A 55,679-nucleotide genomic window follows, 5' to 3' on the forward strand; every position below is an offset into this window, starting at 1 on the left:
ATTACCATCATGACCTGGATCATGTGGCTTGCGATCACCTTCAGCTATTATTCCTTCTTCGTCTGGATCCCCGGCTTGCTGGTCCAGAACGGCATGAGCATCACCAAGAGCTTCGCCTATTCGATCGCGATCTATTGCGCGCAGATTCCCGGCTATTTCAGCGCCGCCTGGTTCAACGAGCGCATCGGCCGACAGGCGACCATTGCGTCCTACATGGTGCTCGGCGGCGTCAGCGCGCTCGGGCTCGCCTTCGCGCAAAGCGACCAGCACATCATGGTCGCGGGGATCTTGCTGTCGTTCTTCATGAACGGCACCTATGCCGGCGTCTATGCCTATACGGCGGAGGTGTTCCCGACGCCGGTGCGAACCACCGGCGCCGGCCTTGCTTCGGCGATCGGCCGCATCGGCGCGATCGTCTCGCCGATCCTGGTCGGCTATCTCTATCCCAATTTCGGCTTCGCCGGCGTGTTCGGCCTGACGACCAGCGTGCTGCTGATCGGAGCGCTCACCGTCGTGGTGATGGGGGTGCCGACGCGCGGCCGTTCGCTGGAAGACATTGCGGCGGGTGAGGTCGCATGAGGCAAACGACACGCCGAGCCGATCCGCTGCTCGGCGCGGTGGCGGCGGCGCAGGGCAGGGCGGATCAGCCGGACGCCCTGTTCTCGGCGCTGGATCACGCCTTGAAGTCGGCGATCGGGCACAAGCTGTTCACGATCCTGACCTATGACGACGATAGCGGGGAAGCGGCGCGGATCTATTCCAATCTCCCCGGACCTTACCCGACGGGCGGGCGCAAGCGCCTGACGCCGGGACCGTGGACCGAGGCTGTGCTCGACCGCGGCGAGGCCTATATCGGCCGTACCAGGGACGATCTGCGCAGCGTGTTTCCCGATCACGAATTGATCGCCTCACTCGGCTGCGAGAGTGTGCTCAACATGCCCGTGCGCTGGCGGGGACGCACGCTCGGTTCGCTCAACCTGCTTCATGAGGCGGGCTGGTACGGCGCGGACGATGTCGCCGCGTGCCTTCCCTTCGCCCAGCTCGCATTGCCCGCGCTGCTCACACAGTCCTGACCGGACAGGAAACGACCATGCCCACCACACTCTTCAAGAACGCCGCTCTGCTCGATCCGCTTCAGCCGGATTTGCTGGAGGGCCATCACGTGCTGGTCGAGGACGATGTGATCAAGGAGGTCTCGGACCAGCCGCTCCAGGCCTCGGCCGACCGGACCATCGACCTGAACGGCAAGACGCTGATGCCCGGCCTGATCGACCTGCATGTGCATGCGGTGGCGGTCGAGCTCAATCTGGCGCAGCAGGTGCACATGCCGAACGTGCTGGTGACGCTGCGCTCGACGCTGCTGCTGCGCGGCATGCTGCGCCGTGGCTTCACCACGGTCCGCGATGCCGGCGGCGCCGGCCACGCGCTGAAGCAGGCGATCGAGACCGGCCTGACCGACGGGCCGCGGCTGTTCGTCTCCGGCCGCGCGCTGAGCCAGACCGGCGGCCACGGCGATATGCGGGCGCGCTCGGATTATCTCGCCAGCGACGCGCCGTGCCCATGTTGCGTGCGCGTCGGCGCGCTGGCGCGCGTCGCTGACGGCGTCGACGGCGTGCGCAGGGCGGTGCGCGAGGAGCTGCAGATGGGCGCCGATCAGATCAAGATCATGGCGTCCGGTGGCGTTGCCTCACCGACCGACCCGGTCGGCGCCTTTGGCTATTCCGAGGACGAAATCCGTGCCATCGTCGAGGAGGCGCGCGGGCGCCAGACCTATGTGCTGGCCCATGCCTACACCGCTGCCGCCATCGAGCGCGCGGTTCGGTGCGGCGTGCGCACCATCGAGCACGGCAATCTGGTCGATGCGCCGACCGCGCGCCTGATGGCCGAGAAGGGCGCCTATGTGGTGCCGACGCTCGTCACCTATGAGGCGCTCGCTAACGAAGGCGCGCAATATGGCCTGCCGCCGGAGAGCGTGGCCAAGATTGCCGATGTCCGCGACGCCGGCCTTCGCTCGCTCGCGATCTATCGCGACGCCAGCGTCAAGATGGGCTTCGGCAGCGACCTCCTTGGACCCTCCCAACGCCTTCAGAGCGACGAATTCCGCATCCGCGCCGAGATTCTCGGCCCGCGCGCCGTCATCGCCAGCGCGACATTGATCGGCGCCGAGGTGCTGGGCATGGAAGGCAAGCTCGGCCGGATCCTGCCCGGGGCCATCGCCGACCTGCTGGTGGTCGACGGCAATCCGCTGCGCGATGTGGCCTGCCTGCTCGGCCAGGGCGAGCGCATTCCAATGGCGATGAAGGCAGGCAAGGTCCAGTTCGACAGGCTGAGCGCGTAGCTAGCGCCGCCCCCATCGCCTGCGCCGATGCATCCTATTTCGAGATGCGCACGACCATCTTGCCGAGCGCTCCGCGCGTCTGCATGGTCCTGAACGCTTCCCGGAAATCGTCCAGCGCGAAAACGCGGCCGACCACAGGCTTCAGCTGGCCATCGGCGAGCCAGCCCGTCAGCTCCGACATCAGGCGCTTCTGCAACTCGGGCTCGCGCGTTGGAATCTGCGCGAGGTCGACACCGAGCAGAGCGCCGCCTTTGAGCAGCGGCAGATTGAACGGCAGCGCGGGAATGGCGCCGGCGGCAAAGCCGACCACGAGATGGCGCCCGCGCCAGGCGATGGATCGAAACGCCTGTACCGAGATATCGCCTCCAACGGGGTCGAAGATCACGTCGGCACCATGTCCGCCCGTCAACTCCTTGAACCTGTCGCGCCAGTCGGCCTGCGTATAATCAATCACTGCGTCGGCGCCGTGCGCCTGCGTGAATTCGCGCTTCTCCGGTGTCGATGCCGCTGCGATCACGCGCGCGCCGAGGAGCTTGCCGATCTGGACGGCCGCGATTCCGGTTCCGCCGGCCGCACCCAGCACCAGGAGCTGCTCGCCTGCGACCAGCATGGCGCGGGCGCTCAGCGCATAGAGCGCGGTCAAATAGTTGGCGCGAAACGAGGCGGCGACCTCGGCCGCAACGCCGTCGGGCAGCGGATAGACTGCTTCGGGCGTGACGACGATCTCTTCAGCAAGCGCGCCTGACCGCGTCATGCCCATCACGCGCATGCCGGGTTGATAGCCGCCGGGCGCGCCGGGAGCTTCCTGGACCACCCCCGCGAACTCCGTTCCCGGAATGAAGGGCAGGGGATCCTTGGTCTGATAACGTCCCTCGATCTTCAAACCGTCGACAAAGCCGATCCCGGCGGCTTCCACGCGGATGCGCAATTGCCCCGGCTCCATCGACGGGGGCGGGATGTCCTTCAGTTCGATCTGATCGATGGTTGCGTATTGCTCGACGACGACGGCTTTCATGTCGGACCTCTGTTGTTCCAGTTATCCTGACAGGTCCCGAGACTAATCTCTTGTGTCTACCGCCACATCCCGCGCATCCGCGCCCCGATGTCGATCTTGGGCCCCTGCGCCGCAGCGCGCGCGGCGCCCGCGGCGGCCTTCGGCCAAGCGGTGCGCTCGAACAGATGGACCAGCTGCTCCGGGATGAAGCGGGTGCGCGAGGCGTAGACGTGGCGGTCGCCCTTGGCGGCCTGGCCGTGGGTGAAGAAGCGCTGGGGCACGACGAGGTGCAGATCGTCCTTGGCGCGCGTCATCGCGACGTAGAGCAGGCGGCGTTCCTCCTCGAGCTCGGCGCTGGTGCCGGCGCCGAGATCGGACGGCATGCAGCCGTCGACGACGTTGAGCACGAACACCGATTTCCACTCCTGGCCCTTGGCCGAGTGGATGGTGGAGAGGATCAGATAGTCCTCGTCGCGCAAGGGCGGACCGGATTTGTCGCTGGTCGCATCCGGCGGATCGAGCGTCAGCTCGGTCAGGAATTTTTGGCGCGAGGCATAGCCGCTCGCGATCTGCTCGAGCTGCATCAGATCGGCGCGCCGGGTCTCGGAATCCTCGTGGATGCGATCGAGATGCGGTTCGTACCAGAGCCGCACGCGCTCGAGATCAACAGGCCATTCCGAATAGCGCAGGTTCTCGACCGTGCGGACGAAGTCGGTCCAGTCCGCGCCGGTGCGTGGCGGCACCGGCAGCTGGCCGAGCGCGGCGAGCGGATCGGTGCTTTCCGCCATCTGGTCGAGCACGCGCTGCGCGGTCGCAGGGCCGATGCCCGGCAACAGGTGCAGGATGCGGAAACCGGCGACGCGGTCGCGCGGATTCTCGGCAAAGCGCAGCAGCGCCAGCACGTCCTTGACGTGCGCGGCGTCCAGGAATTTCAGTCCGCCAAATTTCACGAACGGAATGTTGCGGCGGGTCAGCTCGATTTCGAGCGGGCCGGAATGCGAGGACGTCCGGAACAGCACCGCCTGGTGCTTCAGCAGCGCGCCTTGCTCACGGTTCGCCAGCACCTCTTCGACGATGTAGCGCGCCTGATCGGCCTCGTCGTGCACGGTGACGAGCTGCGGTTTGTGCGCGGCGGCGCGGTCGGTCCAGAGGTTCTTGGTGAAACGCTCGCGCGCGAGGCCAATGACGCCGTTGGCCGCCGCCAGCACCGCTTGCGTCGAGCGGTAATTGCGGTCGAGCGTGATCATCTCGGCGCGGGGCGAGAAGCTCTGCGGGAAGTCCAGGATGTTGCGCACGGTGGCGGCACGGAACGAGTAGATCGACTGGGCGTCGTCGCCGACCACGGTGAGCCCGCGACCGTCGGGCTTCAGCGCCAGCAGGATCGAGGATTGCAGGCGGTTGGTGTCCTGGTATTCGTCGACCAGCACGTGGTCGAAGCGGCCGCCGATCTCGTTAGCGATCAGGGTATCGCTCATCATCTGCGACCAGTAGAGCAGGAGGTCGTCGTAATCGAGCACGTGCTGCGCCTGCTTGGCCTCGACATAAGCCGCGAACAGGCCTTTCAGCTCGGATGCCCAGCCTGCGCACCAGGGATAGTGCTGCCCCAGCACCTTCTCGATCTCCAACTCGGCGTTGACGCAGCGCGAGTAGATCGAAAGACACGTGCCCTTGGCCGGAAATCGGCTCTCGGTCTTCGACAGGCCGCGCTCGTGCCGGACCAGGTTCATCAGGTCGGCGGAATCCTCGCGGTCGTGGATGGTGAAGGCAGGATCGAGGCCGATCCGCTCGGCATATTCGCGCAAGAGACGCGCGCCGATGCCGTGGAAGGTGCCGGCCCAGCTGAGCGCATCGCGCATGATCGCGGCGTTGTTCTCGCCCAGCACCTTGCGGGCGATGCGCTCGACCCGTCCGGCCATTTCGGCCGCGGCGCGGCGGGAAAACGTCATTAGCAGTATGCGGCGCGGATCGGCGCCGGCGACGATCAGATGCGCGACGCGGTGGGCCAGCGTATTGGTCTTGCCGGAGCCTGCTCCTGCAATGACGAGCAGGGGGCCGCCCACGGCGCCCTCGGCCACGCCATGCTCCACGGCGCGGCGCTGCTCCGCATTGAGCGTGTCCAGATATGTTGCCACGAATCGCCCCGGTGAAAGGGCGAGAGTCGGCGATCCCGCCGCGAATCGCAATGCGGCTGGACGAAACCGGGTTTAGGATTTAGGGGGAAAGACGGCCCAGGGTTCCAGTCCGAAAAGTGCACCCGGCATGACCGAGCTCAAGCCCGACCAGTTCGAGATGCGGCGGCTGGAATCGCTCAGCAACACCATTTTCGGTGTCGCCATGACGCTGCTGGCCTACGACCTGCCCAAGGCGGCGGTGTTCACCGGCGCGCCCGGCTGGAGCGACCTCGCCCATGTCTATTCCGGCAAGCTCGCCGGCTTCGCGCTCAGCTTCATCATCGCCGGCGTGTTCTGGATCAGCCATCACCGGCGGCTGGCGCGCCAGCCTGTCGGCAGCCGTGGCGCGGTGATCCTCAATCTGTTCTTCCTGCTCTCGATCGTGCTGCTGCTGCCTGTGACCAACGGCCTCTACACCAATTACGGCATGAGCAGCGCGGTCGCGGTGCTCTATGGCCTGCACTTGACCGCGATCGCCGGCCTCAATGCCTGGCTGTGGTGGACGATCCTGGGCGGCTGGCGCCAGGAGATGATTGCCTCGCTGTTTCCGCTCCTTGTGTTCATCCCGGGCACGATCGTGGCGGCGTTCGCGCCGCATATCGCGCCCTTCGTGTGGTTCATCGCCTTCGGCGGGCTCGTGATCCAGCGCTTCACCATCGCCCGGCCCAAGCCGGACGCGTAAGCGCCATCTCACCCCTATGTCGCGCCGAACCCATCGGCCGGCACGTAAAGCTTGACCGGGCGGATTTCGTAGACCGCAGTCGGATTGACCGCACGCAGCTTCCGCGCCGCCGCGATCGCCTCCTCCTCGGTGGCGCATTCCATCAGGTGAAAGCCCAGGAGCTGCTCCTTGGTCTCGGCAAACGGGCCGTCCAGCACCATGCCCGCGCCGGGACCACGCAAGGTGCGGGCCTTTCGGGTCTCATCCAGACGGGCCGCCGGCCCGAACTGGCCGCTGGCTCTCAGGGGCGCCTGAACCTCGATGACTTTGGCCACCACTGCGGCGTCCTGCTCCGGCGTCCAGGACATGACCTCGTCTTCCACATGATAGGCCAGGATGGCGTAAAGCATCGTCACCTCGTTTTTTTCTGCACAGATCCCAAGGACGCAGCACCGCAGGCGCTGCCGACAATCCCGAAGCAAAATATTGCGTGGCACGCAAGCGACGAAACCGTCCTGAAACCCGATTGCGCCCCTGCAGTGTGAACGCCGCCGGAACCGGTCGCGACTGATGACCACAACAACAAGATTTTCGCTGGAGGCGGCAATGTCGGGTCATACCATCAAGATCGTTTGCAAGATCATCTGCGACGCGCGTCGGGCCGGACCATCGGAGCCTGCCGACCTGCACGACCAAAGCGGCCATCACCGCTATTACGGCAGCTCGGCCGAGAACGGCGGCGAGCGCATCGTGGAAAGCCGGCGCGGCAAGCGCCCGCGTGCGCTCGGTATCTGCGGCTTCTGAAGTCTTGCGAGACCGTTTTCCAATATGGATGTCCTGCAAATATCGATCGCGGCGATGCCGTTCCTGCTCGCACTGATGAGCCGGACGGGGAAGGTTATCGTGCCGTGCCTGCTGACAAGCCTCTTCACGGTGCTGCTCGGCGCGGAGCCTCACCGCGCGGTCGTGGCCTGGTGCGTCGGCATGCTGATTGCAGCCGTGGCGTTCCGCGAGCGGCTTCGCGCGGGCTGACAGGCGGCCGTTACGGGGCGTTCAAGACCTGCTTGACCAGGGCTTCGCGCAGCGCCGCCAGTTCGCCGCTCGCCTCCATCTGGGCGATCACCTTGCCCACCTTCGGCACCAGATCGCGATGGCGTTCGTGCAGGTAATGGTAGATGTGGATGCGCTCGAGTGGCGGCGAGAGCGGGTAAATCCTGGCCTGCAGATTGAGTTTCCTCACCGCAGCGAGCCCGCTGAAGAGGTCGGTGAACATCACGTCGAAACGGTCGGCGTCGAGCATCTTGACCATGTTGTCGAGGCCAGTGGTCGCGGTAACGCGGTCCATGCCGCGCGTGCCAGCTTCCGAGGAGCCGACGCCACGGACGATGCCGATGCTGTAGTCCCTGATCGAATCCCAGCCGGCGACCTCAAACCGGAGTTTGGTCGCGAACACCGCGGGCTCGATGTAGTTGATCGCCGGTGTGACCTGGACCAGCGTCGGGTAGTCGCGCGAGAGTGTTCCGATCCGCTGGATCTCGCCGTCGACCTCGCCGTTGCTCGACAGCGTGAGTGCACGCTTGCCGGGGACGTCCTCGAATTCCAGCGTAATGTTGAGCTTGGCATAGACAGCCCGCAGCATCTCGCCGCCGACATATTGATCTGGGATGTCGGCGATGCGCGCCAGCCGGATCAAGTCTTGCGCCTGCGCGGGACCGGCTGCGAGCAACGACAGGCAGGCGACGATCAGCCGCCACATGAGGCGTCTCCTTCGGTCGTGCATTGCTACCATTGGATTCGGACGCCGGCGCGATCTACCGGGAGTTGGCGCCTGCACAGGCCGCACCGATTACCGCTCGCCCGCCATGCGAGCGACTCCGGACACTCACCGATGTCATTCTATCACGCGCAGTGGTAGTTTGCGCCGGAATCCTGCTGCTGGGCGCAAGACAGGGTGATTGCGCATCGGACGACCAGGCAGGCGTCTCGACTCTTGGACAGCTCGAGACTGCAAGCTGTGGCCGGTGCAGAGAGCCGCCATTTCCGGGGGGCGTGGTGCATGGCCAACGCAGGTGACGAGGATCCCAAGCGCAGCCGCGTCATCGCGCCGGCCGCCGCGAAGCCCGATCTGACCGGCATCGGTGCTACGCTTGCGCCCACGATATTCGCATCACTGCTGTCGCGGCTCTTCAACTGGTCGCGCAGCGGTGTCGGGCCGCGGCTCCTCGCCGCCGTGCTGTTGTTCTCTTCGGTGGTGACGCTGACGCTGACTGCGCTGCAGCTCTATCTCGATTATGATCGCGAGGTCGGGCTCATCGAGACGCGGCTCGACGAGATCGGCCGCAGCACGACCGGCAGTCTCGGCGAGAGCCTGTGGAATCTCGACCAGAACCAGCTGAAGCTCCAGCTCGACGGCATCCTCCGGCTGCCCGACATCCGCGCCGCCGAGGTGCACGAGATTGCCGATCGTCCCAATCCGATCCGTCTTGCGATCGGCGAGCCGGGCACGCGTTCGATCGTGACGCGCGACTATGCCTTGAGCACCACCGTGCAAGGGAACATACGCCAGATCGGCGTGCTCCACGTCGAGGCGACGCTGAGCAATGTCTATCAGCAACTGCTGAATCGGGCCCTGGTCATCCTGGCCAGCCAGGCGGCGAAGACATTCCTCGTCTCGCTGTTCATCATCTACATGTTCCATCTCCTGGTGACGCGGCATCTGGTCGCCATCGCCGAGTTCGTCAGCAAGTACAGCCTGATGCGGCCGCCGCCGCCTTTGCGCCTGGAGCGCCGGCCGCCCTACGATGCCGACGAGCTGGACAAGGTGATCGATGCCTTCAACGCGATGTGCGCCAACCTCCAGCGGGCCTATGGCGAGCTGCGCGAGGCCAATGCCAATCTCGAGCGTGACCTGGCCATCCGTCGGCGCGCCGAAGCGGACGCATGGGCGAGCGAAGAGCGTTTCCGCGACTACGCCGAGACGGCATCCGACTGGTTCTGGGAGACCGGGCCGGACCACCGGTTCACCTACATCTCCGACCGGTTGATTGCCTTCGGCATGGATCCGAAAGCGCGGATCGGCACGCGTCGCACCGATACCGCGCTCGACCGCGATGCCGAGCCCGAGAAATGGCGCGCGCACCTGGCGACGCTGGACCGTCACGAGCCGTTCCGCAAGTTCGAATATCGCGGGCGCGATACCACCGGGCGGATGCATCATTTCAGCGTCAACGGCAAGCCGGTCTTCGACGCCGACGGACGCTTCATGGGCTATCGCGGCTCCGCGACCGACCTAACCGCGCAGCACGAGACCGAGGAGCGGCTGCGTCAATCCCAGAAGATGGACGCGATCGGCCAACTCACCGGCGGCGTCGCGCACGATTTCAACAACGTGCTCACGGTCATCACCGGCACCATCGAGATCATCCGGGAGGGGCTTGCGGACAAGCCCGAGCTCTCCGCGATCGCGCAGCTGATCGACGATGCGGCCGCGCGCGGCGCGGAGATCACCTCGCAGCTCCTGACCTTCGCGCGCCGCCAGCCGCTGGAGCCGCGCGAGATCGACGTCAACGCCCTGGTGGTCGAGACCGCGAAGCTGCTCAAGCCGATCCTTGGCGAGCACATCGAGATCGAGACGCACCTCGCCGACGATGCCTGGTCTGCGATGGCGGATCCCTCACAGCTGTCCTCCGCGATCGTCAACCTCGCCGTCAATGCGCGCGACGCGATGCCGGGCGGCGGCAGGCTCACCCTGGAGACCGCGAACCGCGAGCTGGAAGGCACGGGCGGCGACGGTGACGGCGTGCGCGGCGCCTTCGTGATGGTCGCCGTCAGCGATACCGGTCACGGCATTCCGGCCGACATCCGCGAGCGCGTGTTCGAGCCGTTCTTCACCACCAAGGGCGTCGGTCGTGGCACAGGACTGGGGCTCAGCATGGTCTACGGCTTTGCCAAGCAGACCGGCGGCATGGTGGCCATCGAGAGCGAGGAGGGGCGCGGCACGGCGGTGCGGCTGTTCCTGCCGCGGTCGAAGGGCGAGGCGCCGGCCAGGCTGGCGCCGGTCCAGCCGCTCGCCAAGACACGCGGACAGGAGACGATCCTCGTGGTCGAGGACGATCCGCTGGTGCAGGGCTATGTCATCGCCCAGCTCGGCAGCCTCGGCTATCGCACGCTCGTGGCCGGCGACGGCGCTTCCGCGCTGGCGCTGGTCGACCAGGGCGCCAAATTCGATCTCCTGTTCACCGATATCATCATGCCCGGCGGCATGAACGGGCGGGAATTGGCCGACGCCGTCCGGCTGCGCCGGCCGGGCGTGAAAGTGCTCTACACCTCCGGCTACACCGATGACGCCATCGTTCACGAAGGGCATCTGGATCCCGGCGTGGCGTTGCTCGGAAAGCCCTACCGGAAGTCGGAGCTGTCACAGAAGATCCGCGAGGTGCTTTCGGGCGAGCCGCCGGCCTGAGCCGTGCGTGCGACGAAAAAGGCGCGGCGGGGAGGTCCCGTCGCGCCCGATTCTTGCTCGCTGGTCCAGGGCTGAGAGCGCCCCGATGCCAAGCCTCTATCTAGAGCTTAGCGGGCGATCCCAGCGAGGTGACAGCGCTTGGTAAAAGACACTGGATCACCTCCTTTCGTTGGTTTCGGAAGACTTCAATATAGTCTGTAGAGCTGCCGCTGTTAAGGGGAGGCAAGGTCCGGAAGGAACCGGGGCGGTTCGCGGGGCGGGGAAGATGCCGGAAAGCGCCGTCCTCGACAGTTGAGACCGCCGCCCGGCCGTGTTAGGGAGCCCCTGACGCGGGTGTAGCTCAATGGTAGAGCAGCAGCCTTCCAAGCTGAATACGAGGGTTCGATTCCCTTCACCCGCTCCAATAAAATCATAGACTTAGCCACGGCATGAATCTGTCTGGTGGCAACTATTTATCTCAAGATTCAAACATGGATGAAGCATCGGATGACGACCGCACGTCAGCGATGGGCCTGCTGACGGACGCCAAAGAGATGCTAGCAGCAGCAAGGCTGCTGCATGAATCGGATGTTTGGAAGGTACAGCGGCCGACATACTACCTGCTTGGCCACTCGATAGAGGTAGCGCTGAAGTCGTTTCTGTTGGCGAACGGTATTAGCCACGGCACTCTGAAAAAGAAACTCGGTCACAACCTTTCTAAGACGGCTCGTCGCGTCATCAACTCCAGTTCAAATTCCGTGTCGCCAGTTGTCGAAGAATACTTGGCTGCCATCGACTTGCTGAATCACTACTACCAAGCGAAAGAACTAGAGTACCGCGTTACAGGCACGAAGACCTTCCCGGCGAAGGAAACATTGATCGCGTTTCTTGATGCAGTGATCCCGAAAATTGAGCCGATTGCGTACCATGCGCTTCAGTCAAAATGAAACGACCCGTTCATTCCACATATCCTGCCAGCAGTTGTTCGACTTCCTGATGTTGTTGGCCAGCGGTTTCACTTCAAGTATTTGCCGGCGCGTATATCCGCACGCTTCGAAGTCGCCGAACGGATCGAAGGTCACGGCCTGACTTCACGCAAATAGGCCGCCTGAAGCTGGATCATTTCCGGGCGTGTAATTCGTTCCGCTCGCACCAACCCAATGAGCAACAGCTCAATCTCGTCCAGCTCGACCGGATCCCCGGCCAGGCGCGAGATATGATGTGCCAAGCGGTCGTTCGGGCCCTCGGAATAGGACACGCGGAACGTCCGGGCGAGTGTCCGGATGTGCTCTGCGGTCGAAGAGGCGGTCACCTTATCCACATCAATAATATAGCACTTTTTGACTGAGGTTCCAGAGCGCCGTTTCGTGGTAGCCACCTCTTCACCCGCTACAATCATCAACCCCAGCAAGCCTGATCCAGGTCAATGTCTCGCGCGCCGGATGGTCGATCCGTTGGTCGCAACTTCGGGAAGACCACGACATGACCGACAAGCCGATCGATTGGACGCCGGACCTTTCCTTGCCGACCTCCTAATCCACCGTCCAGCACTTCACCGCAATGCCGGCGGCGATCGTCTGGTGATCGATACCGCCCCTTGGGGCGAGGCTGACCTCGCGGTCAACGGTCGGTCGGTTGCTCACATCGAGACGGCACCGAGCGCCGGGGATGCGTTCCGAACGCTCGAGGCGATCGCGGAAGATTTCGAGGCCAGCAGGGATGCGCGCCAGGATCAGGCGATCGAGGATGACGAGGTCCGCCAAAGGCTGGGTCTGCCGCGCCGCTAGGAACCATCACTGCGAGCACGAGTTGGCCGGTCGGGCAGGGCGAGAGTCCACGAGGCCGACCGTGCAAGACGACGTGCGCGTGCGCACCACCGCGCAGATCGCGGGTCATCCCATTCATCCGATGCTGGTGCCGATACCGATCGCGTGCTTTGTCGGGGCGCTGCTGACCGACATCGCCTATGTCGCCAGCGCCGAGATCATGTGGGCGAATTTTTCCGCCTGGCTGCTGCTGGTCGGCGTTGTCTTCGGCGTGCTGGCGGCGATCGCGGGCCTGACGGATTTCCTCGGCAACCGGCTGGTGCGGGCGCAGACGCCGGCCTGGCCGCATCTGATCGGAAATGCCGTGGTGCTGGTCCTCGCGACTGTCAACGCGCTGATCCATACCCGCGATGCCTGGACCTCGGTGTGGCCGACAGGGCTCGTTCTGTCCGTGGTCACGGTGCTCATCCTGCCCGTCACCGGCTGGCTCGGCTGGGCCATGGTCTATCGCCACGGCGTGGGAGTTGCGCGATGACGTTCCCAATTGTCCGCGCGCTGTTGTGCTCTTCGCTGCTGTGTCTTGCCGGCTGCAATGACGGCAGCGGCGATCCGAACGCGCAAGTGGGCGCCAACCCTGTTCTCCCCGACATCCAGCAATATCTGCTGCCGCCGGTCCACATCGCCCGCATCGTCGGCTGGAGAAAGGACGAGACGCCGACCGTTGCACAGGGCCTGCAGGTCAAGGCCTTCGCCGCCGGCCTGCAGCATCCGCGTTTCCTCTACGTGCTTCCCAATGGCGACGTGCTGGTGGTGGAATCCAAGGCGCCGAAGGGGGGCGCGATCAAGCGGCCCAAGGAGATCGTCATGGGATATATTGAGTCCTGGGCGACATCAGGCGGCGACGACACCGGGCCGGGTAACCGCATCACGCTGCTGCGCGACGGCAATGGCGACGGCGTGCCGGAGACGCAAAGCGTCTTCCTCGACCATCTCAACTCGCCGTTCGGAGTCGCGCTGGTCGGCAACGATCTCTACGTCGCCAACACCGACGCCATCGTCAAATATCCTTACACCGAAGGTGATACCAAGATCACCTCGCAGGGAATGGTGCTGACGCCGCTGCCGGGCGGGCCGATCAACCATCACTGGACCAAGAGCCTGGTCGCCAGTCCCGACGGCTCGAAGCTCTATGCCGGCGTCGGCTCCAACAGCAACATCACCGAGAACGGCATGGAGGCCGAGCACAACCGCGCCGCGATCCTCGAGGTTGACCGCGCAAGCGGCCGCTGGCGCGTGTTCGCAAGCGGCCTGCGCAATCCCAACGGGCTGAGCTTCGAGCCGCAGACCGGCGCGCTGTGGGCGGTGGTGAACGAGCGCGACGAGCTCGGCCCAGATCTCGTCCCCGACTACATGACCTCGGTGAAGGACGGCGGCTGCTACGGCTGGCCCTACAGCTATTACGGCCAGCACGTCGATCCCCGCGTCAAGCCGCAGCGGCCGGATCTCGTCGCCAAGGCGATCGTGCCGGATTATGCCCTGAGCTCGCATGTCGCACCGCTTGGGATGGCTTTCAACACCGGCTCCGGTCTGCCGGCCGCTTATCGCGGCGGCGCCTTCGTCGGCGAGCACGGCAGCTGGAACAGGCAGGTGCTCAACGGCTACAAGGTCGTGTTCGTGCCGTTCACGGACGGCAAGCCGAGCGGACCGGCGCAGGACGTCGTGACGGGCTTCCTGAACGGCGACAACAAGGCGCGTGGCCGTCCCGTCGGCGTCGCCATCGACAAGTCCGGCGCCTTGCTGGTCGCAGACGATGTCGGCAACACGGTGTGGCGGGTGAGCGCGACCCATCCGCAGCTGACGCAACGTTAAGCCCGCCGGCGCGTTATCAGGCAGACGTTCCTTTGAAAGCCAAGCCAGGAGTTGGACAATGGGCCTTGCTCAATATGCCATCGTGCCCGTGCAGGACGAATGGGGCGTGCTGCACGACGGCGACGTCAGGAGCAAATACGCCACCAAGGAAGCCGCATTCGAATCGGCGGTCGCCGCAGCATCGCTCGCGCTTCGTGAGGGGCATGAAGTCCATGTCAGTGTGCCCGGCCGCGAAGCCGGCGACAACGCGCTGGGTGTGTAGAGCGCCTGGCGCGGAACGGCATTCGAAAAAGGAGGCCACAATGACCAAGCCCCGTGAGCCGAACGGCGTCGAGCCATCCCGCTCCGAGGACGACATCCAGCGCGAGCAGCTGGGTCCGCGCGGGGTCCCCGGTGCGCCTGACCCTGCCAAGATGACGCCGCAACGCGACAAGAAGACGCCGAAGCACGTCGATCCCGGCCATACGGCCTGAGCCGGTTCTCCGCCATCAGCGAGCGGATGCGCAATTGATCCGCGGAAGCAGTGCCCGGCCCAGCTCTATCGCCTCAAGAAGAGCAAGGAGCCCGTGTATTTCGTGCGGACGCTCAATCCGCCGGAGTGAGCCCGCGCAGCTTCGTATCTGTTGCGGGTTACGGGCCTAGTCGCCGCGGGGTCCGAGTACTCCATAACATCATGTTAGGTTTATCGCCTAACTGGGTAATTGTGTTAGCCCGGCGAAAGCCTATTGTCGTCCTCACTCAAGACATCGACCGGCAGTGCCAAGCGCTCGCGGAGCTCCGCAGAGCGTCCGGGAATTGCTGTCCAATTGTCCAGCGAAGCCCGCCAACGGGACGTCAACAAACAAACAGATCGGGAGGAATTTTCTGATGGCTACGACGCGCGGGATCCATGGCATGAGTCAGTCCAGGAAGGCTGCCGCAAGCGGCTGGATCGGGTCGGCTCTCGAATATTATGACTTCTTCATCTACGCGACCGCCGCGTCGCTGATCTTCCCGCAAATCTTCTTCCCCTCCGACAATCCTACGGTCGCCATCGTCGCTTCATTGGCAACCTATGGCGTCGGCTATGTGGCCCGCCCGATCGGCGCCTTCGTGCTCGGACATTGGGGCGACACCCACGGCCGCAAGACCGTTCTCATCGTCTGCATGTTCTTGATGGGCTTCTCCACGATGGCCGTGGGCATCCTGCCGACCTATCAGCAGGTCGGCATCCTCGCACCGGTTTTGCTCGTCATCCTGCGCCTGGTGCAGGGCTTTGCTGTTGCCGGTGAAATCTCCGGCGCGAGCTCGATGATCCTGGAGCACGCGCCGTTCGGCCGGCGCGGCTTCTATGCAAGTTTTGCGCTCCAGGGCGTGCAGGCCGGACAAATTCTTGCGGCAGCGGTCTTCCTGCCGCTGGCGGCCTACATGCCGACCGATGCCTTCAACAGCTGGGGTTGGCGGATTCCCTTCCTGCTCAGCTTCTTCGTCATCGTCGCGGGCTACATCATTCGTCGCGAAGTGGACGAGACGCCCGCCTTCGCCCGGGAGGACGAGCGTGGAGAAACGCCGCGGGCACCCGTCATCCAGGCGATCAAGCTGAGCTGGCGCGACATGCTCAGGGTCATCTGCATGGCGCTGATGAACGTCATTCCTGTCGTTGCGACCATCTTCGGTGCGGCCTACGCGGTGCAGCCGGCCTATGGCATCGGCTTTGCCAAGGACGTCTATCTCTGGATACCGGTGCTGGGAAACATGCTGGCCGTGTTCGTCATTCCCTTCGTCGGCCATCTCTCCGACAAGGTCGGCCGCAAACCGCCGATCATCGTCGGCGCGCTGCTCTCCGGCTTGCTCGCCTTCGGCTATCTCTACGCCATCAGTATCCGGAGCGTACCGCTTGCAATCCTGCTCTCGCTGTTGATGTGGGGCGTCGTCTATCAGGGCTACAACGCGATCTTCCCGAGCTTCTACCCGGAGCTGTTCCCGACGCGCACACGCGTGTCGGCGATGGCGATCTCGCAGAACATCGGAACGACCATTACTGCCTTGCTTCCGGCCTTGTTTGCGACCGTGGCGCCGCCCGGCTCGGCCAACATTCCCCTGACGGTGGGAGCAATCGCCTTCGGCATCACGGTCATCGCTGCGCTGGCGGCTGTCACGGCCCGCGAAACCTATCGGATCAGCATCGACGATCTCGGTAATCCCAAGGCCGTTCCGATGCCGCGGGCCGACTACGAGCGGCAGCGTGCGGAAGCCGCGGGTGGTGCGGCCGCAATTCCGACCTGACGATGGGAACGCCGCTGCGATCGATGATGGTTGCAGCGGCCGGATTCCAGGCGTTATGTGACTTCCGTCGAACTTTGTGCGCTCGAGCGCGATCATCATGAGGATGCAGGATGAACCCCGTCGTCGTTGCTGTTGCCATCACCGGCTCCGTTCCGCGCAAGAAGGACAATCCCGCGGTGCCAATCTTGCCGGCCGAGCAGATCGAGTCGACGCACGAGGCCTTCGAGGCCGGGGCCACCCTTGCGCATATCCATGTTCGCAACGATGACGAGACACCGTCCTCCGACCCGGAGCGCTTCGCGCTGGTGCAGGAGGGGATCAGGAAGCATTGTCCTGACATGATCGTACAGTTCTCGACCGGCGGGCGAGGGCGCGATCCCTCGGCGCGTGGATCGTCGCTCTATCTGAAGCCGGATATGGCCTCGCTCTCCACAGGCTCAGTGAATTTTCCGACCATCGTCTACGAGAACAGCGCCGCTCTGGTCGAGACTCTTGCCACCGGCATGAAGGCAAATGGCATTCGTCCGGAAATCGAGATCTTCGATCTGTCGCATCTGCATGGTGCTCGGCGTCTGATCGAGGCGGGGCTGATCGACGCCCGTCCGCACGTGCAGTTCGTTATGGGCGTCAAGAACGCGATGCCCGCGGACGAACACGTCCTCGACATCCTGTTGGCAGAGCTGAGGCGGCTGATCCCGAACGCGACGTGGACCGCGGCCGGGATCGGACGTCATCAGGCCGAGGTTATGGGCTGGGCGCTGGCGCGGGGCGCCGATGCGGTTCGTACCGGGCTCGAGGACAATATCAGGGTCGACAAGACGCGCCTCGCCGCCAGCAATGCGGAGCTCGTGAGCATCGCCTGCGAGGCTGTCGCGCGCCACGGACGGCGCGTCGCGACTGCGGCAGAGGCGCGCTCCTTGCTCGGGATCGCGGGGTAGGGACGATCATCCCGCGCCTGACGTGTGCCTGACATGCTCCTGGCTGCCTTCTGCCATTCGGCGGTCGGCGTTCCCGTGGGCTGAGTCCCCGGCTAAGACAGGGCTCACAGGCGCGATCCGCGCCGGCCGGGCAGGCGAACGTTTGGAATGCGGTTCTTGAAATCTGACAGCAGGCTGATCGGCGTCCTGCTGGTGCTCGCCATCACACAGCTGGTCGGATGGGGCACGATCGGGCTTCCTGCCATCGTCGGGCGCGATCTCGCCGCCGATCTCGGCATGAGCCTGCCGGCGGTGTTCGCCGGGACATCCGTTCTCTATGTCTCGATGGGGCTGTGCGCCCCGTGGCTCGCCAAATCGTTTGCACGGCATGGCGCGCGGACGGTCATGATGGCCGGCACGGTCGTCACCGTGCCGGGCTTCGTGCTGCTGTCCCTCGCGCGCGAGCCGATGCTGTATTTCGCCGCCTGGATCGTCCTCGGCATCGCCGGCAGCGCCACGCTGTCCACCGGCGCCTATATCATGCTGAACGAGATTGCCGGGCGGCAGGCCAAGAACGCGATCGGGGCCTTGATGCTGGTGACGGGCCTATCCAGCAGCATCTTCTGGCCGACGACCTCGTTCCTGAGCGGTCACCTCGGCTGGCGGGGGACGTGCCTCGTCTATGCCGCGATGATGCTCCTCGTCAGCCTTCCGCTCTATGCGCTCGCACCGCGCCGGAAAATCGCCGGGGATGATGGTGGCGAGCCTTTCAAGTCGCCGCCGCCGCCCGCGATTCCACGGAGCACTTTCGGCCTCGTCGTCGCCGCGATCACGCTGAACGCCTTCGTCAATTTCGGCATCAGCGCCATTTTGATCGAGCTGTTGCGGGCGGAGGGGCTGGCGCCGGCGCAGGCGCTTCTCTTCGGCTCGATGCTGGGCGTGATCCAGGTCAGCGCCCGCGGGCTGGATCTTCTCGGCGGCGGGCGCTGGGACGGGATCACGACGGGGCTCGTCGCCGGCACGGCGTTGCCATTGGCGATGCTGCTGCTGATGATGAGCGAGGGCGCGACCTGGGCGGTCGCGGTCTTCATCCTGCTCTATGGTGCCGGCAGCGGTGCGATGGCGGTGGCGCGGGCCACCATCCCGCTCGTGTTCTACGACCAGGCGGAATTCGCCAAGGCGATGTCGATGATCGCGCTGCCGCTCAATCTGGCGTCGGCGGTCTCGCCGCCGCTCCTTGTCGGCCTGCTCACCCAGTTCGGCAGCCGCGGCGCGCTCGGTCTCACCTTCGTCTGCTCCTGCGCGACGGTGCTGATCCTGGTCCTGCTCGGCCGGCGACGGCCGAGGGTGGCGGCGGCGGCGCTGACCTGAGCCGATCAGGCAATATTCGCGGCGCGGAAAGTTGCGGACGGCAATTGCCTTCCGTCCCCGGCAGGAGATGGCCGTATGCCGCCAGTGCAGTGCTCAGCGCGCCAAAATGGTGTATCCGCAGGTAGCGCCGCTTCGAGCCGCCGCGCCAATCCAGTTCCCGGAGGAAGCTTACATGTCGGCCCTGCCGCTTTCAGGCATCAAGATCCTTGACCTCACGCGCGTCCTCGCCGGGCCGTTGTCGGCCCAGATGCTGGGCGATCTCGGTGCGGAGGTGATCAAGATCGAGCGGCCGGGCACCGGCGACGACGCGCGCGCGTTCGGGCCGCCTTACCTGACCGATCCGGAAGGGAAGGCCAACAACAACAATTCCTTCTACCTCTGCGCCAACCGCAACAAGAAGTCGGTCACGGTCAACATCGCCAAGCCCGAGGGGCAGGCCATCATTCGCGAGCTCGCCAAGGACGTCGACGTCTTCATGGAGAACTACAAGGTCGGCGATCTCAAGCGTTACGGCCTCGACTACGAGACGATCAAGGCGATCAACCCCGGCATCATCTATTGCTCGGTGACCGGCTTCGGCCAGACCGGTCCCTATGCGCCGCGCGCGGGCTATGACGCCATCCTGCAGGCGATGGGCGGCCTGATGAGCGTCACCGGCCATATCGACGGCGAGCCCGGCGAGGGCCCGATGAAGGTCGGCCCATCGATCGTCGACTACATGACCGGCATGAACACCTCGATCGGGATTCTGTCGGCGCTCTACCATCGCGACGTCAACGGTGGGCAGGGCCAGCACATCGACGTCTGCCTGTTCGATACCGTCATCGCATCGCTGTCGCACTGGCTGCAGATCTACCTCGTCAACGGCAAGACGCCGCCGCGCCGCGGCACCTGGGGCAATGGCGGCATGCCGGCCGGCGTGTTCCGCTGCACCGACGGCGAGCTGATGCTGGTGGTCGGCAATGACGGCCAGTTCCAGCGCACCTGCGCCGTGCTCGGCGCGCCCGAGCTTGCGAGCGACAAGCGCTTCGTCAAGAACAACGACCGCGTCGTGCACGGCAAGGAGATCATGGCGATCTTCGCCGGCCTGTTCCTGAAGCAGCCGGTGGCCTACTGGCTGGACAAGCTGGAGGAAGCCGGCGTGCCCTCGGGTCCGATCAACAATTTCGAGCAGGTGTTTTCCGATCCGCACGTCCAGTCGCGCGGCATGCGGGTGAAGACGCAGCACAAGTTCGAACCCGATCTCTCGCTGATCCGCAACGCGCTGACCCTGTCGGGCACTCCGATCACCGAATATCGCGCGCCGCCGCTGCTCGGCGAGCACACAAGCGAAGTGCTCGGCGGCAAGCTCGGCTATGATGCGGAGAAGATCGAGACGCTGAAGCAGCAGGGGATCATCTAGCTTTGACGAAGCTGCGCGCGATCCTCGGGCTTGCCTGGGGCTTGCGCGCAATCCCGAGATAATCCCGGTCCGTAGTCTCACAGGCTTCCTTTCCGCGCGAGACTCTGGTTCGATCCCTTCACTTGAGTCCGGGAGGGAAGTGAATGTCCTACACGATCGGGTTCCAGGCGAAGGACCAGAAGGCAATTCTGGCGACCGAGGCGGCTACCGCCAATCAGGCCGTCGCCATCGTTGCCGCACTGCGGCGGAGTGCCGAGGAAATCAAGTTCATCCGCTCGCCGCAGGAAGGCGAAATGGGTATCGAGATGCTGCTGCTGCTCGCCAAGGAAGAGGCCGAGGAGATGCCGCAGCGGGCCTAAACTCGCGGCTACAACTACACTTCGATCAACAGCGAAGCATGCCGGCTGCAGAATAGTGTAGTCAGCGGTCAGTCTCGCTCGCACCGAAGGTGGTTGCCATGAAACGCGAAGCGCTCCGCGTCGAACCGATCTCGACGTTTCTCGACCGCCGCAACGCACCGGTCTCGCCTGTGACGCGCGCCGGCAGCATGATCTTCGTCGCCGGCCTGCCGCCGTTCGACCCCGAGACGGGCGAGCTCGCGGAAATGCCGATCGAACGGCAGAGCGAGATCGTCATGGAGCAGATGAAGCTCTGCCTCGAGACGGCCGGCGCCTCGCTCGACAACGTCATGAAGTGCAACGTCTACTGCACCTCGACGAAGCATTTCGCAGCGTTCAACGCCGTCTATGCGCGTTATTTCCCAATCGATCCGCCGGCGCGGATCTTCGTCTGCACGCCGGAATGGTTCGGCCCCTTCGACGTCGAGATCGACTGCATCGCGATGATGTGAGGTTAGCGCGCCGCCACCCTTGACGGCGCCTTCGTCTCCGCCTTGCCTGCCGTCAGCGCCATCGTCGCCACGCTGACGACGCGCGCGACCACGTCCTCGACGTCGTCGAGATCGCATTTGCCTTCCGACAGCTTTGTCAGCCGCTCGCTCTCGCGGATGGTGTGGTGCGCCATCGCGAGCGCGAAGTTGAGGCCCCAGTAGATGTCGACGTCGCTGCGCTCGGGCAGGGCGCGCCGCATCGCGCCAGCGAATTTCCGCAAATGGTCGATCTCGCGGTTCTTGATGCGGCGGATCGGCGGCACGGATTCGATCGAGGCGCGGATCATGAATCGCGCCGCGGTGGAGCGCTGGTTCTCGGGGCCGAGGCAGCCGCGCAGTGTCGGGCCGACGAGCGCATGCAGGATCACCTCGATCGGCGCGCGGCCGCCGCCTTGCTCTTCCGCGGCCTTCAACTCGCGCAGGCGTTCGCGGTTGGTGGCGATCGAGCGGGTGACAAATAATTCCGCGATCAACTCGTCCTTCGAGCCGAAATGATAGTTCACCGCCGCCAAATTGACGTTGGCCTCCGCGACGATGTCGCGCAGCGTGACGTCGCCGAAGCCGCGATCGGCATAGAGCCGTTCGGCGGCGGCGAGAATGGCAGACCTCGTATGATCGCTGGCCATGAATGTCCCTGAGGGGAGGGAGTTGCAATTCAAACAGTTGTATGAAACTATCGTTTGAAGGCCGGAGATGTCAATCCGCAATCGGGACTCGTTCGCAACTCGAAAGGTTGGTTCCGAAGGCTCCGCAAGCCCACGCTTGCGGGCTGCGCGCAAGCGGTGGACAGTCCGGCGCAAAACAGGCCCGCGAAGCAAACAGGCTCGCAAAAGAGAGACGAGGAGCGTCCCATGGATTTCGATCTGTCCCCCAAGCAGAAGGAATGGCTCGACCGCGTGCGGTCCTTCATGGCCAAGCACGTGCGCCCGGCGGTGCCGATCTACGATCAGCAGGATCACAGCGGCGAGCGCTGGAAAGTGATCCCAGTCCTCGAGGACCTCAAGAAGAAGGCCAAGGCCGAAGGCCTCTGGAACATGTTCATGCCGCCGTCCGAGCATGAAGACGACGAATTCCGCGGCGCGGGATTGACCAATCTCGAATACGCGCTGCTGTCGGAAGAGATGGGCCGCATCACCTGGGCCTCGGAAGTGTTCAACTGTTCCGCGCCCGACACCGGCAACATGGAAGTGTTCATCCGCTACGGCTCCAAGGAGCAGAAGCGCAAATGGCTGCGCCCGCTGATGGACGGCGAGATCCGCTCGGCCTTCCTGATGACGGAACCGGCGGTGGCCTCCTCCGACGCCACCAACATCGAGACCCGCATCGAGAAGGACGGCGATCACTACGTCATCAATGGCCGCAAATGGTGGTCGTCCGGCGTCGGCGATCCCCGCTGCAAGATCGCGATCCTTATGGGCAAGACCGATTTCAAGGCGGCCAAGCATCAGCAGCAGTCGCAGATCCTGGTTCCGCTCGACACCCCCGGCATCAAGGTCGAGAAGATGCTGCCCGTGTTCGGCTTCGACGATGCGCCGCACGGCCACGCCCAGGTGCTGCTCGACAACGTGCGGGTGCCGAAGGAGAACATCCTGCTCGGCGAAGGCCGCGGCTTCGAGATCGCGCAGGGCCGTCTTGGGCCGGGCCGCATCCATCACTGCATGCGCACCATCGGCAAGGCCGAGGAAGCCCTGGAGAAGATGGTGAAGCGTCTGTCCTCGCGCAGCGCCTTCGGCAAGAAGATCGTCGAGCACAGTGTGTGGGAGCAGCGCATCGGCGATGCCCGCACCAACATCGAGATGACGCGCTTGCTCTGCCTCAAGGCTGCCGACATGATGGACAAGGTTGGCAACAAGACCGCGCAGGCCGAGATCGCCATGATCAAGGTCGCAGCCCCCAACATGGCGCTGAAGATCATTGACGAGGCGATCCAGGCTTTTGGCGGCGCCGGTGTCTCGGATGAGGCCGGCCTTGCCAAGGACTACGCTCACATCCGCACGCTCCGTCTCGCCGACGGTCCGGACGAGGTGCACAATCGCGCCATTGCCAGACTTGAGGTTCGGAAGTATGCAAATTCTCCCAATCATTGAGAGGGAGGGCCGGGAGGCGCTCCCGATCTGAACAAACGACAGGGCATGATGGGGTGACCGCTTGACGCAAGTGCGTCAGCGGTTACCGATTAGGATCATGCTCGACCTGACATGGTCAGGACTGAAGAGGGAGCGTCATCGTGGCTGACGGCGTCAGGAAAGACGAGGAGTTTTCGGGCACCAAGCCGGTCGAGGAGCGGCATCGTTTCGACGAGCTGCGCCTGGAAGCCTGGATGCGCGACAACGTCGAAGGCTTCGAAGGACCGCTGGTCGTGCTCCAGTTCAAGGGCGGCCAGTCCAACCCGACCTATCGCCTGAACACGCCGAACCGTTCCTACGTGATGCGCCGAAAGCCGTTCGGCAAATTGCTGCCGTCCGCGCATGCGGTCGATCGCGAATATCGCGTCATCGCAGCCCTTGGAAAGCAGGGCTTTCCGGTCGCGCGCGCCTATGCGCTGTGCCAGGACGATAGCGTCATCGGCGCGGCCTTCTACATCATGTCGATGGAAGACGGCCGGGTGTTCTGGGATCCGACGCTGCCGAGCCAGACGCCGGAAGATCGCCGCAAGATATTCACCAGCAAGATCGAGACGCTGGCGAAGCTTCACATGTACGATCCTGTTGCGATCGGGCTCGGCGAGTTCGGCAAGCCGGGCAACTATTTCGCGCGCCAGATCGACCGCTGGACCAAGCAATACCGCGCGTCGGAAACGCAGCACATTCCGGAGTTCGAGAAGGTCGCCGAATGGCTGCCCAAGACCGTGCCGGAGCAGGCGCGCGTCTCGATCGTCCACGGCGACTACCGTCTCGACAACATGATTTTCCACGCGACGGAACCGCGCGTGCAGGCCGTGCTCGACTGGGAGCTGTCGACGCTCGGCGATCCCATGGCCGACTTCACCTATCTGTTGATGCAGTGGATCATGCCGGGCCTTGATGGTGCTGATCTCAAGGCGCTCAACATCCCGAGCGTGGAGGAGGCCGCGCAGATCTATTGCAACGTCACCAAGATGACGGTGCCCGATCTCAACTGGTATTTCGCCTACAATCTGTTCCGCCTCGCCGGCATCACGCAAGGCATCGCCGGCCGCGTCCGCGACGGCACCGCCGCCAACGCCAAGGCCCTGGAGTCAGCCAAGCGCACCGTGCCGCTGTCAAAGGCCTCGTGGGAATACGCGCAGAAGGCGGGCGCGGTTTAGGAATGACAAAGGCGCGGCTGATGGCCGTGCTTTTCGTTAATGCGCCGCTCTCGTGTCCCGGACGCGGAGCAGCACGAAGTGCTGCTCCGCAGAGCCGGGACCCAGTCACGTCGCCAAAGTGCTCAGCTCATCAGTAAGATCGCGCCAATCCGGATTGAGCTCCTCGATCAACTTGAGCTTCCAAGCGCGCCGCCAACGCTTCAGCGTATGCTCGCGCGAGCGCGCCTCGAGTATGGACTCGTAGGTTTCGAAATACAGCAGCAGTGTCACGTCATACTGCCGTGTGAAGCCGGGTATGAGCTTGGCCTTGTGCTCGCTTATCCGGCGAACGAGATTGTTCGTTACCCCGATGTAGAGAGTGCCGTTTCGTTTGCTCGTGAGAATGTAAACGAAGTAAGGCATGACGATCCACCAGTGCTGACACATACCGCTGCGCTCTAAAGTTGCATGCTTCGATACCGTCGCCAAGCGTCTCTGGGTCCCGGCTCTGCGGAGCGTCACTTCGTGCCGCACCGCGTCCGGGACACGAGATCGGTTTTCTCGGCGTCTACGGAGCGGATTAAGCCGTCTCGTGTCCCGGACGCGCTGCGACGCGTAGCGTTGCTGCGCAGAGCCGGGACCCAGAAACTTCACGGCTGCTGATTACGACGCGGCGCAATGCCCGATCAGCCTCTCCACGAAGCCCGCGCATTTCTCCAGCTCCGCCATCTCCACGAACTCGTCCGGCGTGTGCGCCTGCGCGATCGATCCCGGGCCGATCACCACCGAGGGGATGTCGGCCATGCTGGCGAACAGGCTGGCTTCGGTGCCGAAGGCGACCTTGGCGTGGTCGTTGCGCCCCGCAAGGCTCTTGGCGAGCGTGACGATGGCGGCATCGGCCGCGGTATCGAGTGCGGGATAGTCGAGGATCTCCTCGAAATCGATGCCGCAATCCGGATGCCGCGCCTTCATCGTCGGCTCGAGCTCGGCCTTGGCCCAGGCGACGATCGCATCCGTGACCTCGCGCGACTCGGTGATGCCGATACCGCGGCATTCGAAATCCACCGTACAGGTGTCAGGCACGATATTCAGCGCGGCGCCGCCGTGCACGATGCTGGTGAGCAGCGTCGAATGCGGAACGTCGTAGAGGCTGTCCGTTGATCGCGCGAGAGCAAGCTTCTCGGCCCGGCGGCGGATCTCGACGATCAGCTCGGCGGCATATTCGATCGCGTTGACGCCGTCGGGCGCGATCGAGGAATGGCGGGCGAGCCCGCGAAACGTCGCGCGCACGCCGTGCTTGCCCTTGTGGCCGATGATCACCTTCATCTCGGTCGGCTCGCCGACGAAGCAGCCGAGCGGCCTGATCTTCTTTTTTGCGACCTCGCCGAGCATCGGCCGCACGCCGACGCAGCCGATCTCCTCGTCGTAGGAGATCGCCAGATGGATCGGCGTCCTGAGCTTGGCCTCCATCATCTCCGGCACCATGGCGAGGCACACCGCGACAAAACCCTTCATGTCCGTGGTGCCGCGGCCAAAGAGCTTGCCGTCGCGCTCGATCAGCTTGAACGGATCGTGGCTCCAGTCCTGACCCACCACAGGCACGACGTCGGTATGGCCTGACAGCACGAAGCCCGGCCGGTCCTCCGGTCCGATCGTGACCCACAGCGAAGCCTTCTGCCCGGTCTCATCAGTGATGCGCTCACCCTTGACCCCAAGGAAGGCGAGGTAGCTCTCGATATGGGCGATCAGGGGCAGGTTGGTGCGGTCGCTGACGGTGTCGAAGCCGATGAGGTCAGCGAGAAGGTGGCGGATGCGGTCGGATCTTGAGCTTGGCATTGTCTCGTTCTGTGAGGGAGTATGGAGGTTGAGAGCTTGCAGGAACCATACCAACGTGGGACTCAGTTGGGCAAATCAACATTGCAACCGTCATTCCGGGGCGATGCGCAGCATCGAGCCCGGAATCCATCGGCCGGCATCACCCGCTGCGAAATGGATTCCGGGTTCGCGCCTTCGTCGCGCCCCGGAATGACGAGGGGACTACAATCCCTTGCGTTACCCGACGGGCAAAACACGCGAGCCATAGGTCAACGGACACCGCGAAAAATATTCCACTTTATCGAAATTCGGAAATGGCGTATGTGTCGCCGCAACCCGGCCCAAGGAAGAGGGGCGTATCGCGATCGTCACGAACGCGGGCCGGGCGGCGGTGGACGCAGGTGACATCGGCGCGACTGGTTTTCGCAGGGCGGGCAACCGTGAGCGAAAGTGTCGCGCACACGACCGGTGTGATCGGCGTACGGCAAAATCGTGTGGTCCTGACGCCCGGGGTCTGTGCGTCAAGGCTTGCGGTGATGTGGCGGCCCGACCGGGCACGCGCATCGATCATCCGCAAGGCGACGGGGGCAATAGTGCATCGCTCCCCGGGGAGATCACGACATAAGCCGTAAAACCACTGCGCAGGGAAGGCCGGTTGTTTGGCTTCACCTGTATGCCGCTGTGCAGATTTCGCTACTGCCTTTCGCACAGTGGACCGCGGGTGCCAGCCGGCGCCCGGTCTTCCCTGCGCCCTCTTTCAATTGAGGGCGAAGCGATAAAGCAAAGCTCGGGCGAAATGAGCCGCGAGGATGCGAAGGTGTGTCTGGGAGACGTAGGATGGGTAGAGCACTTGCGAAACCCATCATCTTTCAACGAAGGAAGTGTTGATGGGTTTCGCTTCGCTCTACCCATCCTGCGACCATGCCACCCCACACTCCGTCATTGCGAGGAGCCCTTGCGACGAAGCAATCCAGACTGCCACCGCGGAGGGACTCTGGATTGCTTCCGCCTTCGCCGAGGCTTCGGCGGACAAGTCGCTGCGCTCGCAATGACGATGTTGAGACAGTTGCGCGCCCAACACCGCTCTCGTGCCCCGGACGCTGCGCAGCACGAAGTGATGCGCTGCAGAGCCGGGGCCCATGTTGCAGCGAGCCCTGTGGCTTCTTGGGTCCCGGCTCTGCGCAGCAGCGTAAGAACGCTGCAGCGCGTCCGGGACACGGCAGGGTTACACCGGCTTGCCCGTATACGGCATCGATGCCGTGAGGCCGCCGTCGACCGGGAACGCCTGGCCGTTGACATACGAGGCTTCGTCGCTGGCCAAGAACAGGCCCATCGCCGCGAGCTCGTGCGGCTGGCCGGGGCGCTTGAGCGGGTTGAGCTGGCCGATCTTGTCTTGGGTGCCGCGCTCCTTGGCGCGGTCGAAGATCGGCTTGGTCATGCCTGTTTCGATCAGGCCCGGGCACACTGCGTTGATGCGCACGCCGGTGCCGGTGAGCGAATAGGCGGTGGTCTGCACCAGGCTGATCACGCCGGCCTTGCTCGCGGCATAAGGATGTCCGCTGGCGCCGGCCTTGAGGCCCGCGACGGACGCCGTCAGCACGATCGCGCCGGATTGCTGCTTCACCATGTGCGGCATCGCATGCTTCACCGCGAGGAACGGCCCGATCAGATTGACGCGCAACACCTCCTGCCAATGCTCCACGGTCTGCTCGCCGAGTGGGACGAGCCCGCCGCTGACGCCGGCATTGGCCCAGATCACGTCGAGCCGGCCGTGGGTCTTCACCGCCTTGTCGATCACGGCGATGACGTCAGTCTCGGACCCCGCGTCGGCGATCATGGCTTCCGCGACGCCGCCGGCCTTTTTCACCTCCTCGACGGTCTCCTTCACCGCCTCGGTGCGATCGACTGCAATGAGCTTTGCGCCTTCCCGGGTGAACAGGAGCGCGGCGGCGCGACCGATGCCGCTGCCGGCGCCGGTGATGATGACGGATTTGCCTTGCAGGCGGCCCATGCGTTTCTCCCTTGTGGTGCCTCGCGCGGCCCTTGCCGCGCGACGGAATTTCAAACAAGATTTCAAACAGTAAAGTGTCTTGAGACACGCTCACTACTGACGTACAGCGACATCAAACGGGATGGAAGGGTTTCGATGGCAGGCGCAGACAAGCCCAATGTGGTCACGACACGGTGGTGGTGGGTCCGTCATGCGCCGGTGCGCAATGACGGCGGCAATATCTACGGTCAGGCCGACATCGCCTGCGACACCAGCGATACCTATGTGTTCAACGCTGTTGCCAAGGTGCTGCCACGCACGGCGGTCTGGTATTCGAGCAATCTGAAGCGCACGCATCAGACGGCCGAAGCGATCTGGGCGGCCGGCTTCCCCAGGCCCGCGTCGATGAAGTGGGAAGCGGACCTCGCCGAGCAAAATCTCGGCCGCTGGCAGGGCATGAACCGCGCCGAGTTCGTCGCGAGCCGCCCCGTCGGCACGAGCTGGTTCGCCGACATCAACGAGCCCGCGCCCGGCGGCGAAAGTTTTATGGATCTCTACAACCGAACGCGCCGCACCATCGAGCGGATCAACGCTGAGGCGGCCGGGCAGGACGTGATCGCGGTCGCGCATGGCGGCACCATCAAGGCCGCTGTCGGCCTCGCGCTCGGTGACTTGCCGGAGCAGGGGCTCGCGTTCGATATCGACAATGTCTCGGTGACCCGGCTCGATCATTTCGCAAGTCCCGAGCGCACGGTCTGGCGGCTGCCGATGGTGAACCAGCAGCCGTGGATCGCGGATGACGCGCATGCGGCGATGCACCAGCCGGCGGGACCGGAAGTCAAGAAGCTCGCCTGAGCAATTGCGCGCTCGTACCGGCGGGACGTAAGCTCGGGGCCAAATCAAATCGTACTCTGGGAGAGAAACATGACCTTGTTCGACATGAAGGGGAAAGTCGCCGTCATCACCGGTTCGACGCGCGGCATCGGGCTCGCGATCGCTGAGCGCATGGCCGAACACGGCGCCAAGGTGGTGATCTCCTCGCGCAAGGCCGACGTCTGCGAGCAGGTGGCCAAGGGCATCAACGACAAGCACGGCAAGGGCACCGCGGTCGCGATCGCCGCCAACATCTCGTCGAAGGAGAATCTGCAAAGCCTCGTCGACGAGAGCAACCACGCCTTCGGCAAGATCGACGTGCTGGTTTGCAACGCCGCCTCGAACCCGTATTACGGCCCGCTCGCCGGCATCTCCGACGATCAATTCAGGAAGATTCTGGACAACAACATCGTCGCCAACAACTGGCTGATCTCGATGGTGGTGCCGCAGATGATCGAGCGCAAGGACGGCTCGGTCATCATCGTGTCCTCGATCGGCGGTTTGAAAGGCTCGACCATCCTCGGCGCCTACGCGATCTCCAAGGCCGCCGACATGCAGCTCGCGCGCAACCTCGCCTGCGAATACGGCAAGCACAACATCCGCGTGAACTGCATCGCGCCGGGCCTGATCAAGACCGATTTTGCCAAGGCGCTGTGGGACAATCCGGAGAATTTGAAGGCCTCGACCGCGCGCTCGCCGCTGCTGCGCATCGGCATCCCCGACGAGATCGCAGGCGCGGCGGTGTTCCTGGGATCCGCGGCCGGCGACTTCATGACCGGCCAGACCATGGTGATCGACGGCGGCGCGACGATCAGCTGAGGTCGCTCTCGTGTCCCGGACGCGGTGCGGCACGAAGTGCCGCTCCGCAGAGCCGGGATCCAGAACGTCAAGAACGAGATCGCGGAAGCATGGGCCCGGCTCTGCGCAGCAACGCTAAGGCGTTGCAGCGCGTCCGGGGCACGAGAGCGTCGCCTCACTCCACCGCCGCGTAAACCAGATCCCGCACCAAGGTCCGCGTGTAATCGCGCTGGCCGGGGCCCTGGGTCATGAACACCGCGAACAGATCCTCCTTCGGATCGATCCAGAAGAACGTGCCGGCGATGCCGCTCCAGAAATACTGGCCGACGCTGCCGGGGAAGGGCGCGATGCCAGCTTCGCGGCGCACTGCAAAGCCGAGACCGAAGCCGTGGCCGGGCGACAGCAGCGTGCCATTCGTCACGACATGCGGCCCGAGGTGATCGGACGCCATCAGCTCCAGCGTCTTGCGGCCGATGATCCTGTTGCCGTCGAGCGTGCCGCCGTTGCGCAGCATCAGGCAGAAGCGGGCATAATCCATCGTGGTCGAAACCAGCCCGCCGCCGCCGGACTCCATCACCGGTGCTTCGTGCATGTTGAAGAGCGCGACCTTGTCGCCGGTCCAGGGATCGGCCGCGAACGGCTCGGCAAGCCGCCCGGAGTTGGCCTCGGAGGTCGAGAAGCCGGTCTCGGCCATCTGCAGCGGCGCGAGCACGCGCTCGGTGAGGAAGGCGCCGAGTGACTTGCCGCTGACGACCTCGATGATGCGGCCCAGGATGTCGGTGGAGCGGCTGTAGTTGAACTCCGCGCCGGGCTGGCAGACCATCGGGAAGCTCGCCACCAATGCGGCGTGCTCGGCGTTGGTGATCTTGCGGCTGCGGACGCGGGATTCCTGGTAGAGCTTGTGCACGGGCCCGTCGCCCTGGTGCTCGTAGGTGAGACCCGAGGTGTGGCGAAGCAGGTCCTGCACGGTCATCGGCCGCGCCGGCGGCACCAGCTCGAGCTTGCCGCCCTTGACGATGCCGACCTGCTGGCTGGCAAATTCCGGGATGAACTTTGCGACGGCGTCGCTGAGCAGGAGGTGGCCGTCCTCGACCAGCGCCATGATGGCGACCGAGACGATCGGCTTGGTCATCGAGAAGATCCGGAAGATCGAATCCCGCGTCATGGGCGCGGCGGCCGCCGGGCTCTGCTTGCCGAGCGCCTCGAACCAGCCGACCTGGCCGCGGCGGGCCACCAGCACGGTGACGCCAGGAACGGTTCCCTTGTCGATCTCGCGCTTGAAGGCGTCCGACATGGCCTCGAGGCGGCGACGCGACAGCCCAAGCGTCTCCGGGCGGGCCTCCGGCAAGGGCGGCGTGTGGATTGCGGAGGCGGCTGTGGTGGCAGCTTGGGCGTTCATGAGGGCTCCCGGGCTCTTGTTTTTGGTTGACCGGGAAGTGTGGCTCAGAAGCCCCCTGAAGAACAGATGCATTCGGCGCGGTGACATCTGCATCGGACGCTCGGCATCGGGTCTTACGCACGGCAATACAATTCGGGGTAGACGGCAGCGGATGGAACATCCTATCTGGAACGGGCTGAAATTTTGACTACGGGGACAGGGGCGTTCATTGAAAGTGTTGCTGAGGCTGGCGCGCATGGCCGCGCTGGGCGGGTTGCTTGCGCTTGCGGGCTGCGTAACCGCCAATAATTCCCTGTCGCAGAGCGACATAGCCAGCATGAAGCTGGCCGGCGTCGCGGTCAGTTTTGCACCGGACGCACACATACAGTGGGAGGACGGTCTCCGCGCCTATGCGGACTCGAAGGCGGTCAGTCTGGAACAGGCGGCGACAATGGCAGGCACTCCGGAGGTAAAGGCTTTCGTTCAGGGCCTGCTGACGCCGCGGATCAAGGCCGGCGTCGAGCAGGTCTTGGCCGCTCGGCTGGCGGGTACGCGGCCGGTGCGGCTCGACATCCGGGTGAAGAGCTTGCTGTTCCCGTCGGCCATTCAGCGTGTCGTGATCGGCGGCCATCGCGGCATGATCGCGGACGCCAATCTCGTCGATGCCCGAACCGGTGCGCTGATCGTCGCCTATCCCGAGCTGAACGCATCGCTCTATACCGGGCAGGGGATTGTTGGGGCGGCGGTGCAGGCTGCTATCGACAATAACGCGACGCAAAGCCCGGTGGACAAGGTGAGCGTGCGCCACGGGGAGATCTACCGGAACTGGCTGCTGAAAGATGGGGTCTAGCGCGAAGTACGCGCATGGCACTCGCTTCGCTCTTGCAATCCGGCCGCCCCCTGTGCTTGAAAGCGGCCTGATCCGAAGCGGCGACGCAGGGTCTGTAGGAGTGTAGCTCAATTGGTAGAGCACCGGTCTCCAAAACCGGGGGTCGCAGGTTCGAGCCCTGCCACTCCTGCCAGTCAAATCAATCACTTAGATCAGATGCTGGCGGGATAGGGACGAGAACGTCCCGCGGACGAATCGCCACGAGCCGGCCCGAGCGCTTGATTTCCAGTGCTAGGCTCGGCGAGGCGTCGCCTAGCGCGCCGGGGCCCGCTCTGCGTCGCTGGGAACCTGGCTGCGATCGACGTCCCGGATCGGAACGCGGCGCAGCAGCGAGACGATTGTGCCGCCGAGCTCGAAATAGGTGCGCAGCCGCAGCGCACGGGACGAGCCCTTCAGCTCCGCGTTCAGGCTCACAGGCACCTGCACGTAGGTGAGGCCGAGCTGGAGCAGCGAGATCAACGCGCAGATCTGATAACCGTAGCCATCGGCCTTGACCGCGATCTGGCGCAGCCATTTCACGGGGTAGACGATCATGCTGTGGTAGTCGGACAGCCAGAACCCGAACAGGCAGTTCAGGATGAACCGAAGCGAATGCGACTGCAGCGAGCGGTTGACGGAGCGGTCCGACTGGTTGTCGCGATAGGTGATGACGAGGTCCGCGGCGCCCGCCGCCTTGAACATCCGGGCAACACCCTCGTTCTGAAAGGCGTGATCGCCGGGAATGAGAGTGATCGCATCGAATTTCGCGCGCGACAGGGCGTATTCGAAGCCGGCACCGACACCACGCCGCTCGGCGTTATGTTGCACGATGATGCGGGGCTCGCCGGCAGCAAACTCGTCCATGATCGCGCCGGTGCCGTCGGTGCTGCCGTCGTCGATCAGGAAAATCTCGAAATCGTCGAGCAACTCGCGGGCGAGCGGCAACACGCCGTCGATGGTGTCGGCGATCTTGTCCTGCTCGTTCAGCGCAGGAATGACGATCGTAAGCCGTTTTGCCGCCCTGGAAGGTGTCATCTTATGCCGCCTGTTGCCGGCCACTCTTTACTGGTGGAACCCTGGCGCAACTCTAGGTCATCTGAGCCGGGCGAACAATAAGGGGCCCGCAGATATGCCCCGTACAACCGGCATGAATCCGGCGATGTGTGTGTTCTGCGCAACTAATCCGAAAAATCATAGAGACTGGTATCGCCGATGCCGAAGGCGCGGCGCAGCTGTCCGACGCGGCCTGCCATGGTCCGGCCCGCCGCCGTCGCCGCGAAGTGTGAATCGACCGGTTCGACCAGGCCGCCATCGACCAGGTTCCCAATTCGTCCTTGGAACAGAGCTGGAACCTGCCGTTCGACGATGTCCGAAAGCGGAGCCCTCCGCTCAGGCCGGTCGATCACGCTGAGCAGAATGTCCAGGGAAACCGATTTGTACACTGCGCCAAAAGCGAAGACGTAACCCATGACGCAAAACCCGAAAATCGACGCGGCGTCCCAGTACTGAAATTGCGGGACGACGAAGATTCCGAGCATCACGCCGAGACCATGGGTGACGATTGCGGCGATCGCGAGCAGCATCACGGCTCCAAGCGTCCATCCGCGAGCGCGGGCCATCAACTGCAAGGCAGGGGCCAGCAGGGCGAACATGACGGCAGCGAAGAGACCGACAACGAAGGACATCGTGGCCGCTCACCCAAGTCCGGTCGACAGACGGACGAATTTGACGAGACGCGCGACCGCCACGCCCTTGGCCGTTGGCGCCAGCCTGCCGTCTGCCGTGATCACCATCCCTGCGCCGACGAGGAGCTTCAGGCGGTTGTGCGTGAAGGTGCCGAGATCTCCGCCCTGCATGTAGGCGACGGCCCATTGCTCCAGGGTGAGGGGGCGCCCGGCCTGGACGAGTGCCGTGAGCAGCGTCAGCGTAAAGCCCCAGGCCAGCAGGCTGAACAGGATGTAGCAAAACATCATCGCCGTCGCGAGCAGGAACAGGCCGCCAATGACGTCGTCGAGATGGCGCTGACCGGGAAGCGCGAGACAGGTGATCGCGTAGAGAGCCAAGATGCTGATGCAGCCGAGCCGGAAGCGGCGGCCGGATCCGCCGGTGGCGGCGATGCGCGCATAGCACAGCAGCAGCAGCGGCAGCGCGACGCTGAGACCAATCGCAGCGGCTTGCGCCGGGCCCGGTAGCATGTTCATTGCGGAAAATCGTCCCGGTCGCCTCTCAGGCCCAGCCAGAGCGAAAGTCTATAAAAGGTCGTATTTTTCAGGTCAAGGGAGCCCATCATCCCGCCTTGCGGACGTCACGTGGGCGTGCAAATCCTTGCCGGCGATGCCGTTCCTCCGTCCGAGATGTCCCCATTGCTGCGTGCGATAGTCGTCCTCCTCGTCGTGCTATTGGCTGCGCATGCGCCAATGCTCCTGAACGACGGTCTCTTCATGGACGACTGGCTGGTGCTCAAGCCGCGTCCGGACTATTTCATCGACATCGATTTCCTGCTGAACGGCGCCGGTCATCCGATCTTTTTCAGCTACGACACGTTCGCGAACTGGACGGGCGCCCCGGTCGTCGTGATGGTCTCGCTGGCGTTTGCTGGAATTGTCTTCGGAGCGACATCGCTCGCGCTGACAGCAACGCGTCTTAATCTGCTCGACCGCGCCGAAGCGGTCGGTTTCGCGCTGATCGTCTGGACCTATCCCGGCTATCAGCTGTGGGCCGGCAAGGCCAACTCGGTCTACGTCTTCAGCTATGGCCTCCTGTTCGTCGGTGCGTGGCTGTTGACGCTGGCCTTCAGCGCCCGCGGCCTGCGGCGCGTGCTGCTTCGCGTGGCCTGTGCGCTCGTGTTCCTGCTGGGCTTCGCGCTCAACTCGACGATCGTGCTCTATGCCTTCGTGGTGCTCGGTCTCTTCGTTGCGATATGGCGGGGCGGGAGTGCGGCGGACGGCTTCGTTCGCCGCACATGGCTCGCATCCTGGCGCTGCGCCCTGGGCTATCCGGAATTGATGGTGCTGCCCCTGATCTACTGGGGCACGCTCAATATCTGGTTCAAACGGATCGGCGTGTATACGCAGCACTATGATGCGCATTTCCCGACCTTGCGCGAACTGGCTGGGGGGTGGGGGGCATTCTTTGTCACCGGCTACAGGGACGTCGTGGCCCACGCGATCCGGGCGGCAATCCAGGTTCCGGCGCTCTTCATCTTGGCCGCGGTGCTCGTCGGCATCGTCTTGTTGTTGCTGCGTCCCGCCACGAAGCCGACCACGTCCAGGCTTGCGATCGCCTTGCCGCTCGTGCTCGCCCTGATCTTGTTCCTCGCACTATCATCGCCCTATTTGATCGCCGGCCTGCGGCCGTCATCCACGCATTTCTACGAGAGCCGTCATCTGCTGATGTTCGGCCTGCCGGCGGCGCTGACGTTGCTTGCATTCAAGCGACAGGCCGAACGTTGGCTTACCCCCGGCGCCGCCTTTGCGGTCATGTTCGGCTTTGGCTTGATGATGTCGATCGGCATGCTGTGGAGCGACTATATCTTCATGCAGGCGAGAACGCTGAAGCAGCAGGCGCTGGCACGCGACCTTGCCGGCCGGGTCCAGCCCGCGGCGACGGTTTATGCGCTCGACGATGGCTTTTTCGACTACCCGTCTCGGCATGTGCCGTTCGGCCTCGCCGAGGTCACCGGCATGCTCCGCCTTGCCTGGGGCAATCAGCCCTTCTTCGGATTTGCGCTACGCGCGGAGCGACCCGACATCCTGCGGGGAATGGACGAGGCGAGGAAGGCTCCGGGAAGCGCGTTTCATCATTTCGATCCGACGGGGCCGCAGGCAACGATCTCGTTCCAGCCGGGCCCTGGAGCCGCGCCGAACCATACCCTGGTGCGAAAATACTATACGTGCCGGTTGCTGGCGCGCTGCGATGTTGCGGAGTTCCTAACGCAGCTTGCGCAGGTCACGATCAAGCTCGGGCCCATCGCGGGCATCCTGCCGGTCGAGACGGACGCCGCGCCTAGCCGCTAGCCCGCCGTTTCCAAACCGCCTCCGCAAGCGCGATGTCGGTGACCGAATCCTCGCCGGAGGCCAGAGGTATGGCTTGCGCGGCGATATCGGAAACGAAGGCGTCGGCCTGCCGCCGGAACGCCCAGCTCTTTTCACCCGTCAGCCGCGTGCCTTGACCATCGTGATCGACGATGAACTCCGCCTCTTGCTCGGCAAAGGGTGGGGGCAATTCCAGGGTCACCGCGCCGCGCTCGAAGTCGATCGTCAGTCCCTCGCGCCAGGCACCCTCTGCCCCGTTCACGAGATCCAGCGTGCAGGCGATACCTTCGAAATCGAGTGTGATGCGCCCGGCGCCAGTAGCCTCGATCGCACTTTCGGCGACCGTCGGCGACGACCCGAGCAGGTAGCGCGCCAGATTGATGATATGGCTGAAGACGTTCAGAAAATTGTCGTAGCCAGGACGCATCGCGCGCGGCATCCAGTCCGGACCATCCTGCCAGAGCTCAAGCCCGTCCGGGCGCGCTTCGCCGGTCATCACGAAATTGTCGTGCGACCGGCCAGTGTCACCGCCGAAGCACCAGCCTCTTGCCCGCACAATGCGTCCGAGCGACTGGTCGTTGCGCAAGCGCGTCAGCACCTGCAGCGCCCGTGCCACACCGGCATCGTGACGCTTCATGTAGCCGATGCTGTACACGAGGTTTTGCTGCCGCGCAGCTTCGACCAGCGAAAGGGCCTGGGTCGTCGTGTAGGCCATCGGCTTTTCCGAGAGCACGTGCCGGCCGCTGCTCAACGCGTCCAGCACGATCGGCCCGGTGGCACGACGCTTCGTCACGACGACGACGGCGGACACCGCGCTGTCCGCGAGCAACTCGCGATGCGTGCCGTAAACCTTGGGGATGCCGAATCTCTGCGCCGCCGCGGCAGCGAGGTCCGGCCGGAGATCGGCGATCGCGACGACACGGCACGCGGGATTGGCAGCGAAATTGGCGAGGTGGCACATCTGGCCGACCATGCCCGTTCCGATGATGCCAATGCCTGGCTTCACTGGCTACGATCCCTTAGCGCTTCCGGATCACGAGGAAATGCGCCGGCTGTCCCCACGTGTTGATGAAGGCCGCATCCGACTGGGTGAGGGCGGCGACCGCGGACGCGTCCCGTCGCCTGATCGCGCCGAAGATGCGATGGAAACTGTCGAGCGTCGCAATCATGGCTTCGATGTCGGCGGCATCGTCGGCGAGAATGTCGCTCGTCCGGATCGTCTCGCGCAGGGACGCGAGGCCCGCGACCACGCGCGGCAGGCTATCGCCGAAGGGATCGTCGATCATCGCATCGACGTCGAGAACAAGCGCCTCGATCGATGCCGAGATCGCCTGCACAGCATCGGCCTTGCCAACCAGATAGAGCTTTCGGCCGCCGAGGAAGCTCAGGCGGCTGCGGTCGAGATGGCGTGCGGCGCGATGCAGCTTCTCGTCACCGGGCAGGACCTTCTTGTGCCAGTAGATGTCCAGGCTGTCGCGGTAGGCGGGCCATGCCGAATGGACGTCGAACCCCTGTTCATGCGCCGCCGTGCACAAGGCGGCCGCATCGAGGAAGTAGCGATGCCGGACGAACGGATTTTCGAGCACGTCCATCAGCCAGGATTCGAAGCTGCGCGTGTGCGGGATGCTGTTCCACTTCGCCTCGAACAGCATCTTCGCGGTTTCGAGTGCGGCGCGTCCCGACAATGCCTTGCCGGCCGCATGGATCGCCTTGAGCGCGAGCTCGAAGAAGCCGCCATAGCGTTCGTAATAGGACACGACGGCGTAACCGTCCGGATTGAGCAGGCGGTGGAAGATGCCGAGCCACTTTTCGCTGGGCTGCACGGTGTAGATGAAGCCTTCGGCATCGATGAGGTCGAAACCACGGTCGCTGCCGAAGCCCTCGACATCGGCCAGTGCGAGCTGGCGGAGACGTTCGGTCAAGCCGAAATGCGCGAAATAGGCCTCGATCTTCGGATGTGCATGTCGGTTCGGTTCGGCGAGCGTCATGTTCGCGCCCCAACCGGCAAACACTAGAGCGTTCTCGCCGGAATCGGGACCGAATTCGAGCACCTCGGCATCGCGGAACAACCGTGGCGGCAGCACCAGCTTGTCCGAAAACAGTTCGCGGCGCTGGCTGGCGTAGGCCTCGAGTTCGGTGGCCGACTTGAAATTCCCGAACGTCGGCAGAACATCCTGACGTTCGTAATAATTGAAGAGCTTGTCTTCAGCCATGCCGCGACCCTGCGGCCGCCTCGAGACGATCGAGCTCACTCCAGATGTCGGAGGGCGCGAAGATCGAAACGATCTGCAACGGACGCTTCACGCTCTCGCGCAGCCGGCTGCTGACCTTGGCTTCGTTTTCCTCGTTCACGGCGAGAAGACAGACCAGCGGCCCGGATTTGCCGGCGAGATCCTCGGGCGAACGGATCGGGATGCCGGTGCCGGGCAGGAACAACTCCTGGCGCTCTTTCTGGTCGTCGACCGAGAGGTCGACGAGATCCGCCAGCTCGTGGGCGTTGGTGAAGGTACAGGCGCGGCAGCCGGCGCCGTAGATGGCGATCTCGGCACCGTTGGCGCGAGCTTTCGCGAGAATCGGGCGGAGGCGTGCGCCGTACTCTCTTGCGCGCTGACCGAATTTCTCGCCGACGCCGGATGGCGCAGGCGGCGGCGTCACGTCGCCCGCGGCACGGCGGGCCGCGATCGCGAGGCTGCCGCCGCTGAAATTGTATTTCTTGACGGACACCGCCTCGAAGCCGTGGCGCGCCAGCAGCGCGAGCAGGGTCGGTTCGGTGAAATAGCTGACGTGTTCCTCCCAGAGGACGGAGAGGTCTCCCGCCGTCGACCCGGGGGCGAAATCAGGCACGTCGATGAAGAGCAGTCCGTCGTCGCTGAGCGCGATCTTGACGCAGTCGAAGAAGTTCTCGAAATCGACGATGTGCTCCAGCACCTGGCGCGAGACGACGAGGTCGAACTTGCCGGCCTGGGCGACCGCGTCATGACACAGCGCCGGGCTGATCATGTCGGAATAGACCTTGATGCCGCGCTCGCGGGCGATCTTGCCCGACACGGGATTGGGCTCGACACCCACCAAAACCTTGGCGCCGCGTTCGCGCAGCTTGTCCATGAACAGGCCGTCGTTGCATCCGATCTCGAACACGGACTGATGCTTCGAGAATTTCGCGATGGTGTCGAGCTCGTCGACCTGGTGCGGTTCGGGCTTCCAGCTGCTGAAATTGTAGTTGAACTGGCGGTACAGAATGTCGGGATCGATCGGCTTGACGATCTGAGGCAGGCCGCAATCGCCGCAGGCCAGCACCTCGAACGGATACCGTTCCTCCTGCTCGTTTCGGCTGCGCCGAAGCCGATGTGCAATCGGCATCAGTCCGAGGTCAATGACCGGACGCAGGTTGGTCGAATGGCAAAGGCGGCAATGGTCGGTCACGGCTGTTCTCGCGTGTGGACAGATCTGACGAGGCGATACTCACTGAAACCGATGCGGCCGGCAATGACCTGTTCCAGCGCCGGATACTTCCGATACCCGGTGGGGGGAGCCCCTCCGGCCGCTGCCTCCCTAGCGAGGAGCAGGTACCAGCCGGCGGGAGGTCTTGCAAGACGTGCCCGCCCACTCTAGGCGGTCTCCGTCGGGCTCAGGTGCGGGTTCACAGACCAGTGCGCCATGGGCGCTCAATGTCGCCTCTCGTACAGGGTCAAATTGCCCCTGGTCTCTATAGCCACATAATCTCGCTTGATGCGTTCTAGGGTTTCGCGGACACGTGGAAGCACGGCTCGGGTCTCTACGATATTATCGTAGAACAGCCGGTTTGCCGTGCTCATTGAGCGATCGACGTAATGCTCGTCAAAGGCCACCATGAGCGGCATGAAATAGGCCTCCGGAGCTCGATGAGCCTGTGCAAGATAGGCCCAATCCATCATGGCGATCACCAGGACCCGCTCGCCGGGCTTCGAGTTGTCTTGGATGAACTTCGTCTCTGTCTCTGTGATCCGGCTAAAGTCCTCCTGCCAGGTTTCGACAGAGGGAGACAAGAATGGCCGCATCAGCAGGCTGGGATAGTACACGTATGATCTCAGGCCGTAGGGGTGCGGATTGATTTTGTCCTGTACGAACAGCAGTGCCGCGATCGTTGCGACGGCCGCGCCAGCACCGACGGCCTTCTTGAACGAGGGGCGCCAGGCCGCAGTGAATTGATGGGCCCACCAGGCCGCGACGATCACCAGCGGTAATGCGTTCTGGTGCCAGACTGCGTCCAACGTTCGGTTGACCCACTTGATCATCAGGGCGATGCCGATCATCGACAGCGCCAAAAGCACTCCTGCTACGAACCAATCCCGCGGAGAGTCAGACGACCGTGACAGCCGCACCGACGCCCATCCGACGGTGATACATCCGATGACCTGAAGCGGAAGATCGTAGATCATGCTCCAGCTCAGGGTCCACTTGATCGGCGCACTTCCCCATCCCGTACCGTAGAGCACGAGTGGACGAAAGCACTCGATCAGGAAGGTCAAGGAGAGGACTCGTGGTCCGAACAGCAGCAGACACAACAATATTGCTGCCGCGATCGACGTGATGAAGAAAACGAACGCGTTGCGATAATTCAGAAAACCTCCGGCAATCGCTGCGACGCAAGTACCTGTCACGAGGAAGAACAGCCCGATTTCGGTTTGCCAGAGCAGCGAGAGAGCGCACAGGATAGCCGACACGATCAACCATCCCGGATGCTTGGGATCGGCGCTGTGCAGACCGATTGCCAACACGAAGACGATCAGCAACGGAAACCGGGTGGGATAGGCCGAAGGCGAGTAGAAGTGATTGGTGGTGGAGAATGCCAACACAGCGAGGGCCGTGACGATGCTGATCGCGACGAGTCTCGATCTGACCAAGTACGTCAGAAGGAGGTAGGCCTGAATATACACCGCAAGGGTGATCGCGATGTTCAATCCGACCGCTCGCATGGCCGCGGATTTCCAGCCATCTCCCATGATCAGATGAAAGAACCAGCCAAGCGCTGGGCCATAATGCGAATGGTAATCTAGTCCGGGAATAAGGCCCGGAGTATAGCCGTAGAGCGCCGGCCCGATGAAGTAACTGACCTTGTGCGACTCCTCCCGCACGACCGAGGTCACGCGTTCGAGATCGGACGGTATCAGCAGCAGGGCAAGGAACGCGACCGGAAGCAGGTCGATCAGCCCCACAGCGAATGGGATGTCGGTCGAAGATTTTACGGGTGGAAAGTAAGTATTGGCCCGTCGATTGATTCCGACCGTGACGGCAGCGACCGCGAGAATGATCAGCGCGATCGAGAAGCTGCTACGATCGTTGGCAGCATGGAGAGCAAGGTAGACCAATCCCGCCGTGATCGTGCTCAACGTGATTGAACCTGATGATCGATGCGACGTGTACAATGCAGCCGCGGCGGCAATCGGTGCGCACAGGAAGAAGGAACCATAGAAAGCCTTCTTGCATGCGTCACAGTTCTTCTGGGCCGCCGTCAGGTCAAAGGCGTCGTCGAAGTTCCATTGAAATGCCGGAAGGTGATTTTTCAATAGCAGCAGCGCCACATAAGCTACGGCGCAACCAAGGAGAGCGGCTGCAACCGCTCTCGCGGCGATCGAGTATTCTCTTGTGTACTGCACTAGAACGTTCCGGTATCCGCGAAGACCCAGAGGATTGTGGATGCAGTGCCGAAGACGGCAATCAAATAGGTAATTTTTACTTCGCTTGAAATCACGCCTAGCCCCCAATTGCCCTCCGGGCAACAGTTCACGCGTTTACCATCACAGGCTTAGCCGAGCAATCCCACCAGCTAACGGTTGAGGCTAGATGTTGCTTCCCGGCGCTTGTGATGGCCTTGACCCCATGTGGATGGGCAATTGCAGCCAACAATTGAGTTCGCTGCAATCGGACGGAACCGCTGCTCAGCCGTCCGATCGTCCCGGCGCGCCTGCGGATCGACGGCTGCGAGAACGATCAGCCTCAAGCGGATCGCCGGAATAGAATCGGACAGTGGCGCCGCTGTGCCCGAGGCGTATGAAAAAGATGCGCTTGTGCGACAGTCAAACCGGTGCAGCGTCGGTTCGTCCGGCGGTGGCCCAGGCTTGGTTGGTGAAGTGGGCCCGCTCCGGCGCGACCATCCACACCAACCCACCGCACAGCCCTACGGTCAGGCCGCACAGCCCTGACAAAACCGATATGGCGAGGGCCTTGTCAGCTGCGATCCCCGCCAAGCTGAGGGCAGCAACCATCGCGCCCTCCCGCAGGCCCCAACCTCCGATCGATATCGGGGCCGCGGACGATAGAATAACAAGCGGAATGAGAACGAAAGCATTTAGCGCGGACAGCTCCGCCTCCAGTCCGATGGCAAGGACATAGCAGGCCGCAACGTTGATCAAGGGAATCGAGATAGCGGATCCGGTCAACGCTCCGCGTCCTTTGGTCGCCAGAAGCGGATCCCTAATGAGCATTGCGAATCGTACGAGTTTGGCCGGAAGGGCGGTGGTCACGCGCGACGGCCACGAATCCAGTGTGAGCAAGGCGATTGCACCGAGGCACGCGGCTGATACGAAGCCGAGAACGGCGAACAGGAGCGAGTCCTCGCTGGTCCGCGAGATCAGGACCGGCATTCCTGCCAGGATGACGAGACTGAGCGCCAACAGACCGAGAAATCGATCGGCCACGATGCTGCTGATGGTTGGCGACCATTGCACGCCATGCCGCCGCAGCATCCAGATCCGGACCGCGTCACCGCCTGCGGGCAGCACCTGGTTGAAAAAGGTGCTGACCATGAGAATGCGCCAGCCGGGCAGCCAATCCAGGGGCACATTCATGGCGCGGAGGATCAGGATCCAGCGATGGCAAAGCACGAAAGTCTGGACAAACAGCAGCAGCACCGCGAGTGCCAGCATGTCCAGTTTGACAGCGAGAAGGTCGGCTTGCAGCGACGACAAATCCTGCCCCCGCAACAACAATACGAGGATGCCGATCGAGACGGCGAACTTGGCCAGAGTAACCAGTGCTTTTGCAGGCGGCTTCATCGGCTGGTGTCGTCCTCGATCATTCGCGGCGGGATCGTCGGGCAGCGATAGCGGTCGGAGTCTATTTTCTCGCCAGATGCTCCGTGGCGAGCGTAGCAATCCTTGTGACGTAGTCCTGGACCTCGGCGGCGTCGCCGCCATTGGGGGCCCAGTCGGGAAATGCGGTGCGGGAGGGATCGAACGGGCCGGCGGTGGTTTCGTGAAACACCAGCCACTCCGAGGTGATCAGGATCGAGTGAAAGACCTGTTCGGGCATCCGGTAATAGCACAGGGCGCCCCGGCCATACGGCGCCATTTCCAGCACGTCGCGGATGTGGCCGTCGTCCTCGAAGATCACGACCTGCGCGGTGCCTTCGATCAGGTGAAACGATTCAGGTTTGCCAAAATGCTTGTGGGGCCGCACATAGGCCTCGCGATGATGCACGATCAGCATTTCGTGCAGGCCGGACGAGGGATCGGGGTGCGTGCACAACCGGCTGCGCAGACGCGGGTTGCCGGCGGCGATGCGTTTCAGCTCCGCGATCGTGGCGTCATCGGCCGTGACGATGGCGTCGTCCGAATAATAGACTTCGGGATTTTGCGCGCGCAGCGACGTCGGCCGGCGCGGGCTCGTCGCCTCATTCGAAGAAGATGAACCCATGGTCGCCCCGGTACCCGCATTTGTCGTAGATCCAGGCCCATGTTTCAGGACCGTGGAAGCTCAGGCAAGTGAGCTGCCAGTAAAGCAGATTGGCCTTCTCGCGCTCGTTGCGGAAGGACTCCACCATCAGATATTTCGAGGCGCCGCGTCCGACGCGCTCGATCTCAGGCACGGCGCGGAAGACGTCCTCGAGCGGAAGATTGTGCAGCACGCCGAGCGACACCACGAGATCGAAGCTGTGATCGGGGTAGGGCAGCTCAACGGCGCTGCCGACCTTCAACAGCGGTCGCACCTCCTCCTTGGCGTTGGCGATGCCGTAGTCGGAAATGTCGATGCCGGCGACCGTGAGGTCGGGGACGAGCTGGGTGAACTCGTAGAGCAGGTAGCCTTTGCCGCAGCCGATGTCGAGCACACTCATTCCGGGCTTGATGCCGTAGCGATCGATCAGCGTCTGGGCGAGCGGGCGCCAGCGTCCGTCATAACGATAGCCGCCGTAGCCGTAGCGCCGGTCGCCGTCCCAATAGTCGCGCCCCCATTGTCGCGCCACAGTGGCGGATTCCGCCTTGTCGTGCTCGACCACGCGCTGAACGTAGTTCCGCCTGGTCGATGCGTGCAACGGCTGGAGCAGGTTGATCTCGGTCATGGCGCCGAACCGGTCCGCGGCATCGTCACAGGATGGTCGCGTATTTATTGACCAGCAGGATGTCCTCGACGGCCTGGATGTCTTTCTGCGACGACAGCGTGATTTCCTCGACGGCCGCGTGCAGATCGCAGCCCTCGCGCAGCACGCGGTCGTAGATCTCCCGTCGCCGTGCCTCGTCGGGCGGCAGCATGAAGATGCTGTAGAGGATCAGCCCCTTCAGGCGGGGCAACTCGTCCAGGATGTCCTCGAGCACCATGTAGCTGCCGGGCATGATGTGCTCGACTGCGCTGAGCAGAAATTGCAGGTTTTTCCGCCGCGCGTAGTCGCGGATCACGATGTTCTGGACGTGCTGCGGGGTGCGGCTGCCGTTCAGCGGCCGGGCGCCGATATAGCCGCGATGGCCGGCTCGCTCAGCCATGGAAGCCTCCCGGCAGCTTGTATTGCATGCCGACCCGCGTCGCCGGACGCAGCAGGATCGGCTCGAAGAACTCGCCGAACCGCTTGTCCGCGTAGGGCGACATGATGCTCTTGAACCGGCAGTTCATGCTCCAGCGCGTGCCGGGCTCCTCGTTGACGCGATTGCCGTGCATCAGGGTCTGGTTGAACAGCATCACGTGACCGTAGGGAATCTCGATGAAGGTCGCGTGCGGCTTGATCGTCTTGTACAGTTCCTCGGCGCTGCGCAGGTTTGCCATCCGGTCCTGCATGTCGCCGTTCAGCGACGGCGGCAGCAGGTACATCGCCTTGGTGTGATGGACGTCCACCAGCGGAACCCACACCACGACCTCGAACGGCGAGTCGCCCGACCAGACGTCGGAATGGGTGGCGAGCAGCGAGGAATCGTCGCCGGGCATCTGGATGCTGAGATTGACGCGGCGCTGCATGCAGAGCTCGTTGCCGACAATGGTCTCGATCGTCGAGCGCGCCAGGCGGAAATAGGTCGGCCGGAACCACGGCTCGGCGTTGAGGCCGTTGAAGACGTGCAGCCGCAGGGCATTGAGATCGTCCACGCTCACCCGCGTGTGGATGCTGTCGAGCATCGCGTAGGGATCGTTGCTGTGCGGCAGCTTCAGATAGTCCGCCGCGAGCTCGGCAGCGCGCCGCTGGATCCTGTCGAGCCCGGCGCGGTCGTCGGCCGGCGTGGTGACGAAGCCGTCGTCGATGAAGCGCTGCGCCAGCGCCTGCTCATCGGCCTGAAGGAAGTCCGTATCCGTCATGCAAAATACTCCCGGGCGGTCGCGCAGATATAGCTGATATCGGCGGCCGACAGGAACTGGTTGATCGGAAGCGTGAGGATTTGGTCCGCCTGTCGTTCCGTCACCGGGAACGCGCCGCGGCCGTGACCCAGATGCGCCGCCGCCGGCTGCAGGTGAATCGGGACCGGATAGTGAATGGCGGTCTCGATGCCCTTGTCGGCCAGATATTTCTGGAAGTCGTTGCGGCGGTCGGTCTGCACCACAAAGGTATGGAAGGTGTTGAACTCGATGTTGCGGCAGGGCGGAATGAACAGAGGGAGCCCTGCGAGCTCGGCGCGGTATTGCGCGGCGCTGCGTCGCCGGCGCTCGATCACCGAGGGCAGGTGGCGCAGGCGGATCCGCAGCACTTCGGCCTGGAGCGTGTCGAGCCGTGACACGATGCCCCATTCCTGGACGTCGCTGCGGTTGATCAGCCCGTGATTGCGCAGCCGGCGGATTCGTGCGGCGAGCTCGGCGTCGGCGGTGACGAGGAAACCGGCGTCGCCCGCCGCATTGAGGTTCTTCAGCGGATGGGCGGAAAAGCAGCCGAACGTACCGATGGTGCCGCTCATCCGGCCGTCATAGGTCGAGCCGACCGCCTGGGCGCTGTCCTCGATCACGGCGAGCGCGTGCTTGTCCGCGATTGCCATCAGCGGGGTCATGTCGGCCATGCGCCCGGTCAGATGCACCGGCATGATCGCCTTGGTCCGCGGCGTGACGGCGGCCTCGACCGCGGCCGGATCGATGTTCTGGTCCGGCAGGACGTCCGCAAACACCGGTGTGGCGCCGACCGCGATGATCGCGGCGGTCGATGCCACGAACGAATTCGGCGGGGTGATGACCTCGTCGCCGGGACCGATGTTGAGCGCCCGCAAGGCGAGGATCAGCGCGTCGGTGCCGGAATTCAGCGTCACAACATGTGGCGAGCCGAGATAGGCGGACAATTCCTCCTCGAGCTTTCCGACCGCTGCGCCGCCGATGAAATCACCGCGCTGGAACACGCCTTCGACCGCCTGCATGATCTCGGCGCGTTCTTCCTCGAATTGTGCGGGAAGATTGACGTAACCGATGCGCCGGCGGCCGGTGTCAGCGTCCATGGCAGAACTTCCTGACGGTTTCGATGACGCGGTCCTGCTGTGCGCGCGTCAGATGCTGGTCGACGGGGAAGCTGATGACTTCCTTGGCGTGGCGGTCGGTGACCGGGAAGGTGCCGGGCGCGTAGCCGAGATGCCTGAGGCCTTCCTGCTGATACAGCGGGATCGGATAGTGGATCTTGGCCTCGATGCCGTTGTCCAGGCAGTATTGGTAGAGCTCGTCGCGGCGTTCGGCGAACACCATGTAGAGATGGTAAACGTGCTTCACGTTGGGCCGCCGCGGCGGGACGCGCAGGCCGGGCAGGCCGGCAAGGCCCGCATCGTAATAGGCCGCGTTCTCGATCCGGCGCCGCGTGATCTCGCTGGTCTGGCCGATCAGCCAGTTGCCGACCACGGCCTGCAGGGAATCGAGCCGCGAATTGCAGCCGAGGATCGCGATCTCGTCGCGGTTCTTCATGCCGTGATTGCGGATCAGGCGAAGCTTCTCGTTCATGCCGTCGTCATTGGTGACGACGACGCCGGCATCGCCCCAGACGTTGAGGTTCTTGAGCGGATGCAGGGAGAAGCCGGCCGCGATGCCGTGGGTGCCGGAGCGCTTGCCCGCGAACTCCGACAAAATGCCCTGGCAGGCGTCCTCGACGACGGGGAGATTGTGACGCTGGGCGATCGGCATCAGCTTGCCCATGTCGGTGACCTCGCCGGTCAACTGAACCGGCATGATCGCCTTGGTCTTCTCAGTGATGGCGGCCTCGACCTGGTCGACGTTCATGCAGAAGGAATCGTCGCAGTCGACCAGCACCGGCGTCGCGCCGGTCTCCGCAATCGCGCCAACGGTGGCGATGAAGGTGTTGGCGGCGGTGATGACTTCATCGCCATGGCCAATGCCGAGCGCCTTGAGCGGCAGCTTGAGCGCATCGGTGCCGGATCCGACGCCGATCGCGTGACGCACGCCGATCAGCTCGGCAAAGCGCTTCTCGAATTCGGCAACCGGCTTGCCAAGGGTGAAGTCGCCGGTCGCCACCAGCCGGCCGATCTCGGCCAGGATCGGTGCGGGATCGGAGAATTGCTCGAGCAGATAGGAATATCGAACGTCGTACATGTGACCCGTCAGGTGGAATGGAGTTGAGGAGAGGGGGTGTGCGAGGCGGCATGCGCGCGCTCGATCGAGGTTGCAATCGCGGCTGCGGAGAGCCCGTGCTTCTTCAGCAGGGAGTCCTGCGAGCCGTAATTGTGCATGAAGCGGTCCGGCAGCGACAGCCGAAGCATTGCCGGCAGGCCTGAACCGAGCTTGTCGATCAACGCCTCCGCAACTGCGCTGCCGAGGCCGCCGGAGGGCACGTGCTCCTCCAGCGTTGCCACGAGCTTGACGCCGCGAACCGACTGCAGCAGCGCTTCGGTGTCGAACGGCTTCACCGTATGCATGTGCAGGATGCCGGCGCGAATGCCTTGCGCGGCCAGCAGGTCGGCTGCGGCGATGGCGCGCTGAAGCATGATGCCGGTGGTCACCATGAGGACGTCGCCCGGCGGCCGCATCAGGATGGCCTTGCCGATCTCAAAGCCGTGCTCGGCCTTCGAGACGATCGCATCGCCGCCCTTGCCCAGCCGGATGTAGATCGGTCCGGTCCAGTCGAGCGTCTTTTCCATCAGCCGCGCGGCCTCGTCGGCGTCGCACGGGCAGACCACCGTCATGTTCGGCAGCGCCCGCATGATGGCGATGTCCTCGATCGCCTGGTGCGTGGGGCCGAGCGGTGCATAGACGAGGCCGCCGCCGTTGGCGATCAGCCGCACCGGCAGATTGTGCAGGCAGAGATCGACGGCGACCTGCTCGTAGCAGCGGCGGGTGAGGAATGTCGCGATGGTATTGACGTAAGGCACGAAGCCTTCCATCGCCAAGCCGGCGGACATGCCGATGATGTGCGCTTCCGAAATGCCCTCGATCAGATGGCGCTTGGGAAACTCCTTGCTCATCGCGCGCAGCGTGCCGGCGCCGGGATCGGAGCCGATGTAGAGCACACGCTCGTCGCGCGCGGCGAGCTTGTGGACCATGTTCATGGCGGTGTTGCGCATGGGGAGCCGATCAAAAATCGCCGACGGCGACGCGGATGGCGTCGAGTTCGCTGTCGGTCAGCTTGTTCTTGTGATGCCAATCAGCGTTGGATTCTGCGGCCGGCAGACCCTTGCCCTTGACGGTATGGCAGATGATCGCGGTGGGCTTGCCCGGAACGGCCGGGACCTGCTTGAGGACCGTGCGCAAGGCGCCGACGTCGTGACCGTTGAGCTCCTGCACGGCAAAGCCGAAGCTGCGCCATTTGTCCGCGAGCGGCTCCAGCGGCAGGACGTAATCGGTCGGCCCGTAGCTCTGGAGCTTGTTGTAGTCGATCATCGCGACCAGATTGTCGAGCCCGTGCTTGGCCGCGCCCATGGCAGCCTCCCACACCGATCCCTCGTTGATCTCGCCGTCCCCGAGCAGGACGAAAGTCCGGTAGTTGCGCTCGCGCAGGCGGGCTGCGAGCGCAAGACCGACGCCGATCGACAGGCCATGCCCGAGCGCGCCGGTCGACGCCTCGACCCCCGGCACCATGCCGTATTCGGGATGTCCGCCCAAGATACTGTCGGTGCCGCAAAAGCCGTCCAGCTCCGACAGCGGAAAGAAGCCGCGATCGGCGAGCAGCGCATAGAGCGCCAGACACCCGTGTCCCTTGCTGAGGATTGCGCGGTCGCGATCGGGATCGCGCGGACTGTTCGGATCGATCCGCAGCACGTCGTCGTAGAGCACGCGGACCATCTCGATCAGCGAGAGAGCAGGACCGACATGGCCGCGTCCCGCAGAACGGACAGAACCGAGGACCAGGCGGCGCAAATAAAGGCTGCGCTCGTCCAGCGTGCAGGTGAGGGCGGCTTCAGCGTGGGGTGAGATCTGGATCACGTTGGCAAATCGTTTGATGGAGCCGGCGGGCTTTGTCGAGCTGGCCGGCAAGGCGGACCGTCAGATCGCCACCTTGCGCAGCCAGGGCGCGCCGGGAGCGGCTTTCCGGCAAATAAGCATTCAGGACAATCAGGCACCAAATCGCCCCGAACACAGGATACAGTACGTCACGGCGGATCGCAAACGCGTCATCCCCAGCCTCGAAGGCGCGTGAGAGCCGTTCGATCAATCGGTTCGCGCTGGGCTCCGGCAGATCGCTGCCGGGATGAATCGCGGTGTCGGACACGAGCTTGACCGGATCGTCCCAGCCGAAATATTCGAAGTCGATGAAGCGCAGCCTGCCGTCTTCGGTGCGCAGCGCGTTGTGCAATCCGAAATCCGACGGGCTCAGTGCGCGATGAGCGGGTGCCAGGTCCGCTGCGGGATCCAGGCCCAGTTCCGCATAGCGCTGGCGGAGCCGCTGAATGGCGGCGGCAGTGCTGGGAACCAGGTTGCCGTCGATGAACGCGCGCAGGTCCGGATGATCATCCGAGGCCCGTCTTAGTCCGTCCAGACGCTGCTCGTACTGGGCGACGGCTTCCTCAGGCGAAAAGATGCTGGCCGAGGCGTTCCGCAATGTCTGCGCACCCTCGGCCTCGCGCAGCGTCTGCAATTCGATCAGGAAATCGGCCAGCTGGTCGGCATCGCCGTCCTGGGGGCGCAGCACCGCCGCTTCGCCGTCGAACCATTGATACAAGGCGCAGAACGTATCCGCGTCCTTCGCGACCGGGCGCGGTGTCGAGATGATGCCGTGGCGCGACAGAAACGACAGCGCGTCATATTCCTGTCCCAGGCGATCGCGCCCGTCGGACGGATATTGCTTGAGGGCGAGGGCCGGACCCTCCGCCATCTCCAGCCGAAACACCCTGTTGTTGCCGCCGGACCGCGCCGGTTGGGCGGCCGCGACCCGTGCCCCGGAGAGGCGGCTGCCGATCGAGACCGCATCCTGCGCGCTCAGGTCCGGCTCGCTCATTGCGCGAACACTCCGCGGCTTATATCCGCCCAGGTCGCGATCGGCTCGCAATGGTCGGGATGAGGCGGCCGCGACTGCGTGAACAGGATCGATCGCGTCGACTTCGGAAAATGCGGCTGCTCGAAGACATCGACGAGATCGTCAATGAAGATATCGAGCTTGAGGCTCGCGAGCCGCTCGACCTTGGCCGCCAGCGTGTCCTCGAAATAGACATTGCCCGCCGCCAACGCCGCATCGGCGACCTCGATGAGGCCGGCGCCCCTCAACCAGCCGCGCGCGGCCTCGCGCAGATCGACGCGCTCCGGGTCCTGGTGACCGAACTGCGTCTTGTGGCTGACGATATAGACGCTCGCGCCGGCCTTGCGGCACGCCGCAAGGAAATCGCGGACGCCCGGATAGATCTCGGCGCCGCCAATGCCCTTGCCGTAGACGAAGCCTTGCAGCCCCTGCCAGGCAAGCTCACCGCCGGCGCGGGATCGCAAGAGATCCCGCAACTCGGTCTTCAGCCCGACCCAGCCCTCCGGCACCAGCCCACGCTGGCGCGCGACGGCGGCAAAGACCTTGTCGTAGCAGATGATCGTGTTGTCGAAATCGATGCCGATCCGCACGCCGCTCACTTCAGGCTGATGTTCTGCATCATCTTGATGTTGAAGTACCGGGGATCGTTGAGCGAGTTCGGCAGGCGGCCGGCCCTGAAGGCGTCCACGAGTCCGGACACGGCCTGCTCGATGGTGTGCGTCGGCGCAAATCCGAGCTCGCGGCGGATCTTCTCCGAGGAGACGTGGTAGGAGCGCAGATCGTCGGTCGGCTCGACAGCCACGTCGACGTTGTTTCCGACCACCGATTTGACGATGTCGGCGATCTTCATCAGCGAGTGGTTTTCGTAGCCGATATTGTAGGTCTTGCCATCGATCTTCGCATCGTCCTGCTGAAGCAGGAACAGATAGGCGGCCGACATGTCCTCGATGTGCAGATTGGGCCGCTTCTGCGTTCCGCCGAACACGCGGATGCGGCCGGTGTTGACCGCGAGATTGGTCAGGATGTTGACCACGACGTCGAGACGCTGCCGCGGTGCGTAGCCGCAGACGGTGGCGGGACGAACCGTGCAGGTGACGAAGCCGGACGCGGCCTCTTCGGCGAGGTCGGTCTCGCACATCGCCTTGAACTTGGAGTAGTCCGTGAGCGGCTCGCAGGACAGTTCCTCGGTCACCTCGGCCTCGTCCTTGATGCCGTAGACGCTCGACGAGGAGGCATAGATGAAGCGCTTGATGCCGGCCTTCTTCGCGGCGCGCACCATCGGACGGAAGCAGTCGTAGTTGATGGACTTGCCGAGCCCCGGATCCAGCTCGAACGAGGGGTCGTTGGAGATGCAGGCGAGGTGGATCACCGCGTTGTTGCCGCGCAGGGCCTCGTTGATCGCGGCCTCATCGCGGATGTCGCCCTTGATCAGGCGCAGGTTCGGATTGTCGCGAACGCCGTTGAAGACGTCGTCGCCGTACATGAAGAGGTCGAGCACAGTGACCTTGTGGCCGGCCGCCAGCAACCGGGGAACCAGCACGCTGCCGACATAGCCGGCACCACCGGTGACCATCACGTTCCATTTCTGATCAATCACTGTCGTTCTCCAAATTTCTCGTTCGCGTCACTTCAACAAGGCGGTGACGAATTTGACCAGCGGCGCCTTTTCGACCGAGCTGCGGTGACCGACGATGCCGACCTTGATCGCGCCCGCCGCGTTACCGATGAAGGCGACGTCCTCGATATTGCCGCCGGCCGCCACCAAGGGCGCCGTAATCGTCAGGAAGGCATCGCCGGCGCCGACCGTATCGACCACGGTCTTGGTGAAAGCGGGCACGCGCGCGACGCCAGTCTTCGACGAGAAAGGGTAGCAGCCGAAGGAGCCGTGCGTGATGATCATGTTGTCGCAATCGATCTTGCGGTGCAGGCCGTCCTCGATCACCGACGCGATGTCGTTGAACTTGTCGGTGGCGGCCAGGCGCGCTTCCGGCGCGTCGATGCAGACGTAGTCGGCCCGCGGATACTTCGTGATCAGATTGTAGCCGTGGTTGCCGCTGTTGCTCTGGGCGTTGACCGCCAGGAATTTGGAATTCGCGATCAACGTGTCGATCGTGCTGGATGCGATCATGCCGTGGCCGAAATCGGTGACGATGACCACGTCCGCGCCGCGCACGCGTTCCGCGGTGACCTTGTCGATCTCATTGCGCGTGGTCTCATCCAGCGGCGTGTCGTCCATGGTGTAGACTTCGAACAGCTTGTGCAGATAGCCCATCTCGACGTACCGCAATTTGCGCGTGGTCGGGCGGCCCTGGATGCGGATCGGCGTGAGCGTGACATTCGGGCGGACATGCGCGCGAATGAACTCTTCGGGGTAGTCGTTGCCACCCAGCGTCGTGACGATCTCCACCGACTTGCAGAAGCTCGCCACGTGATTGGCCGCGGCAATGACGCCGCCGGCAAATTGCTCGCCATTCTTGAACAGCGTAGCGACGATGTTCTCCTTTGAAGCCTTCCCGAGTGCCGTGACGTACTGGTATTCGTCGATGATGGTATCGCCGACCAGCACGACGTGCATGTCCTGGATCTTGTCGATCAGCTTCAGCAGGCGTTCGCCGCCGCCGCCGTCGCGCACCTTCTGGAGGTAGTCGCGCAGGGGGGGATCGTAGATGTCGAAGTAGCGATTCAGCAACGACGACGAGCTGAAGGTCACGTCGCGCGTGAAGACGACTCGCCCGCCATGACGTTCGACGGCATCGCGCTCGGTGGCGATCTTGCCGGTGACGTCATCCTCGGGGTTTTCGTAATCCGAGCCCTTCACGTAGATGTCGGGGCGCACGGTATCGAGGACCGGCTCGGCGCTGGAGGTGCGGTTGATGCCGACCCAGTCCACCGTGCCGAGCGCGGCCAGCATCTCGGCGCGCATGTTCTCCGGAAAGATCGGCCGGCCCGGGCCCTTGTTGACGAAACGGTCGGCGGTGATGGTCACGATGACCACGTCGGCCTCATTACGTGCCGCCAGGATGTGCCGGACGTGGCCGAGATGCACCAGATCGAATACGCCGTGGCAGAGCGCGACGGTCTGGCCCTTTGCCTGCGCGGCGCGCGCAACCGCGCCGAGCTCCTCGATCGTCTTGATCTTCTCGTGCGGTGCCGGATGGCCGGTCGGCTTGTCTGTCACAGCATTACCCATGTGAATTACCCAAAGCGCCGGTAGGTCTCAGATGGCCGGCCCGAAATTGATCGACTCGCGGCAACGATATCCCGCAAACCTGTTCAAGAGCTTGCCTTCGGCGAGCCGTTGTCGTCACCAAGATATTTGAACCAGTCCTTGGTGGCATCGGCGATCTTGTCGACCGTCCACAGGGGCGCGTCCTTGTACTGATCCATCGATTTCAGCATCGTCGCAACGCCGTCCTCGAATTTCACCTTCGGCGTCCAGCTCAGGACCCGTTTGATCTTGGTGATGTCGGCGTAGGTGCAATCGGGCTCGCCCGGACGCTTGGGAATGTGCACCTTGTCGCCGCCGAGAAGCTCGACCAGCCGATTGACGCTGTAGGTGTTGTCCGAGCCGACGTTGAATATCTCGTGCGAGATATCGGAGCGCGCGGCGGTCACGAAGGCGTCAGCGACGTCGCTGACGAAGGTGAAGTCGCGCGTCTGCTCGCCGTCGCCGACCACCGTGAAGGGCTTGCCGGCGAGCTTCTGCGCCATGAACACGCCGAACACGGCACCGTAGGTGCCCGTGGTGCGATGGCGCGGCCCATACACGTTGAACAGGCGGAGCGCGACCGCGGGCAGCTTGTAGACCTGGCACCAGTGCATGACGCACTGCTCGCCGAGATTCTTGGTAAGAGCGTAGGGGTACATCGGCCGGATCTCGGCGCTCTCGGGCGTCGGATAGACGTCGGGAATGCCGTAGCAGGACGACGATGCGGCATAGACGAAGCGGCTGACGCCCGCGTGCCGTGCCGCCTCGAGAACGTTGACCGTGCCGTCGACATTGGCGCGATGATACGGGATCGGGGACTCGATCGAGGGAACGATATCGGCCAGCGCCGCGAGGTGGAAGACCCAGTCGATTCCGTGGAAATACGGCTTGATCGATTCGAGGTCGGTGACATCCGCCCGCACGACCTTCAACTGGCTCGAATTGGCGCGGGAGGCCAGATTTTCGGGGCGGCCGATCACAAAATTATCGAGCGCGATGACCTCATGGCCATCATCGAGGAGGCGATCGACGAGGTGACTTCCGATGAAACCTGCGCCACCGGTGACAATGCATTTCATGGGGAACATCCGTGACGCGAATGCCCAGCGAAACAGGCCCGCCAATGTTAAGGGAAACTCGAAAGCCGACTATCAGCCGCTCGCCGACTTTGCAAGCATTATACCTTTGCAATCCCTAGTAATAGCCGGTATCAGGGCGTCATGTTGCAGCCGAGCCGCCAGCCCATGCCTGTCGAGTCCGTCGATCCCGATCACAAGGCTTTCCTCGACGATTATGTGGGGCGCCTCCATCGCGCGACGGCGATCGACGACGGCGTTTTTGCCGGGATCTCCGCCACCCGCGCCACCTGGTTGCGCACGCGCGAACAGGGCGGCCGCGTCATCTTCATCGGTAATGGCGGCTCGGCCGGCATCGCCTCGCATCTGGCGATCGATCTTGCGAAGAACGCATCGGTGCCTGCGCTCTGCTTCAGCGACGCGAGCATGATGTCGTGCCTTGCCAACGATTACGGGTTCGAGGATTGGATTGCGCACGCCGTGCGGCTGAACGCCCGTGCCGGCGACTGCCTCGTCGCGATCAGCTCGTCGGGACGCTCGAAGAACATCCTCAATGCGGTTGCGCAGGCGCGGACGATGAAGCTCGACGTGATCACGCTGTCGGGGATGAACGTAGACAATCCGCTGCGCAATCTCGGCGATGTCAATTTCTGGGTCGACAGCCGCAGCTACAACATTGTCGAGACCA

At 63.8% G+C, this 55,679-nt stretch carries 58 protein-coding genes and 2 tRNA genes (2 of these 60 running past the window's edge); 27 read left to right on the top strand and 33 right to left on the bottom strand.

The features are described from left to right. The 3 genes in view from IVA81_RS08750 to IVA81_RS08760 are tightly spaced (at most 17 nt apart) and all read left to right on the top strand, a layout consistent with a single transcriptional unit that may run on beyond the window. Positions 1-579, top strand: the end of a protein-coding gene (locus IVA81_RS08750) for an MFS transporter (protein ID WP_247314718.1). The gene continues 780 nt to the left of window position 1, outside the view; 579 of the gene's 1,359 nt are visible here — the last part of the coding sequence; its start codon lies beyond the left edge, outside the window; the stop codon is at positions 577-579. Then, a complete protein-coding gene (locus IVA81_RS08755; RefSeq protein WP_247314720.1) occupies positions 576-1,073 on the top strand; it encodes a GAF domain-containing protein in 498 nt (165 codons plus the stop codon). Before IVA81_RS08750 ends, IVA81_RS08755 begins: the two co-directional genes overlap by 4 nt. 17 nt (positions 1,074-1,090) lie before the next feature. After that, entirely contained in the window at positions 1,091-2,338 is a 1,248-nt protein-coding gene (locus IVA81_RS08760) for an amidohydrolase family protein (RefSeq protein ID WP_247314722.1), read from the top strand. 34 nt (positions 2,339-2,372) lie between these two features. On the opposite strand, the gene IVA81_RS08765 is transcribed toward IVA81_RS08760, so the two are convergent. Further along, positions 2,373-3,353: an NADPH:quinone oxidoreductase family protein gene (locus IVA81_RS08765; protein WP_247314724.1), complete on the bottom strand. Its 981-nt coding sequence runs from the start codon at positions 3,351-3,353 to the stop codon at positions 2,373-2,375. Between the two features lie 56 nt (positions 3,354-3,409). Further along, the gene (locus IVA81_RS08770; RefSeq protein ID WP_247314726.1) at positions 3,410-5,464 is read right to left on the bottom strand and encodes an ATP-dependent helicase; all 2,055 of its coding nucleotides are present in this window, start codon (positions 5,462-5,464) and stop codon (positions 3,410-3,412) included. A 127-nt stretch (positions 5,465-5,591) separates the two neighbouring features. Between IVA81_RS08770 and IVA81_RS08775 the strand changes: the two genes are divergently transcribed. Next, positions 5,592-6,185 carry a TMEM175 family protein gene (locus tag IVA81_RS08775; RefSeq protein ID WP_247314728.1) on the top strand — a complete coding sequence of 198 codons (594 nt, stop codon included), beginning with the start codon at positions 5,592-5,594 and terminating at the stop codon, positions 6,183-6,185. A 14-nt stretch (positions 6,186-6,199) separates the two neighbouring features. Here IVA81_RS08775 and IVA81_RS08780 read toward each other — a convergent pair whose 3' ends face one another. Next, on the bottom strand, positions 6,200-6,574 hold the full coding sequence (locus IVA81_RS08780; protein WP_212308581.1) for a YciI family protein: 375 nt from the start codon (positions 6,572-6,574) through the stop codon (positions 6,200-6,202). 196 nt (positions 6,575-6,770) lie between these two features. On the opposite strand from IVA81_RS08780, the gene IVA81_RS08785 reads away from it, so the two are divergent. Both IVA81_RS08785 and IVA81_RS08790 read left to right on the top strand, forming a co-directional pair. Continuing rightward, a complete protein-coding gene (locus IVA81_RS08785; protein WP_247314729.1) occupies positions 6,771-6,968 on the top strand; it encodes a hypothetical protein in 198 nt (65 codons plus the stop codon). 24 nt (positions 6,969-6,992) lie between these two features. Beyond that, on the top strand, positions 6,993-7,196 hold the full coding sequence (locus IVA81_RS08790; protein ID WP_247314731.1) for a hypothetical protein: 204 nt from the start codon (positions 6,993-6,995) through the stop codon (positions 7,194-7,196). Between the two features lie 10 nt (positions 7,197-7,206). Here IVA81_RS08790 and IVA81_RS08795 read toward each other — a convergent pair whose 3' ends face one another. After that, entirely contained in the window at positions 7,207-7,920 is a 714-nt protein-coding gene (locus tag IVA81_RS08795; protein ID WP_247314733.1) for a transporter substrate-binding domain-containing protein, read from the bottom strand. Between the two features lie 300 nt (positions 7,921-8,220). On the opposite strand from IVA81_RS08795, the gene IVA81_RS08800 reads away from it, so the two are divergent. From IVA81_RS08800 to IVA81_RS08810, 3 genes are all read left to right on the top strand, one after another. After that, complete coding sequence (locus IVA81_RS08800) at positions 8,221-10,626, top strand: ATP-binding protein (protein ID WP_247314735.1); 2,406 nt, start codon at positions 8,221-8,223, stop codon at positions 10,624-10,626. Positions 10,627-10,955: 329 nt separating this feature from the next. After that, a tRNA-Gly gene (locus IVA81_RS08805) sits at positions 10,956-11,029 on the top strand. A gap of 67 nt (positions 11,030-11,096) precedes the next feature. Continuing rightward, positions 11,097-11,552, top strand: a complete 456-nt coding sequence (locus IVA81_RS08810) for a hypothetical protein (protein WP_247314737.1) — start codon at positions 11,097-11,099, stop codon at positions 11,550-11,552. Here the strand turns inward: IVA81_RS08810 and IVA81_RS08815 are convergent. The 3 genes from IVA81_RS08815 to IVA81_RS08825 form a co-directional block, all read right to left on the bottom strand. Next, positions 11,544-11,687, bottom strand: coding sequence for a hypothetical protein (locus IVA81_RS08815; protein WP_247314739.1), 144 nt, complete (start codon positions 11,685-11,687; stop codon positions 11,544-11,546). The two genes, IVA81_RS08810 and IVA81_RS08815, sit on opposite strands and share 9 nt — an antisense overlap. Further along, the gene (locus IVA81_RS08820; RefSeq protein ID WP_247314741.1) at positions 11,684-12,016 is read right to left on the bottom strand and encodes a hypothetical protein; all 333 of its coding nucleotides are present in this window, start codon (positions 12,014-12,016) and stop codon (positions 11,684-11,686) included. The genes IVA81_RS08815 and IVA81_RS08820 overlap by 4 nt, the downstream gene beginning before the upstream one ends. A gap of 121 nt (positions 12,017-12,137) precedes the next feature. Beyond that, a complete protein-coding gene (locus IVA81_RS08825) occupies positions 12,138-12,368 on the bottom strand; it encodes a hypothetical protein (RefSeq protein WP_247314751.1) in 231 nt (76 codons plus the stop codon). An 85-nt stretch (positions 12,369-12,453) separates the two neighbouring features. Here IVA81_RS08825 and IVA81_RS08830 point away from each other — a divergent pair, with 85 nt between their 5' ends. The 10 genes from IVA81_RS08830 to IVA81_RS08875 all read left to right on the top strand — a co-directional run bounded on the left by IVA81_RS08830 (position 12,454) and on the right by IVA81_RS08875 (position 21,045). Next, positions 12,454-12,906 (top strand): DUF2231 domain-containing protein, encoded by a 453-nt coding sequence (locus IVA81_RS08830; protein WP_247314753.1) that lies wholly within the window; start codon positions 12,454-12,456, stop codon positions 12,904-12,906. After that, on the top strand, positions 12,903-14,240 hold the full coding sequence (locus IVA81_RS08835; RefSeq protein WP_247314755.1) for a sorbosone dehydrogenase family protein: 1,338 nt from the start codon (positions 12,903-12,905) through the stop codon (positions 14,238-14,240). The genes IVA81_RS08830 and IVA81_RS08835 overlap by 4 nt, the downstream gene beginning before the upstream one ends. Positions 14,241-14,298: 58 nt before the next feature. Further along, positions 14,299-14,502, top strand: coding sequence for a hypothetical protein (locus IVA81_RS08840; RefSeq protein ID WP_247314757.1), 204 nt, complete (start codon positions 14,299-14,301; stop codon positions 14,500-14,502). Between the two features lie 40 nt (positions 14,503-14,542). Next, positions 14,543-14,713 (top strand): hypothetical protein, encoded by a 171-nt coding sequence (locus IVA81_RS08845; RefSeq protein ID WP_018322208.1) that lies wholly within the window; start codon positions 14,543-14,545, stop codon positions 14,711-14,713. Positions 14,714-15,107: 394 nt separating this feature from the next. Further along, entirely contained in the window at positions 15,108-16,505 is a 1,398-nt protein-coding gene (locus IVA81_RS08850; RefSeq protein ID WP_247314759.1) for an MFS transporter, read from the top strand. A 110-nt stretch (positions 16,506-16,615) separates the two neighbouring features. Beyond that, positions 16,616-17,443, top strand: a complete 828-nt coding sequence (locus IVA81_RS08855; RefSeq protein WP_247314761.1) for a 3-keto-5-aminohexanoate cleavage protein — start codon at positions 16,616-16,618, stop codon at positions 17,441-17,443. 147 nt (positions 17,444-17,590) lie between these two features. Next, a complete protein-coding gene (locus IVA81_RS08860) occupies positions 17,591-18,793 on the top strand; it encodes an MFS transporter (RefSeq protein WP_247314763.1) in 1,203 nt (400 codons plus the stop codon). A 172-nt stretch (positions 18,794-18,965) separates the two neighbouring features. Then, positions 18,966-20,195 (top strand): CaiB/BaiF CoA-transferase family protein, encoded by a 1,230-nt coding sequence (locus IVA81_RS08865; protein WP_247314765.1) that lies wholly within the window; start codon positions 18,966-18,968, stop codon positions 20,193-20,195. A gap of 143 nt (positions 20,196-20,338) precedes the next feature. After that, on the top strand, positions 20,339-20,554 hold the full coding sequence (locus IVA81_RS08870; RefSeq protein ID WP_246918593.1) for a hypothetical protein: 216 nt from the start codon (positions 20,339-20,341) through the stop codon (positions 20,552-20,554). 98 nt (positions 20,555-20,652) lie between these two features. After that, positions 20,653-21,045, top strand: coding sequence for a RidA family protein (locus IVA81_RS08875; protein WP_247314766.1), 393 nt, complete (start codon positions 20,653-20,655; stop codon positions 21,043-21,045). Positions 21,046-21,047: 2 nt separating this feature from the next. On the opposite strand, the gene IVA81_RS08880 is transcribed toward IVA81_RS08875, so the two are convergent. Next, positions 21,048-21,710 carry a TetR/AcrR family transcriptional regulator gene (locus tag IVA81_RS08880; protein WP_247314768.1) on the bottom strand — a complete coding sequence of 221 codons (663 nt, stop codon included), beginning with the start codon at positions 21,708-21,710 and terminating at the stop codon, positions 21,048-21,050. A 225-nt stretch (positions 21,711-21,935) separates the two neighbouring features. Between IVA81_RS08880 and IVA81_RS08885 the strand changes: the two genes are divergently transcribed. Together IVA81_RS08885 and IVA81_RS08890 are read left to right on the top strand one after the other, a co-directional pair. After that, positions 21,936-23,171, top strand: coding sequence for an acyl-CoA dehydrogenase family protein (locus IVA81_RS08885; RefSeq protein ID WP_247314770.1), 1,236 nt, complete (start codon positions 21,936-21,938; stop codon positions 23,169-23,171). 140 nt (positions 23,172-23,311) lie between these two features. Next, on the top strand, positions 23,312-24,370 hold the full coding sequence (locus tag IVA81_RS08890; protein WP_247314772.1) for a phosphotransferase family protein: 1,059 nt from the start codon (positions 23,312-23,314) through the stop codon (positions 24,368-24,370). 105 nt (positions 24,371-24,475) lie between these two features. Here IVA81_RS08890 and IVA81_RS08895 read toward each other — a convergent pair whose 3' ends face one another. From IVA81_RS08895 to IVA81_RS08905, 3 genes are all read right to left on the bottom strand, one after another. After that, complete coding sequence (locus IVA81_RS08895) at positions 24,476-24,772, bottom strand: GIY-YIG nuclease family protein (protein ID WP_247315457.1); 297 nt, start codon at positions 24,770-24,772, stop codon at positions 24,476-24,478. Positions 24,773-25,012: 240 nt separating this feature from the next. Further along, complete coding sequence (argE, locus tag IVA81_RS08900) at positions 25,013-26,185, bottom strand: acetylornithine deacetylase (protein WP_247314774.1); 1,173 nt, start codon at positions 26,183-26,185, stop codon at positions 25,013-25,015. A gap of 1,204 nt (positions 26,186-27,389) precedes the next feature. Next, positions 27,390-28,175 (bottom strand): SDR family oxidoreductase, encoded by a 786-nt coding sequence (locus tag IVA81_RS08905; RefSeq protein ID WP_091957509.1) that lies wholly within the window; start codon positions 28,173-28,175, stop codon positions 27,390-27,392. A 135-nt stretch (positions 28,176-28,310) separates the two neighbouring features. On the opposite strand from IVA81_RS08905, the gene IVA81_RS08910 reads away from it, so the two are divergent. After that, positions 28,311-29,009, top strand: coding sequence for a histidine phosphatase family protein (locus IVA81_RS08910; protein WP_247314776.1), 699 nt, complete (start codon positions 28,311-28,313; stop codon positions 29,007-29,009). 69 nt (positions 29,010-29,078) lie between these two features. Next, on the top strand, positions 29,079-29,846 hold the full coding sequence (locus IVA81_RS08915; RefSeq protein ID WP_247314778.1) for an SDR family oxidoreductase: 768 nt from the start codon (positions 29,079-29,081) through the stop codon (positions 29,844-29,846). Positions 29,847-30,000: 154 nt separating this feature from the next. On the opposite strand, the gene IVA81_RS08920 is transcribed toward IVA81_RS08915, so the two are convergent. Continuing rightward, complete coding sequence (locus IVA81_RS08920; RefSeq protein ID WP_247314780.1) at positions 30,001-31,224, bottom strand: serine hydrolase domain-containing protein; 1,224 nt, start codon at positions 31,222-31,224, stop codon at positions 30,001-30,003. Between the two features lie 214 nt (positions 31,225-31,438). On the opposite strand from IVA81_RS08920, the gene IVA81_RS08925 reads away from it, so the two are divergent. After that, a complete protein-coding gene (locus IVA81_RS08925; RefSeq protein ID WP_247315459.1) occupies positions 31,439-32,053 on the top strand; it encodes a hypothetical protein in 615 nt (204 codons plus the stop codon). A 96-nt stretch (positions 32,054-32,149) separates the two neighbouring features. After that, positions 32,150-32,225, top strand: a tRNA-Trp gene (locus tag IVA81_RS08930). 119 nt (positions 32,226-32,344) lie between these two features. Here IVA81_RS08930 and IVA81_RS08935 read toward each other — a convergent pair. The 3 genes from IVA81_RS08935 to IVA81_RS08945 form a co-directional block, all read right to left on the bottom strand. Continuing rightward, positions 32,345-33,106: a glycosyltransferase family 2 protein gene (locus IVA81_RS08935; protein ID WP_247314782.1), complete on the bottom strand. Its 762-nt coding sequence runs from the start codon at positions 33,104-33,106 to the stop codon at positions 32,345-32,347. 143 nt (positions 33,107-33,249) lie between these two features. Beyond that, positions 33,250-33,756, bottom strand: coding sequence for a hypothetical protein (locus IVA81_RS08940; RefSeq protein WP_247314784.1), 507 nt, complete (start codon positions 33,754-33,756; stop codon positions 33,250-33,252). A 9-nt stretch (positions 33,757-33,765) separates the two neighbouring features. Next, positions 33,766-34,272 (bottom strand): hypothetical protein, encoded by a 507-nt coding sequence (locus tag IVA81_RS08945; RefSeq protein WP_247314786.1) that lies wholly within the window; start codon positions 34,270-34,272, stop codon positions 33,766-33,768. Positions 34,273-34,488: 216 nt separating this feature from the next. Between IVA81_RS08945 and IVA81_RS08950 the strand changes: the two genes are divergently transcribed. Then, positions 34,489-36,087, top strand: coding sequence for a hypothetical protein (locus IVA81_RS08950; protein ID WP_247314789.1), 1,599 nt, complete (start codon positions 34,489-34,491; stop codon positions 36,085-36,087). Here IVA81_RS08950 and IVA81_RS08955 read toward each other — a convergent pair. The 18 genes from IVA81_RS08955 to IVA81_RS09040 all read right to left on the bottom strand — a co-directional run bounded on the left by IVA81_RS08955 (position 36,077) and on the right by IVA81_RS09040 (position 54,994). Next, a complete protein-coding gene (locus tag IVA81_RS08955; RefSeq protein ID WP_247314791.1) occupies positions 36,077-37,111 on the bottom strand; it encodes a Gfo/Idh/MocA family oxidoreductase in 1,035 nt (344 codons plus the stop codon). The genes IVA81_RS08950 and IVA81_RS08955 overlap by 11 nt on opposite strands. A gap of 13 nt (positions 37,112-37,124) precedes the next feature. Next, the gene (locus IVA81_RS08960) at positions 37,125-38,318 is read right to left on the bottom strand and encodes a class I SAM-dependent methyltransferase (protein ID WP_247314793.1); all 1,194 of its coding nucleotides are present in this window, start codon (positions 38,316-38,318) and stop codon (positions 37,125-37,127) included. Next, complete coding sequence (locus tag IVA81_RS08965; RefSeq protein WP_247314801.1) at positions 38,311-39,528, bottom strand: class I SAM-dependent methyltransferase; 1,218 nt, start codon at positions 39,526-39,528, stop codon at positions 38,311-38,313. Before IVA81_RS08965 ends, IVA81_RS08960 begins: the two co-directional genes overlap by 8 nt. A gap of 242 nt (positions 39,529-39,770) precedes the next feature. After that, positions 39,771-41,741 (bottom strand): hypothetical protein, encoded by a 1,971-nt coding sequence (locus IVA81_RS08970; protein ID WP_247314803.1) that lies wholly within the window; start codon positions 41,739-41,741, stop codon positions 39,771-39,773. A gap of 420 nt (positions 41,742-42,161) precedes the next feature. Further along, positions 42,162-43,139: a lysylphosphatidylglycerol synthase transmembrane domain-containing protein gene (locus IVA81_RS08975; protein WP_247314805.1), complete on the bottom strand. Its 978-nt coding sequence runs from the start codon at positions 43,137-43,139 to the stop codon at positions 42,162-42,164. Between the two features lie 61 nt (positions 43,140-43,200). Continuing rightward, positions 43,201-43,779 carry a WbuC family cupin fold metalloprotein gene (locus IVA81_RS08980; RefSeq protein WP_247314808.1) on the bottom strand — a complete coding sequence of 193 codons (579 nt, stop codon included), beginning with the start codon at positions 43,777-43,779 and terminating at the stop codon, positions 43,201-43,203. Next, the gene (locus tag IVA81_RS08985; RefSeq protein WP_247314810.1) at positions 43,757-44,422 is read right to left on the bottom strand and encodes a class I SAM-dependent methyltransferase; all 666 of its coding nucleotides are present in this window, start codon (positions 44,420-44,422) and stop codon (positions 43,757-43,759) included. The genes IVA81_RS08980 and IVA81_RS08985 overlap by 23 nt, the downstream gene beginning before the upstream one ends. Before the next feature lie 25 nt (positions 44,423-44,447). Next, a complete protein-coding gene (locus IVA81_RS08990) occupies positions 44,448-44,840 on the bottom strand; it encodes an LIC12192 family sporadic carbohydrate cluster protein (RefSeq protein WP_247314812.1) in 393 nt (130 codons plus the stop codon). Further along, positions 44,833-45,639: a sporadic carbohydrate cluster 2OG-Fe(II) oxygenase gene (locus IVA81_RS08995; protein WP_247314814.1), complete on the bottom strand. Its 807-nt coding sequence runs from the start codon at positions 45,637-45,639 to the stop codon at positions 44,833-44,835. The genes IVA81_RS08990 and IVA81_RS08995 overlap by 8 nt, the downstream gene beginning before the upstream one ends. Next, positions 45,636-46,754 (bottom strand): DegT/DnrJ/EryC1/StrS family aminotransferase, encoded by a 1,119-nt coding sequence (locus IVA81_RS09000; RefSeq protein WP_247314816.1) that lies wholly within the window; start codon positions 46,752-46,754, stop codon positions 45,636-45,638. The genes IVA81_RS08995 and IVA81_RS09000 overlap by 4 nt, the downstream gene beginning before the upstream one ends. Then, positions 46,744-47,850, bottom strand: coding sequence for a DegT/DnrJ/EryC1/StrS family aminotransferase (locus IVA81_RS09005; RefSeq protein WP_246916949.1), 1,107 nt, complete (start codon positions 47,848-47,850; stop codon positions 46,744-46,746). The genes IVA81_RS09000 and IVA81_RS09005 overlap by 11 nt, the downstream gene beginning before the upstream one ends. Positions 47,851-47,858: 8 nt before the next feature. Further along, positions 47,859-48,818: a transketolase C-terminal domain-containing protein gene (locus tag IVA81_RS09010; RefSeq protein WP_247314826.1), complete on the bottom strand. Its 960-nt coding sequence runs from the start codon at positions 48,816-48,818 to the stop codon at positions 47,859-47,861. A gap of 10 nt (positions 48,819-48,828) precedes the next feature. Continuing rightward, positions 48,829-49,677, bottom strand: a complete 849-nt coding sequence (locus IVA81_RS09015; RefSeq protein WP_247314828.1) for a transketolase — start codon at positions 49,675-49,677, stop codon at positions 48,829-48,831. After that, complete coding sequence (locus tag IVA81_RS09020) at positions 49,652-50,689, bottom strand: aminoglycoside phosphotransferase family protein (protein WP_247314830.1); 1,038 nt, start codon at positions 50,687-50,689, stop codon at positions 49,652-49,654. Before IVA81_RS09020 ends, IVA81_RS09015 begins: the two co-directional genes overlap by 26 nt. After that, positions 50,686-51,297, bottom strand: coding sequence for a hypothetical protein (locus IVA81_RS09025; protein WP_247314832.1), 612 nt, complete (start codon positions 51,295-51,297; stop codon positions 50,686-50,688). The genes IVA81_RS09020 and IVA81_RS09025 overlap by 4 nt, the downstream gene beginning before the upstream one ends. A 5-nt stretch (positions 51,298-51,302) precedes the next feature. After that, positions 51,303-52,304 (bottom strand): SDR family oxidoreductase, encoded by a 1,002-nt coding sequence (locus IVA81_RS09030; protein ID WP_247314834.1) that lies wholly within the window; start codon positions 52,302-52,304, stop codon positions 51,303-51,305. A gap of 27 nt (positions 52,305-52,331) precedes the next feature. Next, a complete protein-coding gene (locus IVA81_RS09035; RefSeq protein WP_247314836.1) occupies positions 52,332-53,897 on the bottom strand; it encodes a PfkB family carbohydrate kinase in 1,566 nt (521 codons plus the stop codon). An 83-nt stretch (positions 53,898-53,980) separates the two neighbouring features. Next, positions 53,981-54,994, bottom strand: a complete 1,014-nt coding sequence (locus IVA81_RS09040; RefSeq protein ID WP_247314838.1) for an SDR family oxidoreductase — start codon at positions 54,992-54,994, stop codon at positions 53,981-53,983. 165 nt (positions 54,995-55,159) lie between these two features. Between IVA81_RS09040 and IVA81_RS09045 the strand changes: the two genes are divergently transcribed. Beyond that, positions 55,160-55,679, top strand: the 5' portion of a protein-coding gene (locus IVA81_RS09045) for an SIS domain-containing protein (RefSeq protein ID WP_247314849.1). Its footprint extends 68 nt past the window's final position; only the first 520 of its 588 coding nucleotides appear in the window; its start codon is at positions 55,160-55,162; its stop codon lies beyond the right edge, outside the window.

The sequence above is a fragment of the Bradyrhizobium sp. 141 genome, assembly GCF_023074055.1.
Classification (GTDB): Bacteria; Pseudomonadota; Alphaproteobacteria; order Rhizobiales; family Xanthobacteraceae; genus Bradyrhizobium.

Excerpts from the sequence above, each read along its gene's own strand:
- IVA81_RS09010 (WP_247314826.1), bottom strand. The coding sequence starts at position 48,818 with ATGCGCAACACCGCCATGAACATGGTCCACAAGCTCGCCGCGCGCGAC.
- IVA81_RS08800 (WP_247314735.1), top strand. The coding sequence starts at position 8,221 with ATGGCCAACGCAGGTGACGAGGATCCCAAGCGCAGCCGCGTCATCGCG.
- IVA81_RS09000 (WP_247314816.1), bottom strand. The coding sequence starts at position 46,754 with ATGGACGCTGACACCGGCCGCCGGCGCATCGGTTACGTCAATCTTCCC.
- IVA81_RS08870 (WP_246918593.1), top strand. The coding sequence starts at position 20,339 with ATGTCCTACACGATCGGGTTCCAGGCGAAGGACCAGAAGGCAATTCTG.
- IVA81_RS08940 (WP_247314784.1), bottom strand. The coding sequence starts at position 33,756 with ATGTCCTTCGTTGTCGGTCTCTTCGCTGCCGTCATGTTCGCCCTGCTG.
- IVA81_RS08840 (WP_247314757.1), top strand. The coding sequence starts at position 14,299 with ATGGGCCTTGCTCAATATGCCATCGTGCCCGTGCAGGACGAATGGGGC.
- IVA81_RS08910 (WP_247314776.1), top strand. The coding sequence starts at position 28,311 with ATGGCAGGCGCAGACAAGCCCAATGTGGTCACGACACGGTGGTGGTGG.
- IVA81_RS08995 (WP_247314814.1), bottom strand. The coding sequence starts at position 45,639 with ATGACGGATACGGACTTCCTTCAGGCCGATGAGCAGGCGCTGGCGCAG.
- IVA81_RS08875 (WP_247314766.1), top strand. The coding sequence starts at position 20,653 with ATGAAACGCGAAGCGCTCCGCGTCGAACCGATCTCGACGTTTCTCGAC.
- IVA81_RS08985 (WP_247314810.1), bottom strand. The coding sequence starts at position 44,422 with ATGACCGAGATCAACCTGCTCCAGCCGTTGCACGCATCGACCAGGCGG.
- IVA81_RS08915 (WP_247314778.1), top strand. The coding sequence starts at position 29,079 with ATGACCTTGTTCGACATGAAGGGGAAAGTCGCCGTCATCACCGGTTCG.
- IVA81_RS08785 (WP_247314729.1), top strand. The coding sequence starts at position 6,771 with ATGTCGGGTCATACCATCAAGATCGTTTGCAAGATCATCTGCGACGCG.
- IVA81_RS08835 (WP_247314755.1), top strand. The coding sequence starts at position 12,903 with ATGACGTTCCCAATTGTCCGCGCGCTGTTGTGCTCTTCGCTGCTGTGT.
- IVA81_RS08855 (WP_247314761.1), top strand. The coding sequence starts at position 16,616 with ATGAACCCCGTCGTCGTTGCTGTTGCCATCACCGGCTCCGTTCCGCGC.
- IVA81_RS09040 (WP_247314838.1), bottom strand. The coding sequence starts at position 54,994 with ATGAAATGCATTGTCACCGGTGGCGCAGGTTTCATCGGAAGTCACCTC.
- IVA81_RS09035 (WP_247314836.1), bottom strand. The coding sequence starts at position 53,897 with ATGGGTAATGCTGTGACAGACAAGCCGACCGGCCATCCGGCACCGCAC.
- IVA81_RS08795 (WP_247314733.1), bottom strand. The coding sequence starts at position 7,920 with ATGTGGCGGCTGATCGTCGCCTGCCTGTCGTTGCTCGCAGCCGGTCCC.
- IVA81_RS08960 (WP_247314793.1), bottom strand. The coding sequence starts at position 38,318 with ATGGCTGAAGACAAGCTCTTCAATTATTACGAACGTCAGGATGTTCTG.
- IVA81_RS08865 (WP_247314765.1), top strand. The coding sequence starts at position 18,966 with ATGTCGGCCCTGCCGCTTTCAGGCATCAAGATCCTTGACCTCACGCGC.
- IVA81_RS08935 (WP_247314782.1), bottom strand. The coding sequence starts at position 33,106 with ATGACACCTTCCAGGGCGGCAAAACGGCTTACGATCGTCATTCCTGCG.
- IVA81_RS09005 (WP_246916949.1), bottom strand. The coding sequence starts at position 47,850 with ATGTACGACGTTCGATATTCCTATCTGCTCGAGCAATTCTCCGATCCC.
- IVA81_RS08990 (WP_247314812.1), bottom strand. The coding sequence starts at position 44,840 with ATGGCTGAGCGAGCCGGCCATCGCGGCTATATCGGCGCCCGGCCGCTG.
- IVA81_RS08975 (WP_247314805.1), bottom strand. The coding sequence starts at position 43,139 with ATGAAGCCGCCTGCAAAAGCACTGGTTACTCTGGCCAAGTTCGCCGTC.
- IVA81_RS08765 (WP_247314724.1), bottom strand. The coding sequence starts at position 3,353 with ATGAAAGCCGTCGTCGTCGAGCAATACGCAACCATCGATCAGATCGAA.
- IVA81_RS08920 (WP_247314780.1), bottom strand. The coding sequence starts at position 31,224 with ATGAACGCCCAAGCTGCCACCACAGCCGCCTCCGCAATCCACACGCCG.
- IVA81_RS08895 (WP_247315457.1), bottom strand. The coding sequence starts at position 24,772 with ATGCCTTACTTCGTTTACATTCTCACGAGCAAACGAAACGGCACTCTC.
- IVA81_RS08950 (WP_247314789.1), top strand. The coding sequence starts at position 34,489 with ATGCTCCTGAACGACGGTCTCTTCATGGACGACTGGCTGGTGCTCAAG.
- IVA81_RS08885 (WP_247314770.1), top strand. The coding sequence starts at position 21,936 with ATGGATTTCGATCTGTCCCCCAAGCAGAAGGAATGGCTCGACCGCGTG.
- IVA81_RS08850 (WP_247314759.1), top strand. The coding sequence starts at position 15,108 with ATGGCTACGACGCGCGGGATCCATGGCATGAGTCAGTCCAGGAAGGCT.
- IVA81_RS08775 (WP_247314728.1), top strand. The coding sequence starts at position 5,592 with ATGACCGAGCTCAAGCCCGACCAGTTCGAGATGCGGCGGCTGGAATCG.
- IVA81_RS08780 (WP_212308581.1), bottom strand. The coding sequence starts at position 6,574 with ATGCTTTACGCCATCCTGGCCTATCATGTGGAAGACGAGGTCATGTCC.
- argE (WP_247314774.1), bottom strand. The coding sequence starts at position 26,185 with ATGCCAAGCTCAAGATCCGACCGCATCCGCCACCTTCTCGCTGACCTC.
- IVA81_RS08980 (WP_247314808.1), bottom strand. The coding sequence starts at position 43,779 with ATGGGTTCATCTTCTTCGAATGAGGCGACGAGCCCGCGCCGGCCGACG.
- IVA81_RS08760 (WP_247314722.1), top strand. The coding sequence starts at position 1,091 with ATGCCCACCACACTCTTCAAGAACGCCGCTCTGCTCGATCCGCTTCAG.
- IVA81_RS08755 (WP_247314720.1), top strand. The coding sequence starts at position 576 with ATGAGGCAAACGACACGCCGAGCCGATCCGCTGCTCGGCGCGGTGGCG.
- IVA81_RS08860 (WP_247314763.1), top strand. The coding sequence starts at position 17,591 with ATGCGGTTCTTGAAATCTGACAGCAGGCTGATCGGCGTCCTGCTGGTG.
- IVA81_RS08790 (WP_247314731.1), top strand. The coding sequence starts at position 6,993 with ATGGATGTCCTGCAAATATCGATCGCGGCGATGCCGTTCCTGCTCGCA.
- IVA81_RS08845 (WP_018322208.1), top strand. The coding sequence starts at position 14,543 with ATGACCAAGCCCCGTGAGCCGAACGGCGTCGAGCCATCCCGCTCCGAG.
- IVA81_RS08880 (WP_247314768.1), bottom strand. The coding sequence starts at position 21,710 with ATGGCCAGCGATCATACGAGGTCTGCCATTCTCGCCGCCGCCGAACGG.
- IVA81_RS08905 (WP_091957509.1), bottom strand. The coding sequence starts at position 28,175 with ATGGGCCGCCTGCAAGGCAAATCCGTCATCATCACCGGCGCCGGCAGC.
- IVA81_RS09020 (WP_247314830.1), bottom strand. The coding sequence starts at position 50,689 with ATGAGCGAGCCGGACCTGAGCGCGCAGGATGCGGTCTCGATCGGCAGC.
- IVA81_RS08945 (WP_247314786.1), bottom strand. The coding sequence starts at position 34,272 with ATGAACATGCTACCGGGCCCGGCGCAAGCCGCTGCGATTGGTCTCAGC.
- IVA81_RS08810 (WP_247314737.1), top strand. The coding sequence starts at position 11,097 with ATGGATGAAGCATCGGATGACGACCGCACGTCAGCGATGGGCCTGCTG.